Annotated in this window: 50 protein-coding genes (1 of these 50 running past the window's edge); 40 read left to right on the top strand and 10 right to left on the bottom strand. The window is 67.9% G+C overall.

The window, feature by feature from the left end; all coding sequences use genetic code 11:
• The 11 genes in view from GS4_RS22695 to GS4_RS24965 are tightly spaced (at most 43 nt apart) and all read left to right on the top strand, a layout consistent with a single transcriptional unit that may run on beyond the window.
• Positions 1-177: the final stretch of a phage tail fiber protein gene (locus tag GS4_RS22695; protein WP_040511539.1), read on the top strand. It extends 234 nt beyond the left edge of the window; 177 of the gene's 411 nt are visible here — the last part of the coding sequence; the start codon falls outside the window, past its left edge; it ends in the stop codon at positions 175-177.
• A 43-nt stretch (positions 178-220) separates the two neighbouring features.
• On the top strand, positions 221-2,890 hold the full coding sequence (locus GS4_RS24970) for a Gp37-like protein (protein WP_007624993.1): 2,670 nt from the start codon (positions 221-223) through the stop codon (positions 2,888-2,890).
• A gap of 15 nt (positions 2,891-2,905) precedes the next feature.
• Positions 2,906-3,799 (top strand): hypothetical protein, encoded by an 894-nt coding sequence (locus GS4_RS22685; protein WP_007624992.1) that lies wholly within the window; start codon positions 2,906-2,908, stop codon positions 3,797-3,799.
• Entirely contained in the window at positions 3,799-5,199 is a 1,401-nt protein-coding gene (locus GS4_RS25705) for a hypothetical protein (RefSeq protein WP_007624990.1), read from the top strand. Before GS4_RS22685 ends, GS4_RS25705 begins: the two co-directional genes overlap by 1 nt.
• A complete protein-coding gene (locus GS4_RS22675) occupies positions 5,196-5,939 on the top strand; it encodes a C39 family peptidase (RefSeq protein WP_007624989.1) in 744 nt (247 codons plus the stop codon). The genes GS4_RS25705 and GS4_RS22675 overlap by 4 nt, the downstream gene beginning before the upstream one ends.
• Entirely contained in the window at positions 5,936-6,760 is an 825-nt protein-coding gene (locus GS4_RS22670; RefSeq protein ID WP_007624984.1) for a glycoside hydrolase family 25 domain-containing protein, read from the top strand. Before GS4_RS22675 ends, GS4_RS22670 begins: the two co-directional genes overlap by 4 nt.
• Positions 6,761-6,762: 2 nt before the next feature.
• Complete coding sequence (locus tag GS4_RS22665) at positions 6,763-7,185, top strand: phage holin (RefSeq protein ID WP_007624982.1); 423 nt, start codon at positions 6,763-6,765, stop codon at positions 7,183-7,185.
• A 16-nt stretch (positions 7,186-7,201) separates the two neighbouring features.
• Positions 7,202-7,498 carry a hypothetical protein gene (locus GS4_RS22660; RefSeq protein ID WP_007624976.1) on the top strand — a complete coding sequence of 99 codons (297 nt, stop codon included), beginning with the start codon at positions 7,202-7,204 and terminating at the stop codon, positions 7,496-7,498.
• Positions 7,495-7,701, top strand: a complete 207-nt coding sequence (locus tag GS4_RS22655; protein WP_007624975.1) for a DUF7620 family protein — start codon at positions 7,495-7,497, stop codon at positions 7,699-7,701. Before GS4_RS22660 ends, GS4_RS22655 begins: the two co-directional genes overlap by 4 nt.
• Positions 7,698-8,072 carry a putative phage holin gene (locus GS4_RS22650; protein ID WP_007624974.1) on the top strand — a complete coding sequence of 125 codons (375 nt, stop codon included), beginning with the start codon at positions 7,698-7,700 and terminating at the stop codon, positions 8,070-8,072. Before GS4_RS22655 ends, GS4_RS22650 begins: the two co-directional genes overlap by 4 nt.
• Positions 8,054-8,857, top strand: a complete 804-nt coding sequence (locus GS4_RS24965) for a PE-PPE domain-containing protein (RefSeq protein WP_157226729.1) — start codon at positions 8,054-8,056, stop codon at positions 8,855-8,857. Before GS4_RS22650 ends, GS4_RS24965 begins: the two co-directional genes overlap by 19 nt.
• Positions 8,858-8,943: 86 nt before the next feature.
• Here GS4_RS24965 and GS4_RS22635 read toward each other — a convergent pair whose 3' ends face one another.
• The 5 genes from GS4_RS22635 to GS4_RS22610 all read right to left on the bottom strand — a co-directional run bounded on the left by GS4_RS22635 (position 8,944) and on the right by GS4_RS22610 (position 13,925).
• Complete coding sequence (locus tag GS4_RS22635; RefSeq protein WP_007624972.1) at positions 8,944-9,462, bottom strand: DUF1942 domain-containing protein; 519 nt, start codon at positions 9,460-9,462, stop codon at positions 8,944-8,946.
• 164 nt (positions 9,463-9,626) lie between these two features.
• Entirely contained in the window at positions 9,627-10,472 is an 846-nt protein-coding gene (locus GS4_RS22630) for a tyrosine-type recombinase/integrase (RefSeq protein WP_007624971.1), read from the bottom strand.
• 445 nt (positions 10,473-10,917) lie between these two features.
• The gene (locus GS4_RS22620) at positions 10,918-11,286 is read right to left on the bottom strand and encodes a VOC family protein (protein ID WP_007624970.1); all 369 of its coding nucleotides are present in this window, start codon (positions 11,284-11,286) and stop codon (positions 10,918-10,920) included.
• Between the two features lie 587 nt (positions 11,287-11,873).
• On the bottom strand, positions 11,874-12,797 hold the full coding sequence (locus GS4_RS26270; RefSeq protein ID WP_439644637.1) for a DUF305 domain-containing protein: 924 nt from the start codon (positions 12,795-12,797) through the stop codon (positions 11,874-11,876).
• Between the two features lie 258 nt (positions 12,798-13,055).
• The gene (locus GS4_RS22610; RefSeq protein WP_007624968.1) at positions 13,056-13,925 is read right to left on the bottom strand and encodes a thioredoxin-like domain-containing protein; all 870 of its coding nucleotides are present in this window, start codon (positions 13,923-13,925) and stop codon (positions 13,056-13,058) included.
• Positions 13,926-14,085: 160 nt separating this feature from the next.
• On the opposite strand from GS4_RS22610, the gene argS reads away from it, so the two are divergent.
• The 6 genes from argS (at position 14,086) to rho (ending at position 22,895) form a co-directional block, all read left to right on the top strand.
• Positions 14,086-15,738 carry an arginine--tRNA ligase gene (gene argS / locus GS4_RS22605; RefSeq protein WP_007624961.1) on the top strand — a complete coding sequence of 551 codons (1,653 nt, stop codon included), beginning with the start codon at positions 14,086-14,088 and terminating at the stop codon, positions 15,736-15,738.
• Positions 15,735-17,156, top strand: a complete 1,422-nt coding sequence (lysA, locus tag GS4_RS22600; RefSeq protein ID WP_007624956.1) for a diaminopimelate decarboxylase — start codon at positions 15,735-15,737, stop codon at positions 17,154-17,156. Before argS ends, lysA begins: the two co-directional genes overlap by 4 nt.
• Entirely contained in the window at positions 17,153-18,496 is a 1,344-nt protein-coding gene (locus GS4_RS22595; protein WP_007624954.1) for a homoserine dehydrogenase, read from the top strand. The genes lysA and GS4_RS22595 overlap by 4 nt, the downstream gene beginning before the upstream one ends.
• Complete coding sequence (thrC, locus tag GS4_RS22590) at positions 18,489-19,580, top strand: threonine synthase (protein WP_007624945.1); 1,092 nt, start codon at positions 18,489-18,491, stop codon at positions 19,578-19,580. The genes GS4_RS22595 and thrC overlap by 8 nt, the downstream gene beginning before the upstream one ends.
• Positions 19,561-20,526, top strand: coding sequence for a homoserine kinase (gene thrB, locus GS4_RS22585; RefSeq protein WP_007624943.1), 966 nt, complete (start codon positions 19,561-19,563; stop codon positions 20,524-20,526). The genes thrC and thrB overlap by 20 nt, the downstream gene beginning before the upstream one ends.
• Before the next feature lie 263 nt (positions 20,527-20,789).
• Positions 20,790-22,895 carry a transcription termination factor Rho gene (gene rho, locus GS4_RS22580; RefSeq protein WP_007624941.1) on the top strand — a complete coding sequence of 702 codons (2,106 nt, stop codon included), beginning with the start codon at positions 20,790-20,792 and terminating at the stop codon, positions 22,893-22,895.
• 196 nt (positions 22,896-23,091) lie between these two features.
• Here the strand turns inward: rho and GS4_RS22575 are convergent, their stop codons facing one another.
• From GS4_RS22575 to GS4_RS22565, 3 genes are read right to left on the bottom strand one after another with little or no spacing between them, the layout of a single operon-like run.
• Complete coding sequence (locus GS4_RS22575) at positions 23,092-24,156, bottom strand: ChuX/HutX family heme-like substrate-binding protein (RefSeq protein ID WP_007624939.1); 1,065 nt, start codon at positions 24,154-24,156, stop codon at positions 23,092-23,094.
• 37 nt (positions 24,157-24,193) lie between these two features.
• Positions 24,194-26,047 carry a sulfite reductase subunit alpha gene (locus tag GS4_RS22570; protein ID WP_007624936.1) on the bottom strand — a complete coding sequence of 618 codons (1,854 nt, stop codon included), beginning with the start codon at positions 26,045-26,047 and terminating at the stop codon, positions 24,194-24,196.
• A gap of 1 nt (position 26,048) precedes the next feature.
• Positions 26,049-31,781, bottom strand: coding sequence for a glutamate synthase-related protein (locus GS4_RS22565; RefSeq protein ID WP_040511534.1), 5,733 nt, complete (start codon positions 31,779-31,781; stop codon positions 26,049-26,051).
• 341 nt (positions 31,782-32,122) lie between these two features.
• On the opposite strand from GS4_RS22565, the gene rpmE reads away from it, so the two are divergent.
• From rpmE to GS4_RS22485, 16 genes are all read left to right on the top strand, one after another.
• On the top strand, positions 32,123-32,350 hold the full coding sequence (gene rpmE / locus GS4_RS22560; RefSeq protein WP_007624933.1) for a 50S ribosomal protein L31: 228 nt from the start codon (positions 32,123-32,125) through the stop codon (positions 32,348-32,350).
• A gap of 117 nt (positions 32,351-32,467) precedes the next feature.
• Positions 32,468-33,559: a peptide chain release factor 1 gene (prfA, locus tag GS4_RS22555; RefSeq protein WP_007624932.1), complete on the top strand. Its 1,092-nt coding sequence runs from the start codon at positions 32,468-32,470 to the stop codon at positions 33,557-33,559.
• A 10-nt stretch (positions 33,560-33,569) separates the two neighbouring features.
• Complete coding sequence (gene prmC / locus GS4_RS22550; RefSeq protein ID WP_007624931.1) at positions 33,570-34,436, top strand: peptide chain release factor N(5)-glutamine methyltransferase; 867 nt, start codon at positions 33,570-33,572, stop codon at positions 34,434-34,436.
• Positions 34,437-34,488: 52 nt separating this feature from the next.
• Positions 34,489-35,148, top strand: coding sequence for an L-threonylcarbamoyladenylate synthase (locus tag GS4_RS22545; RefSeq protein WP_007624930.1), 660 nt, complete (start codon positions 34,489-34,491; stop codon positions 35,146-35,148).
• Complete coding sequence (gene glyA / locus GS4_RS22540; RefSeq protein WP_007624929.1) at positions 35,145-36,380, top strand: serine hydroxymethyltransferase; 1,236 nt, start codon at positions 35,145-35,147, stop codon at positions 36,378-36,380. Before GS4_RS22545 ends, glyA begins: the two co-directional genes overlap by 4 nt.
• Positions 36,381-36,386: 6 nt before the next feature.
• Complete coding sequence (locus GS4_RS22535; RefSeq protein WP_007624928.1) at positions 36,387-37,676, top strand: glycosyltransferase family 4 protein; 1,290 nt, start codon at positions 36,387-36,389, stop codon at positions 37,674-37,676.
• Positions 37,677-37,875: 199 nt separating this feature from the next.
• Positions 37,876-38,289, top strand: coding sequence for an ATP synthase subunit I (locus GS4_RS22530; protein WP_007624927.1), 414 nt, complete (start codon positions 37,876-37,878; stop codon positions 38,287-38,289).
• Positions 38,286-39,035, top strand: a complete 750-nt coding sequence (gene atpB / locus GS4_RS22525) for a F0F1 ATP synthase subunit A (RefSeq protein WP_007624926.1) — start codon at positions 38,286-38,288, stop codon at positions 39,033-39,035. Before GS4_RS22530 ends, atpB begins: the two co-directional genes overlap by 4 nt.
• Before the next feature lie 98 nt (positions 39,036-39,133).
• On the top strand, positions 39,134-39,385 hold the full coding sequence (locus GS4_RS22520; RefSeq protein ID WP_007624925.1) for a F0F1 ATP synthase subunit C: 252 nt from the start codon (positions 39,134-39,136) through the stop codon (positions 39,383-39,385).
• Positions 39,386-39,429: 44 nt separating this feature from the next.
• Positions 39,430-39,921: a F0F1 ATP synthase subunit B gene (locus tag GS4_RS22515; RefSeq protein ID WP_007624924.1), complete on the top strand. Its 492-nt coding sequence runs from the start codon at positions 39,430-39,432 to the stop codon at positions 39,919-39,921.
• Between the two features lie 2 nt (positions 39,922-39,923).
• Positions 39,924-41,318, top strand: coding sequence for a F0F1 ATP synthase subunit B/delta (locus GS4_RS22510; protein ID WP_007624923.1), 1,395 nt, complete (start codon positions 39,924-39,926; stop codon positions 41,316-41,318).
• Positions 41,319-41,387: 69 nt separating this feature from the next.
• Positions 41,388-43,016, top strand: coding sequence for a F0F1 ATP synthase subunit alpha (atpA, locus tag GS4_RS22505; protein WP_007624921.1), 1,629 nt, complete (start codon positions 41,388-41,390; stop codon positions 43,014-43,016).
• Positions 43,017-43,061: 45 nt separating this feature from the next.
• Positions 43,062-43,988: a F0F1 ATP synthase subunit gamma gene (locus tag GS4_RS22500; protein WP_007624916.1), complete on the top strand. Its 927-nt coding sequence runs from the start codon at positions 43,062-43,064 to the stop codon at positions 43,986-43,988.
• Positions 43,989-44,048: 60 nt separating this feature from the next.
• Positions 44,049-45,497, top strand: coding sequence for a F0F1 ATP synthase subunit beta (gene atpD / locus GS4_RS22495; RefSeq protein ID WP_007624914.1), 1,449 nt, complete (start codon positions 44,049-44,051; stop codon positions 45,495-45,497).
• Positions 45,498-45,506: 9 nt separating this feature from the next.
• Entirely contained in the window at positions 45,507-45,887 is a 381-nt protein-coding gene (locus GS4_RS22490; protein WP_007624912.1) for a F0F1 ATP synthase subunit epsilon, read from the top strand.
• Between the two features lie 272 nt (positions 45,888-46,159).
• A complete protein-coding gene (locus GS4_RS22485; protein WP_007624911.1) occupies positions 46,160-46,603 on the top strand; it encodes a DUF2550 domain-containing protein in 444 nt (147 codons plus the stop codon).
• Positions 46,604-46,846: 243 nt separating this feature from the next.
• Here the strand turns inward: GS4_RS22485 and GS4_RS22480 are convergent, their stop codons facing one another.
• Positions 46,847-47,455 (bottom strand): cob(I)yrinic acid a,c-diamide adenosyltransferase, encoded by a 609-nt coding sequence (locus tag GS4_RS22480; RefSeq protein WP_007624909.1) that lies wholly within the window; start codon positions 47,453-47,455, stop codon positions 46,847-46,849.
• A 112-nt stretch (positions 47,456-47,567) separates the two neighbouring features.
• On the opposite strand from GS4_RS22480, the gene murA reads away from it, so the two are divergent.
• From murA to GS4_RS22445, 7 genes are all read left to right on the top strand, one after another.
• Entirely contained in the window at positions 47,568-48,824 is a 1,257-nt protein-coding gene (gene murA / locus GS4_RS22475; protein ID WP_007624906.1) for a UDP-N-acetylglucosamine 1-carboxyvinyltransferase, read from the top strand.
• Between the two features lie 152 nt (positions 48,825-48,976).
• Entirely contained in the window at positions 48,977-50,248 is a 1,272-nt protein-coding gene (gene mdo, locus GS4_RS22470; protein WP_007624905.1) for an NDMA-dependent methanol dehydrogenase, read from the top strand.
• A 180-nt stretch (positions 50,249-50,428) separates the two neighbouring features.
• Complete coding sequence (locus GS4_RS22465) at positions 50,429-51,475, top strand: MadB family AAA-type ATPase (RefSeq protein ID WP_007624904.1); 1,047 nt, start codon at positions 50,429-50,431, stop codon at positions 51,473-51,475.
• Positions 51,476-51,486: 11 nt separating this feature from the next.
• A complete protein-coding gene (madC, locus tag GS4_RS22460) occupies positions 51,487-53,040 on the top strand; it encodes a MadC family VWA domain-containing protein (protein WP_040511551.1) in 1,554 nt (517 codons plus the stop codon).
• A gap of 56 nt (positions 53,041-53,096) precedes the next feature.
• Positions 53,097-54,284, top strand: coding sequence for an iron-containing alcohol dehydrogenase (locus GS4_RS22455; protein WP_007624900.1), 1,188 nt, complete (start codon positions 53,097-53,099; stop codon positions 54,282-54,284).
• A 16-nt stretch (positions 54,285-54,300) separates the two neighbouring features.
• Positions 54,301-55,626 (top strand): MadS family sensor histidine kinase, encoded by a 1,326-nt coding sequence (locus tag GS4_RS22450; protein ID WP_007624898.1) that lies wholly within the window; start codon positions 54,301-54,303, stop codon positions 55,624-55,626.
• Complete coding sequence (locus GS4_RS22445; RefSeq protein WP_007624896.1) at positions 55,623-56,285, top strand: MadR family response regulator transcription factor; 663 nt, start codon at positions 55,623-55,625, stop codon at positions 56,283-56,285. The genes GS4_RS22450 and GS4_RS22445 overlap by 4 nt, the downstream gene beginning before the upstream one ends.
• On the opposite strand, the gene mftM is transcribed toward GS4_RS22445, so the two are convergent.
• A complete protein-coding gene (mftM, locus tag GS4_RS22440) occupies positions 56,282-57,136 on the bottom strand; it encodes a mycofactocin oligosaccharide methyltransferase MftM (RefSeq protein ID WP_007624894.1) in 855 nt (284 codons plus the stop codon). The genes GS4_RS22445 and mftM overlap by 4 nt on opposite strands.
• Positions 57,137-57,671: the final 535 nt, after the last annotated feature.

Here is a 57,671-nt window from a genome sequence, read left to right as displayed (position 1 = left end):
ACCTGCTCGGCCTCGGCCGTGTCCGAGACCCTCTCGCACGTCTCGTTCTTCGACGCATCGAGCGGTGGCAACTGCCTGTGGACCGCGGCGCTCAACTCGACCCGCACGTGGTCGACCGGCGACACCTACACGCTGTCGACCGACTCGCTCAATCTCACGCCGCTGGCCGCGAACTGACGCGAGACCAACGGTGCGAATCGGTCGAGAGGCCGTGACGTAAGTGGCGATCTCGCGGCAGCGGATCAACAAGAGCGGGTCGCAGTCGATCGGGTCGCAGAGCACGGCCGGGTACGTCCAGGTCACGAGCTGGACCTCGGACGCGTCCTATCCCGCGACCATCACGGCCGACGAGCTGGTGGTCGCCGGCAACGGCTCCGCCACCATCACGCTGTCCTACGCCAACACGGGCGGCAGCTTCCGCAAGGCGGCGCTCCTGCTCAACGGCACCGTCGTGGCCGAGTCGCCAGCCAACTCAGGATCGGGAACGCTGACCTACACCGCGAACCTCATCGCGGGCGACAAGATCCGCCATTCGATCTACAACAACGCGTTCGCCTCGACCACCACCGTCACGGCGGCCGGGACGTCGATCGACGTCAACCCGACGAGTCAGGCGTACACCGGCGACGCGACGACCACCATCACCGCCACCCCCGTCGCCGACGGCGGCAAGGGGACGACCGGCGGCGCGTCGCAGACCATCACCGCGACCGCCATCGCGGGAGGCCTTCGCGCGACCTCGTCGGGTGCTACCACGGTCATCACGGCCACCCCGACCGCCGCGGGCATCCGTGGGGCCTCCTCTGGTGCTGCGACGACCGTCGTGGCCACCGCAGTCGCCGACGGGTCCAGCGGCGGCTCGGCCAACACGACCGTCACGGTCGGGACACCCGCCGACGGCGTACTGACGAAGACGGGCGGCGCCTCGACCGACGTCACCGTCGGCTCCAGCGCCGACGGGCGTGTGGACGGCAGCGGGAACGCTGCCACGACCATCACCGCCACCCCCACGGCCGGTGGCACCGCCCAGCATCGCAGCGGCGCCCAGACGACCGTCACGGCCACCGCGGCGGCCGACGGTGTCGTCGGGGAAGTCGGGGGCGCGAGCACCACCGTCACGGTCACTGCGACCGCCGACGGCAAGGCTGGCGGATCGGCGAAGACCACCGTCACGGCAACGGCGAAGGCTGACGGCACCGTCCGCTACGCCGACGGCCACCTCGACCTCTCGCAGGCTGATCCGGTCGCCGCGTTCGCCGAGGCCGACCGCCGCCAGGACGCCCTCATGGCGAACCCGGGCCTCGAGGTCCGGGTGCACGACAACAAGGGCTATCCGCTCATGCCGATCAACGACTACCTGTCGGCCACCGTCGGGGAGAAGGTCCGAGCCGTCGGCACCGGAACGATCGAGCTGAAGGGCTCCGACCCCGCTGGCCCCGTCGGCATGACGTGCAAGAGCACCGTCGTCCCGATCACGGTGCGCAAGCAGGGGTACTGGAAGTGGACCGGCCGCGTCGACACCTGCGAGAAGGCCGTGGTCAAGGGTGTCAAGACCTACACGATGCAGCTGGTCCACGATACGAACTGGCTGAACAAGTGGATGGTGTTCCCGACCTGGTGGACCCCGATCCAGTTCCAGCCGATCAAAGAGGCTGTGCACGTCGGCCCGATCATCACCTGCATCAAGACGATGCTCGCCGAGCAGCAGATCCGGACCTACTTCGGGCTCTGGGAGATCGTCAACAACCTCACCAACCCTGCGGCCTGGTTCGCCTCGGCAACAGCCAACGCGCAGAACGGGAAGCCGCCCTACGTCATCATCCCGACGAACCCGCTGACGGACACCTCGAAGTGGACCACCATCACCGCCCGCATGGACTCGGTGATGTCGCTGATCGAGCAGCCGATGAAGGACTGCGGCGTCGTGCCCAAGGTCTGGATGTGGGAGCCGGGGGAGCCGCAGCCTGCACCCTGGGCGTTCACCCTGACCGAGCCGACCATCTGCTTCGACTTCGTCGACAAGACCAACGTCACCGGCCCGACAGGGACCGCGATCGACGGTCTTATCGGCGCCGGGGTCGAGCTGGCCGACATGGCACTCGGCGGCATCCTGGAGGCGCTGCTCGGCATCGACCCCAGCTCGATGAACGAGACCGACGCGACGAACCCCTACGGCGGGATCCTGTCGCACTACTTCGGCCTCGACTCGAAACCGCCGTGGCCGATCTACGAGGACGGCCCGAACAGCGGGATCACCGAAACCCATGTAGTGGCGCACCATCCGCTCGCCTACACCGTGATCGGCGGCGGACAGTCGCCCGAGTGGGTCAACCAGGGGATCAACCTGATCCTCGAAGCGCTCCTGTCGATGATCATCGCGGCGGCGGCAGCCGCAACGGCCGGCGCCGCGGGCGCGATCGGAGCGATTCCGAACTCGCTGCTCGATGGCGTGTTCGACAACATCATCCTCGCGTTCCAGGAGATCGAGCACGCCGGACGCCGGAAGAAGCTGGGCAAGTTCGGGTATCCCGAGTTCTTCACCAGCACCGGCGGCACCGCGTACACGCTCAACGAGCTCGTCGCGCTGGAGGCGGCGCTGTGGGATTCGCGCGGCTACTACACCTTCCAGCTGAAGACCCGCGACGGCGGCCAGTACACCTACGGCCGCGACTACGAGACGGGCGACCCGCTCTCGTGGATCGACCCCGACGACCGAGTGATCTACACCGACTACCTCACCGAGTGGCAGATCACCGACACGCGTCAGGACTTCGAGGACCTCGAGATCACCGTCGGTGACGGGAACGCGCTCGAATCCCCGTACGCCAAGTTCGCCCGCCAGTACGAGGGGCTATGGAGCGCCATCAAGGCGGTGACCCTTGTCGGGTAATCAGGAAGGCAGCCAATGAGTTTCGTTCGCAATCCAGATGGGTCGTACGTCGCGACCGTCCAGTGTCTCTTCACGGGTGCGCAGGACCCGTTCTCCACGGGTGTGTGCACCATGACGATGGTCATCGACGCCGACTCGGCGACATCCAACGCGGTCGCCCTCGCGCAGGGTCTCCCCGGCCTGGCGGCCACGTTCCGCAACATCGCAGTCACCGCGGGTCCGGCGAACAGCAACGCGACCGGCTCCCTCACGCTCGTGAGCCCCGGCGGCCCGGGCGAGGCGAGTGTCTACGACCTCGCGCTGACAATCCCGAAGGGCGCAGACGGCGGCACCGGTTCCCCCGGCTCAGTCCTCTCGTCCTCCGACGTCACCGGCACGCCCACCAGCGGCCAGATGCTCGTCTACAACTCGACGACGAACAAGGCGGTGTGGACCACAGTCCAGACCAAGCCCGTCCTCTACGTCGTCTCGGCCTCGTCGTTCACCTCGCTGTCCATGACCGCCGCAGGCGTCACGGGAGTCCTGACGAACATCACGATCCCGGCCCAGTCCTTCGCCTACCGCCCACGCGTCGAGGGCGACGTCGAAGTCACCCCCGCGGCGATCGGCACCCGCATCGACGGCGAGATCCGCATGGGTGGATCGGCAACCGCGCCCGCGACCATCGCAGCCTCGGGCACGATGCTGGGCTACGCGCGCGGCCAGGAGGCCGCCGGGGTGGCGTATCACCTGTCGGCATCACCCCGATTCGGCGTCGCGATCCTGCCGACCGATTCGTCACCCGCCGCGGTCGTGCCGGCCGGGACAGCCCAGACGATCGTCTTCTCCGCGGTGCGGCAATACGGCTCGGCCAACTGGTCGACGTCGCAGGTCCTCGCCGAGCTGCGCATCTGGCTGGATCCGGCCTGATGCCCTCACAGCAGTTCGTTGGAACGTGGACGAAGTCGTTCTTCGAGTTGGTCCTCGCGCGGGTGCTCTACGCCGTCGCCGGATTCCAGATCGACGTCTTCGGGTCGAAGATCAGCCCGTTCGCCGGGCTGAAGACGTGGGCTGACGACCTGTCGACGCAGGCGGTCTCGGCCTACAACGCCGCCGCCACCGCGCAGCTGTCGGCCGACGGGGCGCAGGCGAGCGCGAACACGGCCAACTCGGGTGTCGCGTCGAATGCGGCCGTCACCCAGCAGGCGGGCGGCGCGTCGATCTACGTCTCGACCGACTCGACCGCCGACGTCACGATCGATGCCCAGAGCGCCAGCGCATCGATCACCGTCACGTCCACCTCGGCCGCCTGGGGATTCCTCCGCTCGTCGGAGGCGGCGCAGCGCCAGGGCCTCGCATGGGTGGCGAAGAAGACCGGCACGGTCTCGAGTCTCAACCTCGACGTCTACAGCCTCAACGTCGCGACCGGCGAGGTCGCCTTGCTGTACTCGTCGCCCGACCTCAGTTCGTCGCTGTCGGTGGCGGACTCGTGGGGGACACACGTGCTCCCGGTCGCCCTCGTGGTGCAACGCGACGACGTCCTCGCGGTCCAGGCGCGCATGACCGGCAGCGGGTCGGTCGTATTCCACGGGGCCGTCTCGTCGAAGCCCAACGCGCTGGCGCGGCCGTACCAGCCGGGCCTCGTGCGCAACCCTGCCTCCTCACCCGCACCGTCGTCGATCTCTGGCGCGGTCGTCGACGCCTCGTACTCGACGTCGTTCCTGTTCCTGCAATTCGGCTCGAACACGTCGTTCGCCACCGTCCCGCGCACCATCGCCGACAACTTCGACGGCGACCTCGGATCGTGGGTGCTGAACAACGTGAGTTCCGGATCGAACCTCAAGATCAGCGGCGGCCAACTGGTATTCAACGGCACGACCGACGGCCGACAGGCGGGCATCTACCAGCTCCAGCTCGCGACCGACGACTGGAACGTGGCAGCGTGGCTCGGTAACCCGAATGTGCGGCAGTCGTTCATGATCGCCGCATCCGACTCGTCAATCGGGAACTTCCTCGCCCTCGGCGTGAGCAACTCGGGATGTGCGCTCTACACGGTCACCGGCGGGATCGGCGGCACCGCAACCCAGGTCGGATCATCGGGCACCGCGCGCAGCGGCGGGTGGACCATCACCTACCGGCAGGCGTCCAACACGTTCAACGTGTACGCCTCCACCGACACCAGCGGCGTCCCCGAGATCTCCTGGATCGACACCGGCGGTGTCATCCCGCACGTCGGCGGCCGGCGCTACTTCGGCCTCGCTCAAACGCGGCTCCTCACAACAAGTTCGGCCGCGTGGGACAACTTCGTCGCAAAGGACATGACGCCATGACTCAGACCATCCTCCCGCACACCTACCACGCCCAACAGAAGGGCTGGACCTGCGGACCGTCGACCGCGCTGGTCGTGCTCTCCACCTACGGGATCAACGTCACCGAGAACCAGATGGCGATCGAGTGCGGCACAACCGTCGACGGCACCGCCGACGTGGCGAACATCGACGCGGTCCTGTCCAGGCGAACCGGCCGCGCGTACTCGGCGCGCTACATCCGCACCGGAAACCCCACGCGCGAAGACATCCAGGCTCTCCGGGTCGCGATCACCGAGACGATCGTCAACAGCCGGCGCGGGATGCCGATCAACATCTGGGCGCAGGGCAACACCCGGCCGCCGGGCTACCCGTGGGAACTGATCATGCACTTCGTGACCGGCGTTGGCGCCGAAGTCGGCGGGGACGGACTGGCCAACGGCGCCTACATCTCCGACTCCGCCCGGTTCGGCGGCATCGAACACTGGTGGATGCCGATCGAGCGTCTGGCGGTCAACATCACCCCGAAGGGCTATGGCGCCCTCGTGGCACCCGACGTCCCGAATCCGTTCGGGGCGCTGTCGGATGCCGACCAGCGCGTGCTCCTCGACCGGGTGCGCTACGTCTACGACCAGCTCGGCCCGAAACTCCCCGCATGGGGAGCGAGCTCGTCGATCCTCGGCCCCGACGGCAAGGAGCTGACAGTACGCGACGGGATCGCGAGCACGAAGCGGACGATCGAGCGGATCGGGGCGAAGCTGTGAGCACCTTCTATGCCGACGTGTCCGAGTGGCAGCGCGGCGTCGACGACTCCTACCCGTACCGAATGCTCTGCATCCGATCCAACGACGGGACCTACCGAGATCAGAAGTGGGCCAACAACTACGCGTGGTGTCGCCGCGCGGCCGACGCGGGCAAGCTCGACTGTTTCCTCGTCTACATGGTCTACCGCCAGAACTGGCAACAGACCCTCGACACGTTCACAGCGCAGGTCGGAACCCCGCACCCGAAGTTGATCGCGATGGTCGACGTCGAGTCGTGGGGCGGCCAGATCGGCGGCAACCAATCGGCCGGTATCAACAACCTCATCGACGGCCTCGCCCGATTCCTCGGCGACCGGCGCCGCGTCGTCGCCTACGGCAACCAGGGCGATCTCAACTCCCTGTGGCCACATAAGCCGAGGGACACTCGGCTGGTCGTCGCGGGCTACTCGCGCACAAAACCGAACTACCCCAATCAGATCGCGTGGCAGTACACCGACGGTCAGGGGTACGGACCCGGCCCGCAGGGCTGCGCGCCGTTCGGCAACTGCGACATGAACCTGACCGATCTCTCACCCACAGATTTCGCCGCAGCGTGCGGCGTGAACGGAGGAAACAACATCATGGCTGCACTCAACGACGCAGAGCAGAAAGAACTACTCACGAAGGTGCGGTGGATCGCCGACCAGCTCGGCCCGAACCTGTGGGGACCTGACTCCTCGATGGGCAAGGCGGCCGACGGTAAGTCGGAGAACACCGTGCGCGACGGCCTCGCAGCGCTGAAGCGCACCGTCGAGGCCCTCGCGAAGAAGCTGGGGGTCTGACCGTGAGCAGCACCATTCTCGAGAAGCTCGGACTCAAGGCGACGACCGACTGGATCTCGATCGCCTACACCGCCCTCCCGACCGCGACGGCCGGCGCATCCATCGGGGCAGTTGCCACCGGTGACAAGTCGGCCCTCTGGGCGGGCATCGTGACGGCGTTCCTCGCGCCCCTGATCGCGTTCGTCCGCGCCCGATCGATCTCGACCCTGCGCCCTCTGCTGTACGCAGCGGTCGGCGCCGTCCAGCTCGGGCTCCTGGGCTACGGCATCGCATCCCAGGTGCAGGTCGGGATATGGCTCCCGGTCGTGTCGACCGCACTGGCCGGACTCACCGGCGGGATCATGAACGCCAACACGGCCAGCACGTCGGCATTCACCGGCAACGCCCAAGGGATCGCCGACCCGAACGCCCCGGTCGCGGAATGACGATCGGTTGTAGCGCGTGAGCTTCCTGTCGCCGGCCGCGTGGAACGGGGTCGGCGTGGTGTCGATCATCCTCGTGGTCGCGACAGCCACGGCCATCGCGTTGGTCAAAGGGTGGATCGTGCTCGGTGTCACCCACCGTGAGCTGATCTCGATCCGCGACCGCGAACTGGAGGCGGCAGAACGCCGCGACGTTGAGAACCAGAAGAGCATCGCGAAGTTCGCCGATGCCGCAGCCGTCTCGACGGCCACGGCCGAGGTGCAGCAGGCGATGGTCACAGCGATGCGTCAGATCGCCGAGGAGCACGCGCCATGAAGTTCTGGTGGCAACGCGAGATCGCCGAGGCGCGGGTTCGTGCCGATCGCATGGAACAGAAGGCCGACGCGGCCCGCGACCGTCGAGAAGAGGCGGAGCGGGCCGACGCGCGGGCACAGAAAGTCGGGGACAGCTTGAGGAAAGACTTGGTCAAGAACGGGTTCGCGGAGGCGATGCGGGCAGCCTTCGGGGGTGTGGGATGACGGCGAAGATGATCGCGGACATCGCGATCTGCGTCCTGGCGTTCGAGCAACTGGTGTTCACCGTGCAGTACGTGGTGAAGTCGCCATGGTGGGCGTCGAACCTCGGCAAGGTCTACGCCCTCAAGTCCACCCTGTGGACGCTGGTGGTGCTACAGGTGGCGGTGTCGGTGTCGACCGGCTCGGAGTACCCGGGCCGCCACTATGTGCGGCTGGTGATCTATGTCGGTGGCGCGGTCGCGATGGTGTGGCTATGGCTGATGCTGCGCCGGTACCAGGAAGAGGGGCGCGAGGCCCGCGCCAGGGCCGGTGACACCCGCACTCAGCGACAACTGTGGGCGGACACGCTGCGTGAGTGGGCGGGGCGCAAATGACCGCGATCACCCTCATCACCGTCCGGGGCACCGCCGAGCGTCGTTGGAGCGCAACCAACATGCTCAGCGTCCCGGCGCTCAAGCTCGGCGACCGGGTCGAGTGGGTCGACCTCGACTACGAGGCGTCGATCGCGTGCTTCAACCCGACCGGCAACGTGCTGGGGGTGAGCGAGGCGCAGTCGCGCCGCGAAGGCGTGACGAACCTCGCGGCGGCGATCCGGTCGACGCCGAACCTCGTGGTGCTCGCGGGCTACTCCCTCGGTGCGCTCGTCGTCAGCGACTTCCTCGCGGCGAGGGCCCGCGGCGCCTACCGCGACTGCACCGTGCTCGCCGTCGTGAACATCGCGAACCCTGCCCGCCGGGCCGCCCAGTCGTACGGGCGGCCGTCGTTCGGCTACGGCCTCGACGGCGCACACCCCGCGTGGCCGGCCGGGATCGACGTGTACGAGATCGCCAACCCGGTCGACGGGATCACCTCGATGCCGGCCGAGTCGCCATTGCGTCCGCTCGCCGACCAGATCCGCACCTTCAGCCTCGGGGACCCGCACGTCTGGTTCGACCACATGGTGGCCCAGCTCGACGGGATGGAGGCTCGGCAGGCTCGCGCGCAGTGGTGGGAGCCGACGTTCTGGCAGTCCTACGCCGAGGCGCCCGCGTGGCTGCGCGGATACCTGTTCGACGGCCAACACACCCGCGCGTACACCGAACGGCGCTGGTATGGCCGTGCGGGACGGCGGATCTCGGCGCAGGACCTCGTCGCCGAGACGGTCGCGATCTACGCCTGAATCCGAAGAAAGACCGAACGAAAGACCCCCGAACCTTGCCTGGGTTCGGGGGTCTTTCGTTCGTTCGTTCGTTGGGTCGTCGAGTTCTACCTGGCGGTCCAGGTGGCCAGTGGTTCGCCGAGAGGGCCGGTCAAGGAAATCGATTGGATCGTGTGGCCGGCGGGTACGTCGAATGCAACCGCGCCGGACGTCTTCTGGCCGGACGGAATCGATGCCGTGCCGATTTGCTCGGCGGCCCCACCGAGCGAGGCCTCCAGGTGTGTGCCGTCGTTGGTTGCGGCCGAGAAGTAGAGCGGATTCACCTCCCACGTCCCCTTTGTGCCCTGGATCGTCGCGGTGACCTGCCAGAGTTCACCCTTCACATCGGCGAACTCGCTGGCCTGCCCCTGCTGGAGGTCGGCGATCGTGATGCGGGCTGCGTTGCCGGAGTCGGACACGTCGACTGTCGCTCCCACTGGGAACGTCTTCTTCTTCTCGGGCGCGCCCGCGGCAGCGGGGGTTCCGGACTCCGATACTTGATTGGCATCGGTGCTCGCGCACCCAGCTCCAGTGAATGCGATGATTGCCAGCGCCGCGATAGCGCCGATGAGCGTACGGTTACGCATGACTCCAAGACTCCATTCTTGGGTCCGTCGCCCCGGCCTGTGACAGCAGGTGCGGGGCTCTTTTCGGTTGTGTCGCACGCTGTCACGCGCGGGTCAACGTTTGCGGAACGCTACTCGGCCCTCCGCCCGGCGTGTGCCGGGTTTCGGATAATTCGTTCGCTCGGTCAGGCCGCCGTCTTCCAGGGGTCGAGTCGATGAATCCCCTCGACCTTTCGCTGATCCTTGACCTTCGTGTACTTCGCCGTCGTGGCGAGGCTCGCGTGGCGCATCAATTCCTGCGTCGTGCGGAGATCGACCCCACTGTCGACGAGCGCGGTCCCGAACCAGTGCCGAAGGGAATGGGCCGAGCCTTGGGCGCCAGCCCGGACGATTGCCTGTTTGATGATGTGACCAACCGACTTTCCTCGGATATGCCCACCCTCCGGCCGGCTTGAATTGGTCGGGAACCACCAGCCTTCCCGGGGCATCATCCACGCGACGTCGACGACGAGTGGATGCAGGGGGAGTGTCGATTTCACTCCGCCTTTCCCGGTGAACGTGACGGTCCGCTCAACGAGGTCGAAGTTCTCACCCCGAATCTTCGCGATCTCGGCGCACCGCATTCCAACGAGGGCGTAAAGGATGATCATCACCCTGGTGCGCTTGTGCATCCGCACCGCCAGCACTCGGCGAAGGTTGTCGTCGGACAACGGCTTCGGCTCCGCTCGGGGGACGCGAGGCGAGGTGATGTTGATCATCGGGTTGTCGATCCGATGGCCCGTGCGTTGCAACCACAGAAACCATGCCCGCATGGCGCGGTAGTAGGTGTTCCGGGTCCCGGGCGACCAGTCCTCGCCGCTGGCCAGCCATTCGACCAGATCGTCCATCGTGGCCTCACTGGGAGACACGCCCATCGTGTTGGCGAATCGGTGCAGAATCGCGGCGCGCTCGGTCACCGTCCGCTTTGACAGCGATTGCGCGAATTGCGATGTGCGCCACTGGATAATCAGGCGTGAATCATGCTCGTTCATGGTGCTGCGTCCCCCTTTATCGGCTGGAAGAAATCGCGAGTGGCCCGACCATTCTGGAGTGTCGCCGCATTGAGTAACGCTCGATATCAAATTGCCCGCGAGCGTTGTCAAACGGTTACCGGAATGCGAAGAATCGGACACGATAGCCGACGATCAGGCGACTTCAAGCCCGCCTGGTTCGAACGTGAAGTTCCGACGATTGACCGGCAACTCCTTCACTACGGAGCAGAAGGCCGCAGGTTCGATTCCTGCCGGGGGCACAGTTTCTGTACTCGTCGATCTCACTCTGATTCTCATCCTCACCTCGGATCACACCACCCGTCGTCGCGCCGGCCGTAGTCACCGTTCGGCGATTCGCTCGGCGGACGCGTGAGGCGAACAGCGATCAGTCGGTCTGCCCCGCGAGGAGACCGAGCAACTCGGGCGATCTCCCCGCGGGCCGTGCTCACAGATACGGCTGGGTGAGCATCTCGAGGTAGTGACCCGACGGATCCTTGAAGTACACCCGTCGTCCCTCGTCGGTGGCGACCTCGTTCGGGCGGCGCATCTGCGGGTCGGCCCAATGCTCGATGCCGTCGCGGACGAGTATCGCGTAGCCGCGGTCGAACTCCTCCTCCGACATCAGGAACGCCATGTGAACGGGATCGTTGACGGGGCCGGATGCGAACTGCAACAGCGTGTCGTCGTCGAGCAGGATGTTGGTGAACGGACCCCAGCCCGGTGCCTCGCGGGCGCCGAGGATGGTGCGGTAGAAGGCCGCCGACCCGACCGGGTCATGTGAACCGATGATGGTGTGGTTGAAACTGACTGTCACGAATACTCTTTCGTGTCCCACGCCTCCATGCCTGACGCAGTCCGCCATCGGCACGCGACGCTGCCTCGGAGTGTAGCCCCGCGGCGGGTCGTCGGGGTGGCGAAAATCTGCCGTCCTGCGCGGTGTCGTGTGGATAGTGCACGCGGCTCGCTGTTGGGCGGCAGATTGTGGTCAGGGGCCGCCCGGGGAGGCGCGGCGTCCGGAGATCCGCCCGGTATCTGCCGGAATCCGCCTGAGAATGGCCAGCGAATGCCAATGCGGTTGTGGTGCAGTGCTGGCGGGTGGTTTTCGGGTGCGGGCGGGTGGTTGTCGGGGGAGTGCTCGGGCCGTCGGGGTGGCGAAAATCTGCCGTCCTGCGGGGTGTGGTGTGGATAGTGCACGCGGCTCGCTGGTGGGCGGCAGATTGTGGTCAACACTCGGGCAGGGCTGGGGTTGGTGGGAGTCGGGCGCTCAGGCCGTCGGGGTGACGAAAATCTGCCGTCCTGCGGGGTGTGGTGTGGATAGTGCACGCGACCCGCCGCTGGGCGGCAGATTGTGGTCGGACCGCCGGCCCGGGCAGAGTCCCGGAAACCAGCCCCCGACCGACCTCAGTTCATCGGGAGCGGCTGCGCGCCTCGCTCGGCGAGCATCGCGGTGATGATGCCGATCTCCTTGTTCTGGGTGCGCAGCATCGCCGACGCCAGGTCGCGGACGTAGGGCTCGGTGACGTTCGCGGGATTCGCGGCGTACTCCATCATGTGCAGCCCACCCTCGTGGTGCCGCAGCATCAGCTGCAGGAAGTCGACGTCCGCGTCGCGACCGCGCAGGGTGCGCAAGCGATCCATCTCGGCCGCGGTCGCCATGCCGGGCATCGGTGGCTCGTCTGCGGAACCGGACGTGGAACCGCCCGCCGTCGGAGCACCTGCCGTCGGAGCGCCTGCCGTCGGAGCGCCCGGAGCCGACGGCTCGCCCATCCCGGGCATCGACATACCGGGCATGTCCGCGTGGTCGTCGGATGCCCCGTGTCCGCCCGATGCGCCCTGCTGGTCGCCCGTGCCGTGGTCACCCGTGCCGTGGTCGTGATCGTCGGCCTCGTCGTGACCGGCCGCGCCGTGATCGTGGGTCCCGTGATCATGGCCCGCGTGGTTACCGTCGGCGTGATCGTGGTCGTCACCCGACGTCCCGCCGCCGGACATCGACATCCAGGCCATCGGCGAATCCGGGTTGATGACGGGGTAACCCCACCGCGACAGCCAGGACTGCATCTGACCGATCTCGTTGGACTGTGTGGTGAGGATGTCGAAGGCCATGCTGCGGACCTGCGGATCGGTGCCGTTGGTCAGTTCGATGGCCGCCATCTCGACGCCCTGTTCGTGGTGCCGGATCATGTCCTGCGCGAACCCGACCGCGGCGGAATCGGCGGCGGGGCGATCGTTCGCGGCGGCGTCGTCGTCGGAGTACGACGCGGCGATGACCAGACCCACGCCGACACCGAGGAGCAGGAGGATGACCCCGGCGAGGGCGATGAGCACACGCTGGCCGCGCTCGGAGCGGCCGGGACCGTCAGGGTCGCCCTCGTCGTCGGCCGACGCCGCATGTCCCGTCGCCGTCGCGTCAGCGCCGACCGGTGGTGACGATGGCGCCGACGACGAGCCTTCCGTGGCGGAATCGGTTCCGCTGGTGACGTTCTCCGCATCGGGGGTATCGCCCTCGCCGGGGTTCGTCGGGTCGCTGGAGTCTTTCGGGTCGCTGGGATGCTGCGGGTCGCTGCCGGCCATCCGATTCGCCGATCAGCCCGCGGGTGCGGGGGCCGGGGCGCCGCCGACGCCTGCTTCGTCGGTGGCAGGTGCGCTACCGCCTCCGTCCATCTTGACCGCATCGGGCCCGGGCGGGCCCTGGTCGGCCGGCGGCGGGTTCGACGGGTCGAAGGCGCCCGGCAGGGCGGCGCAGGCGGCCTGCGTCTCCGGGAAGGCCGCCTCCTGAGGCGCCTCGCGGTACACACCGGTGTTGGTGTTACGGCGCAGCGCGGTGATGAACTGGTCGATCCGCGGATCGCCCGCCGACTCCAGCTTCAGCTGGTGGCCCCAGCTCTGCAGCGAGATCGGCGTGCTCTGGTCCGGGTAGGGCGAGATGAACAGGAACTGCTCGCCGGTGACCTTCTTCTTCAGCGTGTCGAGGTCGTCGGGGTTGATCGTCGACGGGTTGTAGGTGATCCACACCGCGCCGTGCTCGAGCGCGTGGACGGCGTTCTCCGAGCGCAACTGGTTCGGGTAGACGATGCCGGTACATGTGGCCCAGACCTCGTCGTGCGGTCCGCCGAAGGGCGGCGACTGGTCATAGGCGACCCGCTGCTGTCCGGTCACGTGCTGGCCCGCGCGGTAGTAGATCTTGGTGACGCCGTCGATACGGGTCGAGGGATCGGGATCCTGGGCCGACGGCACGTACCCCTCGACGGTCGCGGGCTTGAGGCTCTGCGCCTCACGCTCGTCGAGGTACTTGGGCACCAGATATGCGGCGATGCCTGCGACCAGCGCCAGGACCACGACGACGGCGCCGATGATCGGCCAGTCGATGCTGCGGCCACTCGCGGAGGGGACCGAGCCGGATCGCGTCGGACGCTTGCTGGTCTTGGGTACGTTCGCCCCCGCTTTGCGTGCCATCTCTCTCTTCCGTCGAAACCCTGCGCAGCGCGGATGCCGCGGCGATCACACAGTGTACTGGTGGCGCACCGACCCCATCCCCGGTGCCGATCCGGTCCGGACGCGCCGCGCGCCGAGGCGATTGTCCCCACCGGCACGTGGGCCAATAGGATGGGATGCCGTGACTCCCGCCGACCTCGCCGCACTGCTCCGTGCCGCGACCCTGACCGTTGTCCGAGACCACGGACTCGACGACTCGGTGCTGCCCGAGACCGTCGGTGTGGAGCGACCGCGCCACGCCGATCACGGCGACTATTCCACCAACATCGCGCTGCAGCTCGGCAAGAAGTTGGGTGTACCGCCCCGAGAGCTCGCAGGGTGGCTGGCCGAGGCATTCGCGGCGACACCCGGGATCGACAAGTCCGACGTCGCCGGGCCGGGATTCGTCAACGTGTGGCTGGCCGCCGACGCCCAGAACACCGTCGTGTCGACCATCCTCACCGACGGCGCCGCATACGGACGCGGGGACGCGCTCGCCGGTCGGAAGATCAACCTCGAGTTCGTCTCCGCCAACCCGACCGGGCCGATCCACCTCGGTGGTACGCGCTGGGCGGCGGTCGGCGACGCGCTCGGTCGCGTTCTGGGCGCGCAGGGCGCCGACGTCACCCGGGAGTACTACTTCAACGACCACGGTGCCCAGATCGATCGCTTCGCGCGCTCGCTCGACGCATCGGCCCGTGACCTCCCCACCCCCGAGGACGGATATGCGGGCGACTACATCGCCGACATCGCGGCCCGGGTGGTCGCCGCGGTTCCCGACGTGCTCGACAAGCCCGACGCCGACCGCGTGGAGACCTTCCGGTCGGTCGGGGTCGACCTGATGTTCACCCACATCAAGGAGAGCCTGCACGAGTTCGGCACCGACTTCGACGTCTTCACCCACGAGGACTCGATGTTCACCTCCGGTCTCGTCGACGCCTGCATCGCCGAACTCAAGTCGAACGGAAACCTCTACGAGGCCGACGGCGCCTGGTGGTTGCGCACCACCGATTACGGCGACGACAAGGACCGCGTGGTGATCAAGAGCGACGGCAACGCCGCCTACATCGCCGGTGACATCGCGTACTACAAGGACAAGCGAAACCGCGGTTTCGACCTGTGCATCTACATGCTGGGCGCCGACCACCACGGCTACATCACCCGGCTCAAGGCTGCCGCCGCGACGCTCGGTGACGACCCGGCGACCGTCGAGGTCCTGATCGGTCAGATGGTGAACCTGGTCCGCGACGGGCAGCCGGTGCGGATGAGCAAGCGCGCGGGGACGGTCATCACGCTCGACGATCTCGTCGACGCGGTCGGCGTCGACGGCGCTCGATACTCGCTCATCCGCTCGTCGGTCGACGTCAACATCGACATCGATCTCGACCTGCTCACCAAGCAGTCCAACGACAACCCGGTCTACTACGTCCAGTACGCCCACGCGCGGTTGTCGGCCCTCGGGCGCAACGCGGCCGAGTTGGGCATCTCCGCGAGCACCGACCTCCTCGGGTTGCTCGACGACCCGGCCGAGGGCGAGTTGATCCGGACGCTCGGCGACTTCGGCGACGTCGTCGCCACCGCTGCCGATCTCCGTGAGCCGCACCGGATCTGTCGCTACCTGGAGTCGCTCGCGGGTGCCTACCACCGGTTCTACGCTCGATGTCGGGTGTTGCCGCTGGGAGATGCCGCGGCCGAGGACATCCACCGCGCCCGGCTGGCTCTCTGCGACGCAACACGTCAGGTCCTCGCCAACGGTCTCGGGCTGGTCGGCGTCAGCGCCCCGGAGCGGATGTGAACGCGCATCCGGCCGGACCCCGGCACGCAGAGTTGCTGGCGGCCCCGCATCTGGCCGAACGTCCCAGTGCGCCCGACGAACTGGCCGCCATCCCGGCCGCGGTCTACCCGCGCAACGCCCGTCGTGAGGACGACGGCGTGGTCAGCATCGCGGGGATCGCGGTCACCGACCTCGCCGAGCGTTACGGGACACCGCTGTTCGTGCTCGACGAGGACGACTTCCGGTCTCGTTGCGCCGACATGCTGGCGGCCTTCGGCCCGCACGGACGGGTCCACTATGCCTCCAAGGCATTCCTGAGCACGGAGATCGCCCGCTGGGTCGACCAAGAGGGCCTCTGGCTGGACGTCTGCTCCGGCGGCGAACTCGCGATCGCACTGCGCGCCGACTTCCCGGCCGACCGGATCGCGTTGCACGGCAACAACAAGAGTCCGGCCGAACTCGCCATGGCGCTCGATGCGGGCGTCGGCCACATCGTCCTCGACTCGATGATCGAGATCGATCGCCTCGACGCGCTGGCGGGGGAGCGGGGGATCGTCGCCGACGTCCTGGTGCGCATCACCGTCGGCGTCGAAGCTCATACCCACGAATTCATCTCGACTGCCCACGAAGACCAGAAGTTCGGATTCGCACTTGCCGGCGGGGTGGCGATCGAGGCCATCCGCCGCGTCTTCGCCACCGACAATCTGCGACTCGTCGGCCTGCACAGCCACATCGGCTCACAGATCTTCGACATGGACGGCTTCGACCTGGCCGCACGGCGGGTGCTCGAACTGTTGCGCACCGTCGTCGCGGAGTTCGGAGTGGACAAGACCTCGCAGATCTCCATCGTCGATCTCGGTGGCGGACTGGGGATCTCGTATCTCCCGACCGACGACCCCCTGCCGATCGGCGCGGTGGCCGAGCGTCTCGCCGAGATCGTGCGTCGCGAGTCCGCGGCCCTCGGACTACCGGTCCCGACGCTCGCCGTCGAACCGGGCCGTGCGATCGCCGGGCCGGGCACCGTGACGCTCTACCGTGTCGGCACCATCAAGGACGTCGACCTCGGGCAGAACACCATTCGCCGGTACGTGTCGGTCGACGGCGGCATGAGCGACAACATCCGCACGGTGCTGTATCAGGCCGAATACGACGTCCGTCTGGTCTCCCGGGTCTCGGACGCCCGGGCGGTGGTCAGTCGGGTCGTCGGAAAGCACTGCGAGAGCGGTGACATCGTGATCAAGGATTGTTGGCTACCCGAGGACCTCGAGCCGGGCGACCTGCTCGCCGTGGCCGCGACCGGTGCGTACTGCTACTCGATGTCGAGCCGCTACAACATGACCATGCGCCCGCCCGTGGTGGCGGTGCGCGATTCGGATTCGCGAGTCCTGCTGCGGCGGGAGACGGTCGACGATTTCTTCAGTCTGGAGGTGCAACAGTGAGCACGACGACCAGCCCCGTCGACGGCTCCACCGGAGCGGGTACCGCACGCGAGATCGGTATCGCGGTGCTCGGTATGGGCAACGTCGGTGCCGAGGTGGTCCGCATCCTGCGGGACAACGCCGACGACCTGCGTTCGCGGGTGGGTGCGCCGCTCGCGTTGCGCGGAGTCGCGGTGCGTGATCTGGCCCGGCCGCGTGACATCGACAGCGCGCTGCTGACCGACGATCCCGCGGCCCTGGTCGCCCGGGACGACGTCGACATCGTGGTCGAGTTGATGGGTGGGATCGATCCGGCACGAGCACTGATCGGCACCGCGCTGCTCAACGGCAAGTCGGTGGTGACCGCCAACAAGGCGCTGCTGGCGGAGTACACCGGCGAGCTCGCGACCGCTGCGGCGGGCGCCAAGGTCGACCTCTACTTCGAGGCCGCCGTCGCGGGGGCGATCCCGGTGATCCGACCCCTGATGCAGTCGCTGGCCGGCGACACGGTCGAACGCGTCGCCGGAATCGTCAACGGCACCACCAACTACATCCTGTCGGCGATGGACGAGACCGGCGCCGACTATGCGGACACACTGGCGGAAGCGGGGCGACTCGGCTATGCCGAGGCCGATCCGACAGCCGACGTCGAAGGTTACGACGCGGCCGCCAAGGCGGCGATCCTCGCGTCGATCGCCTTCCACACCCGGGTCACCGCGGCCGATGTCCATCGCGAGGGGATCTCGTCGATCACGGCGGCAGATCTGGTCAGTGCGAAGAAGTTCGACTGCACCATCAAGCTGCTCGCGATCTGCGAACGCGTGCGCAGCGCCGACGGCAGGCAACGGGTGTCGGCCCGCGTGTACCCGACGCTCATACCGCATCACCACCCGCTCGCGACGGTGAACGGCGCCTTCAACGCCGTCGTCGTCGAGGCCGAGAACGCCGGTCGGCTGATGTTCTACGGTCAGGGTGCCGGCGGATCACCCACGGCGTCAGCGGTTCTCGGCGATCTGGTGATGGCGGCCCGCAACAAGGTGCACGGCGGACGTGGACCGTTGGAGTCGACGTACGCGTCGCTGCCCGTGGCGCCCATCGACGACGTGCTCACGCGCTACTACGTCTCGATGCGGGTCGCCGACCGCCCCGGTGTGCTCGCGCAGGTGGCCGGCGAGTTCTCGAAGCGATCGGTGAGCATCGCGGCCGTGCGACAGGAAGGTGCGGGTGACGACGCCCGGCTGATCCTGGTCACGCACCGCGCGCCGGACCGCTACCAGTCCGAATGTGTTGCGGCTCTGGAAGACATGGATGCCGTGATCAAGGTGTCGAGTGTGTTGCGATTGGAAGGTACCGATGACTGACCCCACTCCCGCCGCCGCGCCGGTGCACGTGCGGTGGCCCGGACTGATCGAGGCCTACCGTGATCGGCTGCCCGTCGGCGCCGACTGGAAGGTCGTCACCCTGCTCGAGGGCGGTACACCGCTCATCGAGGCCCCGCACATCTCCGAGGTCACCGGCTGCGAGGTGTATCTCAAGGTCGAGGGACTCAATCCCACCGGCTCGTTCAAGGACCGCGGCATGACCATGGCGGTCAGCAACGCGGTGAACCATGGCAAGACCGCCGTGCTGTGCGCGTCGACCGGCAACACCTCGGCGTCGGCCGCGGCGTACGCGACCCGCGCGGGCATCACCTGCGCGGTGCTCATCCCGCAGGGCAAGATCGCGATGGGCAAGCTCGCCCAGGCGGTGATGCACGGTGCGAAGATCGTCCAGGTGCTGGGCAACTTCGACGACTGCCTCGAGCTGGCGCGCAAGGCCACGGCCGAGTTCACCGAGATCGAGCTGGTCAACTCGGTGAACCCGGCACGTATCGAGGGACAGAAGACGGCCGCGTTCGAGATCGTCGACGTGCTCGGTAAGGCACCCGACGTGCACGCCCTGCCGGTCGGCAATGCCGGCAACATCACCGCGTACTGGAAGGGCTACCGCGAGTACCACGCCGACGGCGTGTCCGACCGCCTGCCCCGAATGCTCGGCGTGCAGGCTGCCGGCGCCGCACCGCTGGTCAACGGTGCTCCGGTGCGTGAGCCCGAGACCATCGCCACGGCCATCCGGATCGGTTCGCCCGCCAGTTGGAACCAGGCGGTCGCGGCCAAGGAGGAGTCCGGCGGTCAGTTCCGGGCCGCCACCGACGAGAAGCTGCTCGAGGCCTACCGCCTGATCGCGGGTCGTGAGGGCGTGTTCGTGGAGCCCGCCTCGGCGGCCAGTGTCGCGGGCCTGCTCGCGGCGAGGGAGGAAGGCTGGGTCGCGAAGGGCGAGACGGTCGTGTGCACGGTGACCGGCAACGGCCTCAAGGACCCCGACACCGCGCTGTCGGGTATCCCCGAGGTCGAGGCCATCCCGGTCGATCCGGTGGCGGTGGCACGTGCCCTCGGCGTCGGCTGAGCCGCGGGTGTCGACCGTGGGGGCGGGGACACGACTTCCCGATGGCATCTCGACCCAGGTGCGGGTACCGGCGTCGAGTGCCAATCTCGGGCCCGGATTCGACTGTCTCGGAGTCGCTCTGGGGATCTACGACGATCTCGAGGTGACCGCCACGCCGGGTCCGAGTCTCGTCGAGGTCTCCGGCGAGGGCGCCGGATCGGTGCCGACTGACGACACCCACCTGGTGGTCCGGGCCCTGCGACGCGGATTGAGCTCGGCGGGCGTGGACGCCGACGGCCTGCATCTGCGATGCCGCAACTCGATTCCGCATTCGCGCGGCCTCGGTTCGTCGGCTGCTGCGGTGGTCTCCGGACTCGCCGCCGCGTCCGGTCTGCTGGACCGAGCGGGCCACGGGCGACTCTCCGACGAGGTCTTGGTGCAGTTGGCAGGGGAGTTCGAGGGACATCCCGACAACGCCGCGGCCAGCGTTCTCGGCTCTGCGGTCGTGACCTGGACGGTTGCCGGCGACGACGGTGTCACCGCCTACCGCGCCCGCAGGCTCGAGCTGCATCCGGACATCGTTGCGACCGCGTTCGTGCCGGACACCGAGTCGTCCACCTCGTTCACCCGGGCGCTGTTGCCGGACCAGGTGCCGCGGGCCGACGCCGTGTTCAACCTGAGTCGTGCTGCGCTCGCGGTGGTCGCGTTGACCAGCGCCCCGGAGACCTTGTTCGACGCGACCGCCGACACCCTCCACCAGGGTTACCGCAGTGCGGCGATGCCCGAGACGGCTGGTCTCGTCGAGGCCCTGCGGCACCGCGGACGTGCGGCGACGGTCTCCGGAGCCGGCCCGACCGTCCTTCTGCTCGGCACCGAACCGGTCGACGCCGAGTTGGAGGGGCTGGCCACCGACCTCGGGTTCGTCGCGCACCGCGTCGAGATCGCTCACGGCGTGCAGATCTCGTAGATTGTTGCCGACACGGTTGCGTCGGGTTACCATGGTCAGGTCTAGCCGCGCAGGCTTGTTCTGCCGTGCTCCTCGCTGATTCCTTGTCTGGCCCTCTCGGCTGGAGCCGAAACGCCTGATGAGCTGTCACCGCTCAGGAGCATGTCGCAGCGGACCACAATTTTCTGCCCGTCCACCAACGGACGGCGATCCCGCCCGGAGCCAGGAGAGTGAGATCCCACCCTCATGTGGGTCCGGTCTGCAGGGGGAACGAAAGGATATCCGTGACGGATACGGATCTGATCACCACTTCGGTCGACACAGCCACCGACGGTTCGTCGGCGACCGAGGCCGCGCCCAAGGGGCGCACCAAGACCTCCGCCCGCACCGGCCTCGCCGGCATGGTGCTCAGCGAACTGCGCGCTCTCGCGGGCGAACTGGGCATCAAGGGCACCTCCGGAATGCGTAAGGGCGACCTGATCGCCGCCATCAAGGAGCGCCAGGGTGGCGGCTCGTCCGCTTCCGCGGCGGGCAACGGCCAGCTCGCTCTCGGTGACTCGACCAACCAGGGCGCCGAGAGTGCGTCGGTCCCCGCCGACACTCCTCCGGCCGACACCCGGTCCGGCAACGAGTCCGGTGCGCGCTCGCGCCGTCGCGGTGGTGACAGCCGCGGTGGTGACAGCGCCGGCACGAACGACGCCGACGAGAAGTCGTCGGCCGACCGCGGTGGCGATCCGGCCGAGAACCGCGGCCAGAGCTCAGACACGCCGGCGGCGACGACCGAGGCGACGTCGACCGGCGCCGACTCGGCGCGTGGCGAGTCCAGGCGCGACGCATCGTCGGGCAACGAATCGCAGCGCGACGAGGCCCGGAACCCCGATTCCAAGGGCAGCGAGTCCAAGGGCGGGGATTCCAAGAGCGGCGACGAGAAGAAGAACTCGGAGCGGGCGGGTGACGGCGACGGTGGCGAGAACCGCAACCGCAACCGAAACCGCGATCGCAACAACCGCAACAACAACGGTGACCGCAACTCGGGTCAGAACAACCAGGGCGGCAACCAGAACAAGCAGGGCGGCGGTAACCAAGGCGGCGGCAACCAGGGCAACCAGGGCGGCGGCAACCAGCAGAACAACGACGACGACGAGGACGGCAACGGCCGCGGACGTCGGGGCCGCCGGTTCCGTGAGCGTCGTCGTGGACGCGATCGCGACCCGTCGGGTGAGCCGCAGATCGCCGAGGACGATGTCGTCCAGCCGGTCGCGGGCATCCTCGACGTCCTCGACAACTACGCCTTCGTGCGCACGTCGGGGTATCTGGCCGGACCGAACGACGTCTACGTCTCGATGAACCTCGTCCGCAAGAACGGGCTCCGGCGCGGTGACGCGATCACCGGCGCGGTGAAGGTGTCCAAGGACGGCGATCAGCAAAATCAGCGACAGAAGTTCAACCCACTGGTGCGTCTGGACACCGTCAACGGCACCGACGTCGACACGGCCCGCAAGCGGCCGGAGTTCGGCAAGCTGACGCCGCTCTACCCGAACCAGCGACTCCGCCTGGAGACGACCAAGGAGCGACTGTCCACCCGTGTGATCGACCTGATCATGCCGATCGGCAAGGGGCAGCGCGCCCTGATCGTCTCGCCGCCGAAGGCCGGTAAGACGACGATCCTGCAGGACATCGCCAACGCCATCACCACCAACAATCCGGAATGTCACCTCATGGTGGTGCTCGTCGACGAGCGCCCGGAAGAGGTCACCGACATGACGCGGTCGGTCAACGGTGAGGTCATCGCCTCCACCTTCGATCGCCCACCGTCAGACCACACCTCGGTCGCCGAACTCGCCATCGAGCGAGCCAAGCGACTCGTCGAGGGCGGCAAGGATGTCGTCGTCCTGCTGGATTCGATCACCCGTCTCGGCCGCGCGTACAACAACGCCTCGCCGGCGTCGGGCCGAATCCTCTCCGGTGGTGTCGATTCCACCGCGCTGTACCCGCCCAAGCGGTTCCTGGGTGCGGCCCGCAACATCGAGAACGGCGGCTCGCTGACCATCATCGCCTCCGCGCTGGTGGAGACGGGATCGACCGGTGACACGGTGATCTTCGAGGAGTTCAAGGGCACCGGCAACGCCGAGCTCAAGCTCGATCGCAAGATCTCCGAGCGTAGGGTGTTCCCCGCGGTGGACGTCAACCTCTCGAGCACCCGCAAGGACGAGCTCCTGTTGTCGCCCGAGGAGTTCTCGATCGTCCACAAGCTGCGTCGCGTCCTGAGCGGACTCGACTCTCAGCAGGCGATCGACCTCCTGGTGAGTCAACTCAAGAAGACTCAGAACAACATCGAGTTCCTGATGCAGGTGCAGAAGACCGCGCCCGGCTCCATGAACGACGACTGATCGCAGATCTCCCACGATGACCCTCGGCTCCGGCCGGGGGTCATCGGCGTCTCGGGATGTGCACTCGGCGGCCTCGGGCGGTGCACGGGCGACGTTCTAAAGCGCACGATCGACGTTCTGGGGCGCACGGTCGACGTTCTGGGGCGCACGGTCGACGTTCTGGGGCGCACGGTCGACGCCGATCCGACGCGGCCCCTCAGTGTCCGGCGAGATCCGTCATCAGGTGCTCCCACGCGGAGAAGGTCTCGGGCGACACCGATCCCGTCTGGGTGGCGACCAGGCTGCACCGTCCGTGGCGGTCGTAGACCTCGATCGAACCGGTACGGCCCCACGCACCCTGCGCCCACGTGATCCAGCACTCGGTCACGAGGTTGAAGTTGATCATCGTCCGGCACGTCCCGGACGCGAGCACCATCGAACCACGGTGCTCACGTGCGCCGTCCAGGTGATCGTGGCGCATCTGCACACAGCCGGGCGCCGACGTCGCGAGGGTCATCGGCATGCCCAGCAGCGCAGCGTGTTCGAGTGCGGCGATGACCCGGCGCGACGGTACTCGGGCCATGCCCACGTCCGCTCCCGCGGGGAGCATCGAGAGTCGGTAGGCGCCGCCGTCGCCCAGGATGGAGTCGAACTGTTCGATCTGGTCGATGCCGTCGGGTGTCGCGGCCTCCGCGACCGGCGGAGCCGTCGGGTGGTCGGCGTCGCGACGGCGCTCGGCCTCTGCTGCGAGCACGTCGTCGAGGGCGCCTGCGGGCGCGACGGCCTCGCCACCGCTGCCCATCATCGCGATCGCCTCGAAGGCCAGACGGTCGGAATCCTCCGTCAGGTACGTCGCGTGCGCGGTGTTGCCGTCCGCGTCGAACAACCTGAGGGTCGGCGGTACGTGTGCCGCCGGATCGGTCACCAGAGCAGCTCCGAGGCGAGCAGGGTTGAGGCGCAGGGTGATCCGCGACGCATCACAACGGATGGGACCACCGAGGCCCACCGGTGCGTGGTGGGCGCCGACGTCGTTCATGATGACCGGTCCGGCGACGGTCACCCCGACCACCTGATCGAGCAGCGGCAGGTGCGGGGCGACCCCGTCCACGCCGGCGTCGAGCACGGTGCCCGCGAAACCCGGTGACGCCAGCAGGGTGTCGAGGTCGTTGGCACCGCGATCTGCCGGACACCAGCAGTTGCGGTCGCGCCCACACCTGGGTCGGTGTGCGGCGTCGTCCTCGGACGCGTCGTCGTGGTGATGGGGATCAGGTGCAGCGCTCATTCGGGGTCGGTCCTTTCCGCAGTGTGAGCGGGTGGCGTCAGTAGACGTCTCGGAGGTAGCGCTTCTCGCGCCGGAGGCCGTTCACGTAGTCCTGTGCGCCGTTCTCGTCGAGTCCGCCGTGCTCGGCGACGATCTCGTGGAGGGCGAGATCCACGTCGCGCGCCATTCGGGTGGCGTCGCCGCAGACGTACACCGAGGCACCGCCTTCGAGCCAGGCCCACAGTTCGGCGCCCTGCTCGCGCATGCGGTCCTGGACGTAGACCTTGTGCGACTGGTCGCGCGAGAACGCGACGTCGAGTCGGGTCAGCACGCCGTCGGACCGGAACTGTTCGACCTCGTCGGCGTAGATGAAGTCGGACTCCCGGTGTTGGTCGCCGAAGAAGAGCCAGTTGCGGCCGGTGGCCCCGCGTGAGGACCGCTCGTGCAGGAACGAACGGAACGGTGCGATGCCCGTGCCGGGGCCGATCATGATGGCCGACGCGTCGTCGGCCGGCGGGCGGAAGGAGTTGTTGGCGGAGATGAACACGTCGACCTCCTCACCCTCGGACCGACGGTCGGCGAGATAGGTGGAGCAGACCCCGCCGCGCATGCGATCGCCGGAGCGGTACCGCACCGCGGCCATGGTGATGTGGACACTGCCGTCGTGGGCGGCCGGACTGGACGAGATCGAATACACGCGATGCTGCAGCGGACGCAGTTCGGCGATCAACTCCTCCGCCGTGATGGTGAGGGTCGGGTCCAGGTCGAGGAGATCGAGGACGTCCCGCCCCCAGAGCCACGCGTCGATGGCCTCCCGGTCGCCGTTGGCGGTCAGGTGCTTCAGCTCCGGGTCCTCGCTGCGCTCGGCGATGTAGTCGACCAGGTACTTCGAGGGGGTGCGGATCTCGTATTCGTGTGTGAGGGCGCTGCGGAGCGTTCGTTCGCCCTTGCGGTCGGCGATGACCGACTCCGGATCGGCGCCCAGCCGGGTGATGATCCGCTCCACCAGATCGGGGTCGTTGACCGGTGTGATGCCGATCCCGTCGCCGGGCAGGTACTCGATCCCGCTGTCGCCGAGCGAGATCTCCAGGTGCCGGACCTCCTTGGCCGAGTTCTCGCCGGAGAGGAGCCGGTTGGTGGCGATGGTCGCGCGATACGGACTCTTCCGCGTCCACTTCGACTTGGTGCGTGCCTTGGTCTTCTTCGGTGCGGCATCGGCGGCCGGGGCGTCGGATGCCGGTTCGCCGACAGACCCGTCGCCGCCCACGGCAGATGCCTTGTGTGGGGCTGCCTCCGGTGCCGGCGGCCCGTCGACGGCGGCCAGTGCCGGGATGGAATCGCTGAGCCAGGCCTCGGCTGGTTCCTCGTACTCGACGTCGCAGTCGACGCGGTCGAGGACGCGGGTCGCACCCAACTCGGCCAGCCTCGCGTCGATGTTCTTGCCGGCCTGACAGAAGCCGTCGTAGCCGCTGTCGCCGAGTGCGAGGACACCGTAGTAGAGGCCCTCGAGCCGTGGCGCGTCGTGGCTTGCCAATGCCTGCCAGAAGAGTTCGGCATTGTCGGGCATGTCGCCCTCGCCGTAGGTGGAGGTGATGATCAGCAGGCGGCGTACCGCGGAGAGCGCATCCGTGGTCAGGTCGTCGAGCGCGCATGTCGCCGGGACGAATCCGGCCTCACGGGCAAGCGCCTCGGCCTGCTCGGTCAACAGCTCGGCGGTGCCGGTCTGACTGCCGTAGGCGATCTGCAGCGCGACACCGGCCGGTGCGGCGTCGTCTGCGGCAGCGGGGCCCGCGGAACCGGGTCCACCCGCGGGCATCGCGATGCGGGTGTTCAGTCCGGCGAGGAACCCGGCGAGCCAGGCCTTCTGGTCTCCGGTGAACGGTACGTCGCTGGGGATGTAGGGCAGTTGCATGTCACCCGGCCTTCGTCTGGGCCGAGCGCAGCGCGTCCACGACATCGGGGACGGCGCGCGCGGCGAAGAGTTCGTCGAAGTCGGGAAGCGACCCGAGCTTCTCGCGGTTCTTGGCGTCCTGCAGCAGAATCCAGCCGTAGGTCGCCGGTGCGTCGATCGAGCGTACGTTGCGCCGACTCAGCGCTTCCTTGTAGTCCGCCACCCGCTTCGCCGCGATCAGGGCGGCGAGTTCGTCGGCCCCGTAACCGTCCAGGATGCCGCGCGCGTACGAGCCGACCCTACCGAGGAGCTCGAAATCCTCGGTCAGGACGAGGTTGCGGGCGGCGACCGCGATGGAGTGATCGGTCCAATGGTTCGAGTCGGGTGCCGACCGTCCGGTGCGCCGCTTGGTGGCGACCTCCCGCGCGAGCTCGAAGACCGTGAACGCGTTCAGGAGTCGGTGCATCTCGGAGTTGTCGGTGTGCCCGAACTCGGGCACCCTGCCCCCGGCGATGGGCTCACCGCTGCGCAGGTGCGTCTTCAGCAGGCGCACTTGCTCGGTGGCGACTGCGGTGGCCAGTTCGCCGAGCAGCTCACGCCGCGACATCGTGGCGACCAATGCATCACTGTCCTGGTAGGCGGCGAGCGCACGTGGGATCGCATAGCGGAAGTGATGCCGCTCGGAGTCCCAGTCGCGGAGCAGCCTCGCCGCCGCCGCCGAACCGGTGGCCTCGACGTGCAGGGCGAGCAGCTGCCGAACGGCCTGGTGGTGCACCGGGGCGAGCGGGTCGGCGTCGTCGGTGATGGAACCGACGATGACCGAGTCGCCGCTGACGCGCCGGCCGATCGCGTTCTCGGGGTCGTACTGGTAGAGGAATCCGCCGCTCATGCCGTTGCCGAGCCCGCGACCGAACCCACCGATGTTGAGCACTGCACCGTTGGTCATGTACTCGCAGCCGAACTCGCCGAGCCCCTCCACCACGGCGGTGGCCCCGGAGTTGCGCACGGCAAACCGGTCACCGGCCTCACCCTCGACGAACAGGCGTCCGCCGGTGGCTCCGAAGAGTGCGAAGTTGCCGATGAGGACGTTCGCGCCGACCTCTGCCGATCCGCCGCCCGGCGATGCGACCACCACCGTGCCGCCCGACATCGACTTGCCGACACCGTCATTGGCGGTGCCGGTGTGGAGCAGGCGCATGCCGTCGTTGCAGAACGCGGCGTACGAGAGTCCGGCCGATCCGGTGGTCGGCACGATCACGGAGTCGGGTCGCAGCTGAGCGCGCCCCCGATCGTCGACGTCCACCGCGGGCAGTGCAGCCAGGATGGTCTCGTCGAGCTCGTGGTTCAGGATGCGCTCGATGTCGACGGCCAGCTGCCCGCCGAGGGTCTTGTTCCGGTTGGACAAGACCACCGATTCGGTGCGGACCTGCTCGGCGGCGCCGTCGATGATCGCGGCCCGCACCTGGCGGACCAACTCGTCGTCGATGGCGTAGTCGTGTTCGAGGTACACCGGGTCGTCGATGACCGGGGCGTCGATCACAGCCAGCAGTGCGTCGGTCCGCAGCGTGCCGACCGCAGCCGGATGGTCGACCAAGTGCAGCAGGTCGGCGCGACCGCGCGCGGCGGCAAGTCCGTCGAGTCCGAGGCCGGCGAGCGTCTCACGGACGTCGTGGGCGATGTTCAGCAGGTACTGCGCGAGTGCCCGCGGATCGCCCTCGAACACCTCGGGGTTGGTCGTGAGTCCCGCCGGGCACTTGATGTTGCAGTTCTTGGCCATCACGCAGCCGACCATCATCAGCGCGGCGGTGCCGAACTCGAAGCTGTCGGCGCCGAGCAGAGCCGAGACCACCACGTCGCGCCCGGTCTGGTGGGCCCCCGACGCGCGCAGGGTGACCTTCTGCCGCAGTCCGTTGGCGCTGAGCGCCTGGTGGACTTCGGCGAGACCGATCTCCGCGGCACGCCCGGCATAGCGCAGGCTCGTCACCGATGCCGCACCGGTGCCGCCGGTGTTGCCCGCGACGTTGATGACGTCGGCGCCCGCCTTGGCGACGCCGACCGCGATGGTGCCGATGCCCTCGGAGGACACCAGCTTCACGATCACCCGCACCCGCGCGGCCTTGCAGTCGTGGATCAACTGCGCCAGATCCTCGATCGAATAGGTGTCGTGATGCGGCGGGGGTGAGACGAGTTCGACGCCCGGGGTACCGCCGCGCGCCGCAGCGATCTCGACGGTCACCTTCGGCGCGGGTAGTTGTCCACCCTCGCCGGGTTTGGCGCCCTGCCCGATCTTGATCTCGAGTTCGGAGAGCATCGGATCGGCCAGGTAGCCGGCCCAGATGCCGAAGCGCCCGGAGGCGAACTGCTTGATGCGCGAGGCGCGGACCGTGCCGTAGCGGGAGATGTGTTCGCCGCCCTCGCCGCTGTTGGACAGCCCGCCCACCATGTTGGTGCCGTGGGCGACAGCCTCATGGGCGGGTGCGACCAGTGCGCCGTGGCTCATCGCACCGGACGCCAGGGTCGCGGTGATCTCGTGGGCCGGCTGCACATGGGTCAGCGGGATGGCCGAGGGTGCACCCCGCCACGAGGAGAGGACGTCGGCCGATGGACCCGTGGCGACGACGACGATCCCGCCGTCGCCGCAGTCGAGGATCTCGGCATCGTGGCCGAGGACCGTGCCCACGGCCGCGACGAACGCGCGGTTGCGTTCGCCCTCGACGACGTCGCCGACCAGGTGCAGATGCGCCGCAACCGTGTCGTCGGCCGTCGATCGCGTATCGGTGGGTCCTGCGTTCGATCCTGCGTTCATCGACGCTGGGGCCGGCTCCTCCACCCGCAGTCCGCGGATGGCGATGTGCCCGTTGAGATCCGGGCGGATGCGAGCGAGCTCGCCGACGAACTCGTCCACCGTCGTGGCCGTGCTGATGTCCGCGGGGAAGCCCAGGACGTCGCGCAGCGCGCTCGGCCGATCGGCGCGCTGGCCGGCGAGATCGGCGACGAACGCCCGGTACGCGTCGGTGATCCGGAATCCGTCGATCGCCTGCGGTGAGAGTCGCTCATAGCTCGAATCGCGATAGGCCGAGGCGTCGAGACCGAAGGCGTCGGCAAGGCTGCCGAGGGTCAGCACTCGCAGGAGATCGTCGGCGTCGGGGCCGATGGATGCGCGGGGATCGCTGAGCCCCCCGGTCGCCGCGATGGCGTCGGGGAGGGCGGAATCGTCCGGCACGGCACCTGTCGGGCCGGTGCGGGCGAACTCGAGCTTCTCGGCGGTCATCGCCTCGTAGGCGCGGACGGCCGTCGCACCGAACGAGTGCCCGGCGCCGTCGGATCGCTCCTTGAACAGTCCCAGCAGCGGGAGATCGCCGTCGGCGTCGAGGGACGCGTCCGGTGCGGTGGCGGCCCGGTGGGCGCGCACGACCGCACCGACGATCGGTGTCAGACCCACGCCACCGACCGGCGCCACGAGTGCGGGGAACCAGCGCCGCAGGTCCGCATCCTCGGTGTCGAGGAAGTTGGGCTCGAAGAACTCGCCGCCGATGTAGCTCTCGACCGTGCACAGGCCGACCCGCCCCATCGTCTTCATCAGGGATTTCTCGGCGGCTTTGGTCCATCGGCCGAACGCGGCATCGGCATCGTCGCCGGATTTCTCCGCCGCGCGGTGCGCCACGCTGTGTGGATGCACCGCCGAGGCGCCGAACCCGAGCACCGCGGCGAGGTGATGGGACGACTCGACCTGACCACTGTCGACGACCACCGACACACGCAGGCGCAGGCCCTCGGCGATGAGCCGCTGGTTGACCGCCGACACCAGGAAGATCATCGGGATGGCCGCGTGTGCGGCGTCCACGGCGCGATCGCTGAGCACCACGATGCCGCCGGCGGCGGCCAGTTCGACGGTGCGGTCGCAGATCTCGTCGACCGCGGTGGTGAGAGCTCGGTGATGGGTGGCGACCTGCTCGTCGGACCCGACGGCCCCGTCCGCGGGCTGGCCGGCGCCGACCGGGAACCGCGCATCGATGGTGTGCACGGGGCATTCGTCCTGGCGCAGCAGCAGATCGAGATCGGCGGCGGTGAGAATTGGTGTGCGCAAGATGATCTGGCGGGTGGACGGAGTCGAGTCGTGATCCTGTGGACGCGCACCGAGCGCGACGCGCAACGTCATGCCGTCGGCCTCGCGGATGCTGTCCAACGGCGGGTTGGTGACCTGGGCGAAGCGCTGTGAGAAGAATCGGGCGACCGACGATTCGGAGTCGGTGAATGCGTTGATGGCGTTGCCGAAGCCCATCGCCGAGACGCGCTCGGCTCCGTTCGTGAGCATCGGGTCGACGAAGAAGCGCAGGCTCTCCTGGTCGAGATGGAAGGCGCGGTAACGCTGGTGGTCGGAGAGTCCGTCCGCCTCGGCGGGCAGGGAGGCGTGCCCCGGGGCGTCGGCCGCGGTCGCGCTCACGTCGGCGAGATCGATCTTCGCGGCCCGCAGGAGGGCCGGGTAATCCCGTGCGGCGGCCAGCTTCTCGTACGCCTCGGTCGTCGTGTAGGTGCGGTTCTCGCGATGATCGTGGTAGATCATTCCGCCTGCGGAGACCCGACCACGCGCGATCACGGTCTCCGAGGGCACGGCGATCTGGCCGGCCTCGGAGAACACACACAGGTAGTCGTCGGTCTCGACGGTGCGTAGCGGACGCAGACCCAGACGGTCGAGACGTGCACCGATGACGGTGCCGTCGCCGAACACGACGGCGGCGGGTCCGTCGTTCTTCTCCTCGTACAGCGAGAAGTACTCGAACATCGCGCGCACCGCGGGGGAGAGCGTGTCGTCGTTCTCCCATGCCGGCGGCATCATCGAGACGATGGCCGTCACCAGGTCGACGTCGTCCTCGACGACCCGGGCGGCGACGGTCTGGTCGAGCCGGCTGCTGTCGGACTGCCCGGGCGGCCGCACGATCGTCGTGCGATGGGCCGCGGCGGCGGTGACCTGCGCGATGCGGTTCTTCTTGTCGGTGTTGAGCTCGCCGTTGTGGGCGAGGAACCGGAACGGCTGCGCCATGGTCGGATGGGGGTCGGTGTTGGTGGAGAACCTGGTGTGGAAGAACAGGGTGCGGACCGCGTGCCGCTCGTCGGCGAGGTCGACGAAGTAGTCGATGACCTCCGGCGACGAGAGTCGTCCCTTGAGCACCTGGGTGTGTGAGGAGAGCGAGAGCGGGTAGAGCCCGGCGATCGCAGGGTCGGTGTAGCCGACCGCCTCGATGTGCAACAGCGCCTGCTGGACGAGCCGATCGAGTTCGTGCGACTGGTGCCCTGAGCCAGGGGCCTCCCAGACCCATTGGCGGATCGGCAACTGTGCGTCGATCGCGGCGGGCCGCAGCACCGAGTCGTCGACCGGGACGTCACGTACCGCGAGGACCTCGAAGCCCCGCTCGGCCAGTGTCGACTCGATGAGGTCGGTGGCCGCGGCCGCGGCGTCCGGCCCGGCGGGCAAGAAGAAGTTGCCGACGCAGAATCGGCCCAGCGTGAGATCGGCGCGCCCGGTCACGGCGCGGAAGAACTCCTCCGACAGGTCCAGCGAGACACCGCCACCGTCGCCGACGCCCAGCGCCGACATGCCGCCGCGGTGCGGCACCGAGCACAGCGCCTCGCGGGCGCGCTCGATCACATCGTGGTGGGGTACGCCGTCCTTGCGGGTGATGAAGCCGACACCACAACTGCTCTTCTTGTCGCTGGGATCCCAGAGCCATCGCTCGGGGCGCACTGCAGGCCGCATTCGTCCTCGGATCTGGCGTCGGCGTCCCCACCGGCGTCGCCGAGAGGCACGATCCCGACACCGCTAGGGCGGATCGATAGTGTGAGGGCGCGCCTGCGACGGTGGAGACGCGCCAGAGGAGCAGCTTACAAACTTAGCTAAGCCTTACCAAGTCTGGGTGTCCGCGACGGTCGGGAATGTCCAGCACATCGTCGTCGTTGGAGAGATCGGACCGCTGGTCAGCGGGCTGACCGACGATTTCGGGGTCGGAGCGGCGCGTGGCATACTGAGCGGTCGAGTCCGGTACCGGTTCACACCGCCGATCGTCGACGGTGACCCGGCGACCACAGAAAGGGACAACCATGAAGCAGGGAATCCATCCCGAGTACGCGACCACCACGGTCGTGTGCGGTTGCGGCAACACCTTCGAGACCCGCAGCACCGCCGACAACGGTCGGATCAACGTCGAGGTCTGCTCTCAGTGCCACCCGTTCTACACGGGCAAGCAGAAGATCCTCGACACCGGCGGCCGCGTCGCCCGCTTCGAGAAGCGGTACGGCAAGCGCACCAAGAACGCCGACGCCAAGTAACTCTTCCGACGACGCCCGACCGGCACCGCGAGGTGCCGGGCCGGGCGTCGTTTGTCGTTGTCGGACACCTCGGTCCACCAGGGGACCGTGGGGAGAAATCACAGAGGTGAGCAACAGATGAGTGCGACGAGTGCGCCGGGACCGGCGCCGTCGGCGATCGACGACCTGCTCGCCGAGCACGCCGGCCTCGAGCAGCAGCTCTCCGACCCCGCACTGCACGACGATCCCGCCAACGCCCGGCGCGTCGGCAAGCGATTCGCCGAGCTCGCCCCCGTGATGGCGACCTACGAGAAGCTGCGCGCCGCCCGCGACGACCTCGCCGCCGCACGTGAGCTCGCCGCCGACGACGCCGCCTTCGCCGAGGAGATCCCCGCGCTCGAGGAACTGGTCGGGGAGTTGGACGCCGCGCTCACCGACCTGCTCGCGCCGCGCGACCCGCATGACGGCGACGACGTGGTGCTCGAGATCAAGTCCGGCGCCGGGGGCGAGGAGTCGGCGCTGTTCGCCGCCGACCTCGCCCGGATGTACCTCAAGTACTGCGAGCGTCGCGGCTACAAGGCCACCGTCCTCGGCGTCACCGAGTCCGACCTGGGGGGCTACAAGGAAGCGACCATCTCGGTCAAGTCCCGTGAGACGCTGCGCGACGGTGTGTGGTCGCGGTTGAAGTTCGAGGGTGGTGTGCACCGCGTCCAGCGTGTACCGGTCACCGAGTCGCAGGGACGCATCCACACGTCGGCCGCCGGTGTGCTGATCTATCCCGAGCCCGAGGAGGTCGAGGCCGTCGAGATCGACGAGTCCGATCTGCGCATCGACGTCTACCGGTCGTCGGGCAAGGGCGGACAGGGCGTCAACACCACCGACTCCGCGGTCCGCATCACACACCTGCCGACCGGCATCGTGGTCACCTGTCAGAACGAGCGCTCACAGTTGCAGAACAAGGCCCGCGCGATGCAGGTCCTCGCCGCGCGCCTGCAGTCGGCGGCCGAGGAACAGGCCGACGCGGCGGCCGCCGAGGGACGCGCCGCCCAGATCCGCACCGTCGACCGTTCGGAACGCATCCGTACGTACAACTTCCCGGAGAACCGGATCACCGATCACCGCATCGGATTCAAGGCGAACAACCTCGACGCGGTACTCGACGGCGACCTCGACGCGCTGCTCGACGCTCTCGTCGCGGCCGACCGGCAGGCGCGTCTCGAGGCGTCATGACGGCGCAACGGTGACGCCTGCTCACCGGCCCGTCGACGAACTCGCCTGGGCCGCACAGATCCTGGCGGATGCCGGGGTCGAGTCGCCGCGAGCCGATGCCCGCTGGCTGTTGGCCTGGGTACTCGACGTCGAGCCGGGCCGACTCCCGCTGGTCGACGAGGTGACCGAGGCACAGGTCGACGCTTTCCACGATGCGGTCGGTCGGCGCGCCGCCCGGGAACCCGTGCAGCACATCATCGGGGTGGCGCCGTTCGGTCCGCTGGAGCTGGCGGTCGGGCCAGGCGTCTTCGTTCCCCGACCGGAGACCGAGTGGCTGGTGGAGTGGGCTACGGACCGACTGGCCGGACGGACACGGCCGATGGTCGTCGATCTCTGCAGCGGCAGCGGGGCATTGGCGCTCGCCGTGGCGACCACCGTACCCACCGCAGAGGTCGCGGCCGTCGAGCGCGCATCGGAGGCCCTGGTCTGGTTGCGGCGCAACGTCGCCGCAGTCCCCGCTGCCGTCGGGGAGCGGGTCGCGGTGCACCAGGCAGACGTCACCGACGTCGCGGCCGTCACCGCGCTGCTCGGTTCGGAAGTCGATCTCGTGGTCGCCAATCCGCCCTATGTGCCGGCCACGGTTCCGGTCTCGCCGGAGGTCGCCGCCGATCCGGCCGACGCGGTGTTCGCCGGCAGCGACGGCATGTCCGTGATCGTCCCGATGGCCCGCACCATCGCCGCGATCACGTCGCCGGGGGCGTATGTCGGTGTGGAGCACGACGACACCACCGCGGATGCGGTCGTCGACGCCCTGGCGCAGGCGGATGCCTTCGCCGACATCGAGCCCCACCACGACCTGACCGGGCGTCCACGCTTCGTCACGGCGCGGCGCCGGTGAGCCCCGCGAGCCACGGACCGGGCGCCGACGGTCGGCGTGCAAGGATGGTCGGGTGAGCACGGTATTCGACTGCACCGACCCGCACAGCCGCTCCGCGGGGATACGTGCCGCGGTCGGCGCGACGAAGGCCGGCCGACTCGTGGTCCTGCCGACCGACACCCTCTACGGCATCGGTTGCGACGCCTTCGACAACGAGGCCGTCGCGTCGTTGCTCGCCGCGAAGAACCGCGGTCGGGACATGCCGGTCCCGGTTCTGGTGGGGTCCTGGCACAGCATCGACGGCTTGGTGCTGTCGGTTCCGCCGGCCGCCCGCGATCTCGTGGAGGCCTTCTGGCCCGGTGGACTGAGCCTCGTCGTCGAGCAGGCACCCTCCTTGGCGTGGGACCTCGGCGACACCGACGGCACCGTGATGCTGCGGATGCCGCTGCACCCGGTCGCGATCGAGGTCCTGCGTGAGGTCGGGCCGATGGCCGTGTCGAGTGCGAACGTCTCCGGCCGGCCACCGTCGACCACGGTCGACGAGGCCCGTGACCAATTGGACGAGTCCGTGTCGGTCTACCTCGACGGCGGTCCGGCCGCCGCCGCGGTCGCGTCGACCATCGTCGATGTCACCGGTCCGACACCACGGATCCTGCGCGAGGGCGCGATCAGCGCCCAGCGGGTCGCCGAGGTCCTCGACCTCGATCCGGCCACGCTGACGGACGGTCGGTGAGCGACGCACCGGTGATCGCTGACCCGGCGGTTGCCGACCTCATCGACCGTGAGCACCGCCGCCGCGCCGGCGGCCTCCAGCTGCTCGCCGCGGAGACGCCACCCAGCGACGCCGTCCGCGCCACCCTCGCCTCCGGACTCGGGGCCAAGTACGCCGAGGGATATCCCGGGGCCCGGTATCACGGTGGTTGCGAGATCGTCGACGAGATAGAGGAATTGGCGATCGCCCGCGCGGTCGACCTCTTCGATGCGCAGGTGGTCGACGTCCAGCCGCACTCCGGCTCGGCAGCCAACCTCGCCGCACTCGCCGCGTTCGCACAGCCGGGCGACCCGATCCTGGCACTGCGACTCGCACACGGAGGCCATCAGACCCACGGGTCGCGGGCGAACTTCTCCGGACGATGGTTTCAGCCGATCCCGTACTCCGTCCGCCGGTCCGACGAACTGCTCGACTACGACGAGATCCGCGATCTCGCGCTGCTGCACCGACCGCGCGTCCTCGTGGTCGGGTCGACGTCGTACACCCGTCCCCTCGACTACTCCGCGCTCCGTGCGATCGCAGACGAGGCCGAGGCGGTGCTGTGGGTGGACGCCGCCCAGATCGGCGGGTTGATCGCCGGTGGGGTGGCGACGTCGCCGGTCGGGCACGCGGACGTGGTGACCATCGCGACGCACAAGGTGTTGCGCGGACCGCGCGGTGGAGCGATCCTCGCGCCGGAGCGCCACCGCGATGCGGTGCGCAAGGCCGTGTTCCCCTTCGCTCAGGGCGGCCCGGCGATGGACGCCGTCGCGGCCAAGGCCGTCGCCTTCGGTGAGGCGGGCACGCCGGGGTTTGCCGCCTACACCGCGCGGACCGTCGCCAACGCACGTGCGCTCGTCGCGGCGCTCGCCACCCACGACGTCCGCGTCGTGTCCGGTGGCACCGACACCCATTTCGCCGTCGCCGATCTGTCCCGCTTCGAGATCTCCGGTGTCGAGGGGCAGGCCCGGCTGGCGGCCGCGGGCATCGTGGTCGACAAGGCCGTGCTGCCGTTCGACCCGCGCCCGGTCGTCGAGGGATCGGCCATCCGTCTCGGGACCGTGTCGCTGACCGTCGACGGATGGCGCGAGACCGACATGGCGACGGTCGCCGAGTGGATCGTCGACGCACTGTCGGCACCGGTGGACACCTCCGACTCGAGTGGTCGCCACAGCCGGATCCGTGCCGCGATCACCGATTTTCGGCCCAGGTAGCCTCGAGTGGTGGTCGACGCCCTCTCCGGACTCGCCTCCGGTACCCACCTGATCGCCGTCCCGGCGACCGGCGGTGGGGGAGCGGGCGTACCCCTGCGCGAGTTGCTGCTGGTCGGTCTCACGGCCGCAGCGGTCACGTACTTCCTGACCTCGGCGGTCCGCGCCTTCGCGATCCGCAGCGGTGCGGTCGCCGTCCCGCGTGTCCGTGACGTCCATGTCATCCCGACCCCACGCCTCGGCGGTCTCGGCATGTTCGCGGGGGTGGTCGCCGCGGTGGCGCTCGCTGCGAACCTGCCCGCTCTGACCCGCGGGTTCGCCTACACGAACGACCTCAGCGCGGTGATCACCGCCGGCGCGGTGATCGTCCTGGTCGGCGCCATCGACGACCGCTGGGGTCTGGACGCACTCACCAAGTTCGTCGGACAGCTGACGGCAGCAGGTGTGCTCGTGGTGATGGGGGTGAGCTGGTATCTGCTCTACGTCCCCTTCGCCGACATCGGCACGGTGGTCCTCGACCCCCTGCAGGCCGGGCTGTTCACGGTGGCGATCACGGTCGCCACCATCAACGCGGTCAACTTCGTCGACGGTCTCGACGGTCTGGCCGCCGGGTTGGGGCTGATCGCGGCCCTCGCGATCTGCATGTTCTCCCTCGGTCTGCTCCGCGACCAGGGCGGTGACGTCAGCTACTACCCGCCGGCGCTCATCGCGGCCGCACTCGCGGGTGCGTGCCTGGGATTCCTCCCACACAACTTCTCGCCCGCGCGCATCTTCATGGGCGATTCGGGTGCGATGCTGATCGGCCTGATGCTGGCCGCGGCGTCGACCAGCGCCTCGGGACGTATCGCGATCAACGCGTACGGCCCCGCCGACGTCTTCACACTGCTGTCGCCGCTGATCCTGGTGGCCGCGGTGGTCTTCGTGCCGATGCTCGACATGTTGATGGCGGTGGTCCGCCGTACCCGCGCCGGCGTCGGCTTCTATACGCCGGACAAGATGCACCTGCACCATCGGCTGCTCGAACTCGGGCATTCGCAGCGTCGGGTCGCGCTGATCATCTACCTGTGGGTGGGTGTGCTGGCGTTCTCGGCGGCGGCGAGCACGCTCCTGCCGGTGTCGGCGGTGGCCCCGATCTTCGCGGGCGGGCTGGTGTTCGCCCTGCTCGTGACCATGGCACCGCGTCTGCAGCGCCGCTTCGCACAGCGACGCACCCTCGATCGGGCGGAGCCCGCCGAGGACTCTTCACGGCCCGAAGTCGGACGCGAAGGCCCTGGCGAGGCGGTCGGGGACCCTAGGTAAGCCAAAGGTAAAACCCCGTGTACTATTCGCCGTAGTAGGTGAGCGTGGTCTCCTCGACACCCCCCGGTGATCCGGTGCCGGAGTGTTGATAGGGTCACAGAAAACCGCGAGCTTACGCCCAGCGACCCAGGTCGTTGAACGCACGCGCGATTCTTGGTGCCCATGGCGGCATCGAGTTACCGAGGTTGAGGAGAGGCGCATGACGGCATCTGCCCCCGACTCGGCCCAGTTCTATCCCGCCGCACCCACCGGGCTGACCCGGCCGGGGATCATCTCCGCTGTCGTGGTCGCCGTGGCGACCGCCGTCGCGGTGACCCTGGGGCATCCGTGGTTCGCCGCATTCTTCCTCGTGGGTGTGGTCGGCGTCTTCGTCAACGCGCTCTTCGTCAAGCGGGCGGTGGAGGTCGTCGCCGCCTCCGAAGACCCGCGCAAGTCGATTCTCGCCGTCAATTCTGCTCTCCGTCTCGGGGCCATCACCGTGCTCGCACTGGTGGCGGCCATTCTGGTCCGGCCCGACGGGCTGGGCGCGATGTTCGGACTCGCCATCGGCCAGGTGATCTTGGTTCTCAACACGGTGATTCCGGTGATGAAAGGACTTCGTAAGCAACCATGACGACCGCCCTGTACCTCGCTGCCGAGGACAATGAGAACGCCATCCAGGTTGGCCATTACACGAAGTTCGAGCTCTTCGGGCTGACGTTCAACCTGGAGACGATCATCGCGACGGCGCTCGCGGCGCTGATCCTGCTGGGGCTGGCGTTCTACCTCCGGGCCAAGGTCACCTCGACCGGCGTCCCGACCGGAGTGCAGTTGTTCTGGGAGGCCATCACCATCCAGATGCGCGGCCAGGTTGAGAGCGCGATCGGCATGCGCGTCGCACCGTACGTGCTGCCGCTGGCGGTCACGCTGTTCACCTTCATCCTGATCTCCAACTGGTTGTCCATCCTGCCGGTGCAGGTCGGACACCACGAGATCCTGAAGCCGCCCGCGGCGGACGTGAACTTCGCCTACGCCCTCGCCCTGTTCGTCTTTGTCTGGTACCAGGTCGCCGGTTTCCGTGCGCGCGGCCTGCTCGGCCATCCCAAGCGGATCATCAAGGGCCACGTCGCCTTCCTCGCACCGATCAACATCATCGAGGAGTTCACGAAGCCGATCTCGCTGTCGCTGCGACTCTTCGGCAACGTCTTCGCCGGCAGCATGATGGTCGCGCTGATCGCGCTGTTCCCGCCGTACATCATGTGGGCACCGAACGCGATCTGGAAGTCCTTCGAGCTGTTCGTCGGTCTGATCCAGGCGTTCATCTTCGCCCTGCTGACCATCCTCTACTTCTCGCAGTCGATGGAGACGGAGGAGCACTGATCCTCGTCCCCGGCGACTGCGCCACGAACCGCGTCCGGCAGGGTGCCGGACGCACAACGACCTGACACAACTGTTGTCAGTACACCGGAAGGAATGAAATGACTGAATTGGTTGCCCTGGGAGCTCTCATCGGCGGCGGTCTGATCATGGCCGGCGGTGCGATCGGTGCCGGAATCGGTAACGGTCTCGCCGGTAGCCAGCTGATCGCGGGCATCGCTCGCCAGCCGGAGGCCCAAGGTCGTCTGTTCACCCCGTTCTTCATCACCGTCGGCCTGGTCGAGGCGGCGTACTTCATCAACCTCGCCTTCATGGCGCTGTTCGTGTTCGCCACCCCGATCAGCGTCGGCTGATCGATTCCCTATTGGCTGCCGAGTAGAAACGACACCCACGCACAATGACGCTCGCCGCAGAGAACTTCCTGCTCCCGAACGGGACGTTTTTCGTCGTCCTGATCATCTTCATCGCCTTGCTGCTGATCATCGGCAAGTTCGTGGTTCCTCCGATCCAGCAGGTGCTGCAGGAGCGGGAGGACATGATCGCGAAGACGACCGACGACAATCGGGCAGCGGCTGCGGACTTCGAGGACGCGGACGTTCAGTTCCGTTCCCTCCTGAAGGAGGCTCGGGGAGAGGCCACGGCCGTCCGCGACGAGGCCCGGGCCGAAGGTCGCTCGAAGCTCAACGAGGCGCGGGATCGTGCCACCGCGGAGGCCGACTCCGTGCTGGCCGAGACCAGTGGTGAGCTCCGCGAGAAGGGCGAGCAGGCGGCTGCCACAGCGCGTGAGGACGTCGACGCGCTGGCCCGGACCCTCGCAGCGCGAGTGCTGGGTGTCGACTCGGCGACCGTCAGCAGCGGTGCGAAGACAACGAGTGGAACGGTGAACTGACAATGGGTGCAATCGGTACGTGGCTCGAGGACATCGGTGCCGCATTCGACCCGGCAATCTTCATCGCCCAGCTGGTCGGCTTCGCGGTCATCATCTTCCTGCTGTGGAAGTACGTTCGTCCGCCGGTCGCACGGCTGATGAAGGCACGGCAGGACACGGTGCGTGAGCAGCTGTCGGAGAGCGAAGCCGCCAAGGCGCGCGTGATCGAGGCCAAGTCGGCCCACGAGCGTGCGATCGAGGAGGCCAAGAAGGAATCCGCGCAGCTGAAGGAGGACGCCAAGCGCGACGCCGAGGCGATCACCTCGGACATCAGCGCGCAGGCCGATCACGAGGTCAAGCGGATCTCAGAGCACGGACGGGCGCAGGTCGCCCTGCACCGGGCGAACCTGCTCCGCGAACTGCGGTCGGACCTGGGGCTCGCGGCGGTCGAGAAGGCGGGCGACCTGGTTCGCTCGCACCTCTCCGATTCCTCCGCCCAGTCGGCCTCGGTCGATCGTGTCATCGACGAACTGGAGTCGATGAGCGGCAACCGTCCCGACGACATCGCGACGAGCGCAGACCTGGTCGGTCTGCACGCGATGCGGGCTGCGAGTCGTGAGACCGCTCTGCAGGTCTCGTCGGTCTTCACCGCGGCGGCCAAGAACGCCGACGGCGCCGCCGTCGACAACTCCGCCGATGAGCTGGCCGCGGTCGTCGGTCTCCTCAACGACAACCCGGTGCTGCGCAAGAAGCTGTCGGAGTCCAGCGACAACCCGGAGGCCAAGGAGAGCCTGGTCCGCGGGTTGCTGGGTGGCAAGGTCGCCGACATCACCCTCGACACGCTGGTGGCCGCGGTCACCGGACGCTGGTCGTCCACGTCGGATTTCGTCGCGGGTCTGCGGCGCCAGACCGCTCTTGCGGTCCTCGTGGCCGCCGAGCGCGACGGTCAGATCGACCAGGTCGAGGACGAGCTGTTCCGGGTCAGCCGCCTGCTCGAGGCGAACCCGCGACTGTCGTCGCTGCTCTCCGACCACACGACCGACGCAGACAAGCGGATCGGGCTGCTGCGCGGCCTGATCGGTGAGCAGGTCGGTGCGCACACCTGGAACCTGCTGTCGAACAGCATCCGACTGCTGGGCGGTCAGAGTGCCGATGTCGCGGTCGATCAGCTCGCCGAGTTGGCCGCCGGCCGTCGGGGCGAGTCGGTTGCCCACGTCGTGTCGGCCACCGACCTCACCCAGGCGCAACAGGAAAGGCTCGGCTCCGTGCTGGGCACCATCTACGGCCGGACGATCTCGATCCAGACCGAGGTCTCGCCCGAGCTACTCGGCGGTCTCCGGATCGCGGTCGGCGACGAGGTCATCGACGCCGACATCGCGACCCGGCTCGCCCGCGCGGCGGAGACCCTGCCGCGGTGACCTCGGGTCACCGACCATCCTGATCACGGACCACCACCAGCCGAACGAAGTAAGAAGGACGTAAATCCCATGGCGGAGTTGACGATCTCAGCAGACGAGATTAAGGGAGCGATCGAGCAGTACGTCTCGTCGTTCGAAGCGGATGCCTCCCGCGAAGAGGTGGGCACCATCACCGACACCGCGGACGGCATCGCTCACGTCAGCGGCCTGCCCGGCGCGATGGCCAACGAGCTGCTCGAGTTCCCCGGCGGAGTCCAGGGCGTGGCCCTGAACCTCGACGAGGACGAGATCGGCGCGGTCATCCTCGGTGACTACGAGCATCTCGAAGAGGGCGCCCAGGTCAGTCGTACCGGCGAGGTCCTCTCGGTCCCCGTGGGCGACGCCTTCCTCGGTCGTGTCATCGATCCGCTGGGCAAGCCGATCGACGGCCTCGGCGACATCGAGTCCGACGAGCAGCGTGTGCTCGAGCTGCAGGCCGCCTCGGTGCTCGAGCGCCAGCCGGTCGAGGAGTCGCTGGCCACCGGCATCAAGGCCATCGACGCCATGACCGCCATCGGCCGCGGCCAGCGCCAGCTCGTCATCGGCGACCGCAAGACCGGCAAGACCGCCGTCACGGTCGACGCGATCCTGAACCAGAAGGCGAACTGGGAGACCGGCGACCCGTCCAAGCAGGTCCGCTGCATCTACGTCGCGATCGGCCAGAAGGGTTCGACCATCGCCGGCGTCAAGTCGGCACTGGAAGAGGCCGGCGCCCTGGAGTACACGACGATCGTCGCCGCTCCGGCATCGGATTCCGCGGGCTTCAAGTGGCTGGCTCCCTACACCGGCTCGGCCCTCGGCCAGCACTGGATGTACCAGGGCAAGCACGTCCTGATCGTGTTCGACGACCTGACCAAGCAGGCCGAGGCCTACCGCGCGATCTCGCTGCTGCTGCGTCGCCCGCCGGGCCGCGAGGCGTACCCGGGTGACGTCTTCTACTTGCACTCGCGTCTGCTGGAGCGTTGCGCCAAGCTGTCCGACGAGCTCGGTGGCGGTTCGCTGACCGGTCTGCCGATCATCGAGACCAAGGCCAACGACATCTCGGCGTTCATCCCGACCAACGTCATCTCGATCACCGACGGTCAGGTCTTCCTCGAGTCCGACCTCTTCAACAACGGTGTCCGTCCGGCCATCAACGTCGGTACCTCGGTGTCCCGCGTCGGTGGTGCCGCCCAGACCAAGGGTCTGAAGAAGGTCTCCGGTTCGCTGCGTCTGGAACTCGCGCAGTACCGCGAGCTCGAGGCCTTCTCGGCGTTCGCCTCCGACCTCGACGACGCGTCCAAGGCGCAGCTCGAGCGCGGTGCCCGCTGGGTCGAGATCCTGAAGCAGAACCAGTTCTCCCCGGTTCCGGTCGAGGACCAGATCGTCTCGATCTACCTCTGCGGCGACGGCCACTACGATTCGGTCCCGGTCTCCGACGTCCGGAATTTCGAGGAGCAGCTGCTCAGCCACCTGCACCACAACGCATCGGGCGTCTACGAGTCGATCGCCGGTGGCGCAGTGCTGACCGACGACCAGGCCGAGGCACTCGTCGCCGAGACCAACAAGTTCAAGAACAGCTACCTCACCGCCGACGGCCAGCGTGTCGTGAACGAGGCGGAGGCCGAGGCACTGGACGCGGACGAGGTCGAGCGCGAAGAAGTCAAGATCCGGAAGTGATCCTGGTGACCCGAACAGTCCGTCTGAAGGAAGGGGTGCGCGCTCATGGCGAGCATTCGTGAGCTGCGCTCACGCATCCGGTCGGTGCAGTCGACCAAGAAGATCACCAAGGCGCAGGAACTGATCGCGACCTCGCGGATCACCAAGGCCCAGCAGCGGGTCGCGGCTGCCAAGCCGTACTCGTCGGAGATGACCCAGGTCCTCTCCGAGCTGGCCAGCAACTCGGGGTCGCTCGACAACCCGCTCCTCAACGAGCGGGAAAACCCCAAGCGTGCCGGCGTTCTGGTGGTGACCAGCGACCGCGGTATGTGCGGTGGTTACAACTCGAACGTCCTGCGGTCCACTCGCGAGCTGCTGTCGCTGCTCCGCGAGGAGGGCAAGGAGCCGGTCCTGTTCATCATGGGACAGAAGGGCGTCGGCTACTTCACCTTCCGTGGCAGCGAGATCGCCGACTCCTGGACCGGGTTCTCCCAGGCCCCCGACTACTCCGACGCGAGCACGGCGACCAGCTTCCTGGTCGACCTGTTCCAGGCGGGTTCGGGCACCGAGGTGGACCGGCCGGGTGGCGACGGGACCCTGGAGGGCGTGGACGAACTCCACGTCGTCTACACCCGCTTCGTCTCGATGCTCACGCAGGCCCCGGAGGTGCGACGTATCGCACCGCTGGTGGTCTCCGAGGACGACGATGACGAGCCGTCGGCGAATTCGTCGCGGAACTACACCTTCGAGCCGAGCGCCGACACACTGTTGGACGCGCTGCTTCCGAAGTACGTCGCGACCCGCGTCTACGCCGCCCTCCTGGACGCCGCGGCGTCCGAGTCCGCGGCCCGACGCACGGCGATGAAGGCGGCGACCGACAACGCAGAAGAGTTGTCGCGCAACCTGTCGCGCGAGGCCAACCAGCTCCGCCAGGCGCAGATCACCCAGGAAATCAGCGAGATCGTCGGCGGGTCCGGCGCACTGGCCACGTAGCCGGCGCGACCCGAACCACCCGGCGGAGACTTTCACCCAAGAGGAAGTGACCCAACCACAATGACCGCAGCAGTAACCACACCCTCGGAGAAGACGGCGGGGTCGGCCGACGGCCGCGTCGTCCGAATCATCGGCCCCGTGGTGGACATCGAGTTCCCGCGCGGCTCCATCCCAGATCTGTTCAACGCGCTGCAGGCCGAGGTCAGCCTCGAGGCCGTGGCCAAGACGCTGACCCTCGAGGTCGCGCAGCACCTGGGCGACAACCTGGTGCGCGCCATCTCGATGCAGCCCACCGACGGACTCACCCGCGGCGCCCCGGTCAGCGACACCGGCACCTCGATCTCGGTTCCGGTCGGCGACGTCGTCAAGGGCCACGTGTTCAATGCCCTCGGTGACTGCCTCGACGCTCCGGGAACGGGTCGCGACGGTGAGCAGTGGAGCATCCACCGCAAGCCGCCGGCCTTCGACGAGCTCGAGGGCAAGACGGAGATCCTCGAGACCGGTATCAAGGTCATCGACCTCCTGACCCCGTACGTCAAGGGCGGCAAGATCGGTCTGTTCGGTGGTGCCGGTGTCGGCAAGACCGTTCTGATCCAGGAGATGATCACCCGAATCGCGCGTGAGTTCTCCGGTACGTCGGTGTTCGCCGGCGTCGGCGAGCGCACCCGTGAGGGCACCGACCTCCACCTCGAGATGGAGGAGATGGGCGTTCTGCAGGACACCGCCTTGGTGTTCGGTCAGATGGACGAGCCGCCGGGCACGCGTATGCGCGTGGCACTGTCGGCGCTGACCATGGCGGAGTACTTCCGCGATGTGAAGCACCAGGACGTGCTGCTGTTCATCGACAACATCTTCCGGTTCACCCAGGCCGGCTCGGAGGTCTCCACGCTGCTCGGCCGTATGCCGTCCGCGGTGGGCTACCAGCCGACCCTGGCCGACGAGATGGGCGAGCTGCAGGAGCGGATCACCTCGACCAAGGGTCGTTCGATCACGTCGCTGCAGGCCATCTACGTGCCCGCCGACGACTACACCGACCCGGCGCCGGCGACCACCTTCGCCCACCTCGATGCGACCACCGAGCTCTCGCGCCCGATCTCGCAGCTGGGTATCTACCCGGCCGTGGATCCGCTGACCTCGACCTCGCGCATCCTGGAGGCGTCGATCGTCGGTGACGAGCACTTCCGCGTCGCCAACGAGGTCAAGCGCATCCTGCAGAAGTACAAGGAGCTGCAGGACATCATCGCCATCCTCGGTATGGATGAGCTCTCCGAAGAGGACAAGGTCACGGTGCAGCGTGCGCGCCGTATCCAGAAGTTCCTCGGCCAGAACTTCCTCGTCGCCGAGAAGTTCACCGGTCAGAAGGGCTCAGTGGTGCCGCTCGCCGACACCATCGAGGCGTTCGACCGGGTCGCCAAGGGCGAGTTCGATCACCTACCCGAGCAGGCGTTCAACAGCTGCGGCGGTCTCGACGACGTGGAGGCCGCAGCCGCCAAGATCGCCGGAAAGTAGCGGTTCGCGATGGCTGACAAGTCCTTTCACGTAGAGGTCGTCTCCGCCGACAGCAAGCTGTACTCCGGTGACGCCACCTTCCTGATCGCCCAGACCACGGTCGGCGAGCTGGGTGTCCTCGCCGGCCACGAGCCGCTCCTGGGCCAGCTGGTCCCGGGCGGGTTCGTGGTGATCGATGAAGAGGGTGGCAAGCGTCTCGCGGCCGCCGTGCAGGGTGGGTTCCTGTCGGTGACCGGTGAGACGGTGACGGTCCTCGCCGAGTCGGCCCAGTGGGCCGATGACGTGGATGTCGCCACCGAGCGCACCAACCTCGAGAACGCCGACGAGGGCAGTGACGAGTACAACCGCGCGCATTCGCGCATCGTCGCCGCGGAGCACCTCACCAAGTGATGTGCCGCAACACAACACCTGATGTGTCGCATGACCTGATGTGGCGCAGTACATCTCGGTGATCGGGGCGGCTGTGTCACGTTCTATGTGACGGGGCGTGCCGATCATCTCGGTGACAATCGAATACGACAACGGATCGGCCGGTGGCCTCACTTGGGTGGGGTGACTGGCCGATTCGTCATCTGCGGTGGCATGCTGGGGATCGAATCGGTCGTGCGTCAGCCAGCGAGTCAGCCCTCTCGTGCACGACCGGGCTCGAGGAGGTTCATCTGTTGTCGATCGTCGTCTCGGTGTTGGGGGTGTTGCTGCTCGTCGCCGTGATCGTCTGCGGGCTGCTCACGTATCGCCTCAGTCAGCTGCGCCGGGTCGGCACGCCGGTCCTACTCCGTGAGTTGCCGGCAGCCGCGGACGAGGGATGGCGGCACGGCACCGTGCACTACGGCGACGAGACGCTGCGGTACTTCCGGCTCACCGATCTGCGACCCGGTCCCACCCGGACGCTGGTGCGGCAGTCGATCGAGATCAGCGGTCGGCGACGTCCGGAGGGCACCGAGGGCGACATCCTGGACGGGATGGTCGTGGTGGCCCTGGAACCCGGCGCCGACGGCGACGGCCGCGCGTATGAGCTGGCGATGACCCCGGGCGCCGTCACCGCCTTCCAGTCATGGCTCGAGTCGCGCCAGTCGGGTCGCTCCCAGCGACGCCGCAGCGCCTGACCGTCCCGCCTTCACTCTCTCCGTCGATCGTGCGCTGCAATCCGTCGACTGTGCGCTGTGAATCGTCGACCGTGCACTGTGGATCGTCGACCGTGCGCTCGAGCCTGTTGATCGTGCAGTAGGGCGCTTCAATCGGGTGATCGGGCCGTTACCCCGTGGGACGTCGGGCCGATCACGAACGCACGGTCGACGATCTGGAGCGCACGATCGACGACTCCGAGCGCACGATCGACGCAGGACCCGTCAGTCGGCGGCGCCGGGCCGGGTGCGACGTCCGCCGGGCACCCACTTCACGTCGCCTTGTCCCACCGGCGCCCGGTTCGCGGAGCGCGCCAGGATGAACAGCAGATCGGACAATCGGTTGAGGTACTTGGCCGGCAGCACCGACGTGTTCTCCGGATTCTCCGCCACGGCCGCCCACGCCGACCGTTCCGCGCGCCGCGCCACCGTCCGCGCGTGATGCAGTGCGGCACTGAGCGGTGTGCCGCCGGGCAGGATGAACGAGTCCAACGTGTCGAGGTCGTCCCCGAAGGCGTCGCACCAGCGCTCCAGGGCGTCGATGTAGTCCTGCTCGATCCGCAGCGGCGGATACTCCGGGTCGTCGACCACCGGGGTCGAAAGGTCGGCTCCGGCATCGAACAGATCGTTCTGCACGGTGGTCAGCACCTCGACGATCGCGTCGGGCACATCGTCTCCCAGGGCCAGGGCGACACCGATCGTGGCGTTCGCCTCGTCGCAGTCCGCGTAGGCGACCACCCGGGGGTCGGTCTTGGGCACCCGCGAGAAGTCGCTGAGTCCGGTCGTGCCGTCGTCGCCGGTCCGGGTGTAGATACGGGTCAGGTGCACAGCCATGCATCGAATGTACTTCCCGGCGGGAGGTGCGCGTCCCCGACGTGCGGTGCGTGGCCCCACGCCACCGCTGTCGAGGAGTGAGCCGGTCGCGCGGACGGATAGGGTGTCAGTCGTGGGCGATCGATTTCTGGTGACCGGCGGGGCACGACTCTCAGGTGAGGTGTCGGTCGGTGGTGCCAAGAACAGCGTGTTGAAGCTGATGGCCGCAGCGCTGCTGGCCGAGGGCACCACGATCCTGACGAATGCGCCGGAGATCGCCGACGTCCCGCTGATGGCAGACGTCCTGCGCGGACTCGGCGCGGTGGTGACCCAGCACGGCGACACCGTGGAGATCGAGTCGCCCGCCGAGCCCAAGTTCCACGCGGATTTCGATGCGGTGAAACAGTTCCGGGCCTCGGTGTGTGTACTGGGACCGCTGATGGCCCGGTGTCGCCGGGCGGTCGTGGCGCTGCCCGGTGGCGACGCGATCGGGTCACGGCCGCTCGACATGCATCAGGCCGGGCTGCGTGCCTTGGGCGCCCAGAGTTCGATCGAGCACGGCTGTGTGGTCGCCGAGGCCGACGCGTTGATCGGTGCGCCGGTCGCACTCGAGTTCCCCTCGGTGGGGGCGACGGAAAACATCCTGATGGCTGCGGTCCTGGCCGAGGGCGTGACCACCATCGACAACGCCGCGCGCGAACCGGAGATCGTCGACCTGTGCGTGATGTTGCAGCAGATGGGCGCCCGCATCGAGGGCGCGGGCACATCCACCCTCACGATCACCGGCGTCGACCGGCTGTCCCCGACGACGCACCGGGTCATCGGGGACCGGATCGTCGGTGCCACGTGGGGCATCGCCGCAGTGATGACCCGTGGCGACGTGACCGTCCGCGGCGTGGCACCCGAACATTTGCAGCTGGTCCTGAACAAGCTCGGTGACACCGGCGCCGTCGTCGACCGTTTCGAGGACGGCTTCCGGGTGCGTCAGGAGGCCCGCCCGGCCGCGGTGAATGTGTCGACGCTGCCGTTCCCCGGGTTCCCGACGGACCTGCAACCGATGGCGATCGGTATGGCCGCCATCGCCGAGGGCATGTCGGTGATCACCGAGAACGTGTTCGAGGCACGGTTCCGGTTCGTCGAGGAGATGGTGCGCCTGGGTGCGGACGCCCGCACCGACGGTCACCACGCCGTGGTGCGGGGTATCGAACGACTCTCGAGCGCCCCGGTGTGGTCGTCCGACATCCGGGCGGGCGCGGGGCTGGTCCTCGCCGGCCTGGTCGCCGACGGGGTCACCGAGGTGCACGATGTGGAGCACATCGACCGCGGCTACCCACGCTTCGTGGAGAACCTGCGCCGTCTCGGCGGCGAGATCGAGCGCGTCGAGCACTGACGCCACGTCGTCGAGCCTGTCCGAACGGGCAGGGCGGCCCCTGACCTCCCGGGCGGATCGGGTCGGCCGACGGCCAGGACACCTTGTGGCAGATGTGATCTGGGGAACATCCTCGTATGTGACAGGTCATCCGTCACAAGGAGTAACACCTCATGGTCATCGAGCTCAACCAGATCTGGGACTTCCCGATCAAGGAATTCCATCCCTTCCCCAAGGCCAAACTCGGCGTCGGAGCGCACGACATGCTCGGCGTCGAGGCCAAGGATCTCGGCATCACCCGCGCTCTGCTGATGACGACGGGTCTGCGTGGCTCGGGCATCATCGAGGAGCTGATCGGCAAGATCGAGTACCAGGGCGTCGACGTCGTGCTCTACGACAAGGTCGAGTCCAATCCCAAGGACTACAACTGCATGGACGCCGCGGCGCTCTATCAGTCGGAGAAGTGCGACGGCATCATTTCGGTCGGTGGCGGTTCCAGCCACGACGCCGCCAAGGGCGCACGCATGGTCATCGCCCACGACGGCCGCAACATCAACGAGTTCGAGGGCTTCTCCAAGGCCACCAACAAGGAGAATCCGAAGCACATCGCGGTCTCGACTACGGCAGGCACCGGATCGGAGACGTCCTGGGCCTACGTCATCACCGACACCTCGGACATGAACAAGCCGCACAAGTGGGTCGCATTCGACGACACCTGCCTTGTCGACCTGGCCATGGACGACCCGCTGCTGTACTACTCGTGCCCCGAGCATTTCACCGCGTTCTGCGGCTTCGACGTGCTGGCACACGCCAGTGAGCCCTACGTCTCGCGCCTGGACTTCGCGCCGTCGCTGGGCAACGCGAAGTATTCGATCGAGCTGATCCGTGACCACCTGCGCACTGCCGTGTACGACCCGCGCAACCTCGAGGCCCGCACCGGCATGATGCACGCGCAGTACATCGCCGCCCAGGCGTTCAACTCGGGTGGTCTGGGCCTGGTGCACTCGCTGTCGCACGCGGTCAGCGCGTTCTACGACAGTCACCACGGCTTGAACAACGCGATCGCCTTGCCGCGCGTGTGGGAGTACAACCTGCCGGCGCGCTTCGAGCGTTACGCCGAGATCGCCGCGCTGCTGGGGGTCGACACCAGCAAGATGACCACCGTGCAGGCCGCGGATGCGGCAGTGGAGGAGGCGATCCGGCTGTCGAAGGATCTCGGCATCCCGGACAACTTCGGACAGCTCTCGGTCAACAGCTACGACAAGAACCGGATGAACACCGGCAAGTACGAGGGACGTGGCGACACCATGGACACCTCGGACAAGCAGGTCCGCGCGATCTCGGAGCACATGATGGACGACTGGTGCACCCCGGGCAACCCGCGTGAGAGCACGGTCGAGTCCCTGATCCCGATGGTGAGTCACGCCATGACGGGGACCTACTAGCCACCAGCTGGTGGGAGATCCGTCGACACACCGTCGAACCCCCGGTCCGGGACGCGCCCCCATTCGTCCCGGACCGGGTTCGTGCACACCGGAATCGGAGAACCCATGACCCCCGCATCGACCGGATCGACGTCCACCGACGCCACCTCGGCCACCGTGTCGTCCGGCGCCGACGAGACAGTGGTCGGCGGCTTCGACACCGTCACCGACCTCGCCGACGCCCTGCGCGAGCAGGGGTACCTGATCGACGACGACCTCGCCGTCGTGGTGCATCTGGCCACTTTGTTGGACCGCCCGCTGCTGCTGGAAGGTCCTGCGGGAGTGGGCAAGACCGAGCTGGCCAAGGCGCTGGCCGCCGCATCCGGCCGCGAACTGATCCGTCTGCAGTGTTACGAGGGGCTCGACGAGTCGCGCGCCCTGTACGAGTGGGACTACGCGCGGCAACTGTTGCACGTGCAGATGCTCCGCGACCGGATCTCGGCCGAGTTGTCGGCCCAGACCGGACTCGCGGCCGCCTCGGCCGCGTTGGCCCGCACCGACGTCGGGGTGTACACCGAGGAGTTCCTCGTCGCGCGGCCACTACTGGCTGCCATCCGCTCGGCGACCCCCGCGGTGTTGCTGGTCGACGAGATCGACCGTACCGATGAGTCGATGGAAGCGGTCATGTTGGAGGTGCTCGCCGAGCGGCAGGTCAGTGTGCCCGAACTCGGGACGTTCACGGCACGGTCGGCACCCTGGGTCATCCTGACCTCCAACGACACCCGCGAATTGTCGCCGGCACTCAAGCGACGCTGCCTGCACTTCCAGGTGGCCTATCCCGATGCCGATCGGGAACGCCGGATCGTCGCGGTCCGGGCTCCCGAGGTCGAGGACTCGGTCGTGGCCGAGGTCGTCGACCTGGCCCGCAGGCTGCGCGGCCTCCCGTTGCGCAAGAGCCCGTCGATAGCCGAGGTCATCGACGCGGCCCGCGCGCGTTCGCATCTGAAGAGCGTCGGGCAGCCCACTGCCACCGGTGATGAGGTCGGTGGTGACGCGCTGCTGAGCCTCCTGGTGAAATTCGGCACCGACCTCGATCTCGTCCGCCGTGAACTGCGCTCGGGCGCAGATGGTTCCGGTTCGGGCGAGACGGTCGGTGTCGACGGCTCCACAGCCCGCGGGTCGGTGACGGCGAACGCTTTCGGCGCCGGGCGCGCGCGGTCGGCGGGCGTCGCTGCCGGCCGGCGCTGACGGTGACCGCCGTGCTCGTCGGCACCCGTCCCGACGCCACCGGTCGAGACGAGGTGCTCGACCTCGTCGCCGTGGCCTTCGGCCGACTGCTGCGCGGCGTCGGGGTCGGCGCCTCGCCGGCGGAGGTGATCGAGCTCCGCCGAACCGTGGCGATCGTCGGTGCGGGCGATCTCGACGTCCTCCGCATCGCATGGCGCAGCGTCGCAGCCAAATACGCCTTCGAGAGGTCGCTCTTCGATCGCGCTTTCGACGGCTTCTTCGGGATCGTCGACTGGACCTCGGACGTCGACGGCGATCTGCCGCGACCGCGCGGAGTGGCGGCGGAGCTCCCCGACGACGTGGTCTGGGACGACGATTTCGAGGGCGCTGGTCGCATGATCGGCGCCGACGAACACACCGACGAGATCGGCGACCTCATGGTCGACGACCCGGATGCGCGAGAACGGTCGGGCGAGAGCGCACACCGCGAGGAGAACGACTTCTCGGTGTCGTCGGGCAGCGAGGAGCTCGGGGTGGACACCGACGGTTCGTCGGTGTCGGGCGGCGTCACCTACACGGTCGATCTGGATCACGCCGACGCCGACGTGGTGGGAGAGATGGTCGGGTCGACGGCGCGGGTCGAGGGCACGTCCATCGGCGTCGTCGACGCAGCCGGGATCCTGCGTGCGATCGATGCCATGGACGGGCGCGGCGCATACGGACCCGATGGCGCCGAGGGGTTGGACGAGCGTCGGCGCGCCGAACTCGAGACGGCGTTGGCCGCTTTCGTGGAAGCATTGGCCGAGAGGTTGAACGCGGACGGTTCGGCCGCCGAAGCGGTGGCCGACGGCTCCGGGTCCGATGCAGGTCCGGTGTCCTCGGATCAGGCGGACATCGATCGTGCCTGCCATCGACTGGTGCAGCGGATGCGCGGGGCTCCGCGTCGATCGGTGCGCCGAACCGACAAGGGGTCCTTGGACATCCGCGCGACGATGCGCGCCGCAGCGGCCACCGACGGGGTACCGGTCGCGCTCTGGCGACGTCGTCCGCGCCCTGGGCCGGTGCGGCTACTGGTGGTGGTCGACGTATCGCTGTCGGTACGACCGGTCACCGGGTTCATCCTGCGGCTGGCACAGACCCTCCATCGCTTCGGCGACCGCTGCGAGGTGATCGCGTTCGTCGACCGTCCGGTGCGGGTGACCGAGACCCTGCGTGCGGCTCAGGCCGATCGGGCGCTGGCGTCGGTCCTTGCCGACGATGCCATCGATCTGGCCGCGACCAGTGACTACGGTCGGCTGCTCGACGGTCTGCTGACCGAGTTCGGGGATCTGTTGACCAGACGGACGTCGGTACTCGTGGTCGGTGACGGTCGGAGCAACGGTTTCGATCCCCGGGTGGATCTGGTCGCCGAGCTCGCGCGGCGCACCCATCGGCTGGCCTGGGTGACACCCGAGCCGTCGCGGTACTGGTCGCAGACCGGGTGTGCCCTCGCCGACTACGAAGAGCACTGCGACGGGGTGGTCAGTGCGCGCGACGGGGCGGAGATGATCCATCGCTGTGATGAACTCGGCGCAGCCCTCCGATGACACGGCTACCTTCGGCAATGGAGGTCACGCCGAGGTGACCGGAGGATGATGGAGCGATGATCGACGTCCCGCGCGCCCGAGCACGACACCGGCCACTCACGCAGGTGTCGAAGTTCCACACGCCGGAGATCATCCTCGGCCCGCAGTCGTTTCCGGAGTCGTCGACCACCACCGCAAACCTCGGTATGCGGCGTCCGTTCGTGGTCTCCGACCGCCACCTGCAGCACACGCCCTGGTTTGCGCAGCTGATGGAGGATCTGCGTCGCGCCGGTCTCGCGCCCGGGTCGTTCCTGGACATCTCGCCCAATCCGCGGGCAACCGAGATCGCCGATGCCTTCGTCGCGTACAACGCCCACGACTCGGACGGCATCGTCGCGCTGGGCGGAGGGTCGGTCATCGACGCCGCCAAGGGGGTGGCCGTGCTGGCCGCCAACGGCGGGCACATCCTCGAGTACGAGGGCATCGACAAGGCACCGCGGCCGCTGCCGCCGCTGGTCGCCATCCCGACGACCGCCGGGAGCGGCTCGGACGTCTCGCAATTCTGCATCATCAACGACGCCGAACGCCGCACCAAGATCACCATCATCGGTCGCGCACTGGTCCCCGACGTGACGGTGATCGACCCGACCCTGCTGACGACCCTGCCCCCGGAGGTCGCGGCGCAGTCGGGGATGGACGTGCTGACACATTGCGTCGAGGCCTACGTCTCCCTCGCCCGCGGGCGGCTGACCGACGCGTTGGCGCTGGAGTCGCTGCAGACGGTGTGGATTCACCTCGAACGCCTGGTGAACGACCCACACGATCCGACCGCGGCCGCCGAGATGTCGTTGGCCGCGCTCCAGGCAGGCATGGCCTTCACCAACGCCATCCTCGGGGCCACCCACGCCATGAGTCACCCGGTCGGCGGCCGATGCGACGCCCCGCACGGGGCGATCAACTCGGTACTGCTGCCGCACGTGATCCGATACAACGCCGAGGTCTGCGCGGAGGACTTCGTGGATCTTGCAGAGGCGGTGGGGATCTCGTCCACCGGTACCGCGCGCTCGGTCGCCGACCGGTTGGCCGACTCGATCGCCGGGCTCGGCGCGAGGGTGGGGATGCCCGACACCCTGCGGCCGCTCGGAGTGCGTTCCGACGATCTCGAACAACTCACCGCCCACGCCCTCGTCGACTCGTGCATGACCACCAATCCGCGACGCCCTCAGCCGGCCGGTATTCACGACCTGTACGTCGCGGCACTTTGATTCACCGGACGACCAGATGAGCGATGCCGAACACACCACACCCGACCTGGCCAGCCTGACCGGCCTGCGCACGGTCAAGGGCAGCCATTACGCGCAGTTCCGGGGCGTCGAGGCGCGGCTCGGCCGGGTCATCACCGCACTGGACCGCATCTCGCGTGCGCTGGTACGTACCGCCGAGGGGCCCGAGACCTTGGTCGTCTCCGTGGTCGATGCCGCGCGCGATCATCTGGGCGCGGAGTGGGTGTTGTTCGCGCTGGCCGACGGCGAGTTGGAACAGACCGCTCCGCGTCACCTGATCATGTCGGGGGACGAGTCGTTGTTCGCGTTCGAGGGGTCGGATCGGGCAGTGCCACCGAGCGACCTGCCCGACCAGGTCCTCAATCGGCTCAACGACCTGCTCCGCGGTCGCGACGAAGTGCTGCGGCGCCCGGTCGTCGACGACCATCACCTGCACGTGCCGGTGGAGCTCGACGGCGATGTGGTCGGCGGGTTGTCGGTGTGGACTCCGCCGGACCGGACGATCGATCCCACCGATCTCGTCGTCCTGCGAATTCTCGCCGGGCAAGCGACGGTGGCGCTGGTCAATGCCGAGCTGTTCTCCGAGACCACCCGTCATGCACAAGAACTCGCCGATCGCAATGACGAGCTCGAGCGCACGCAACGGGAACTGTCGGCAGCGATGCGAACGACGGTCCTCAACGAGGAGAGGTCCCGGATCGCGCGTGAACTCCACGACTCGGTGACCCAGTCGGTGCTGTCCGCGGGTGTTCAGATCGAGCTCTGCCGGGACGGGGTGGAAGGGCCGACTGCCGAGCGACTCGACGTCGCAGGCCGGCTCACCCGTGATGCTGTCGAGCAACTGCGCACGGTCATCTACACGCTCAACAACGCCGGCGTGACACCCTCACCGAGCGTCCGCGAGGTGTTGGTGGAGTTGGCGACGCTGCACATGCCGCCGGATCTGCACGGTGAGGTGCTGGTCCGTGGTCGCGCCCGCGACCTGGCCGGCGACGTGCAACACGCCGTTCTCCGGATCGCCGGTGAGGCCCTGTTCAATGCTGCGGTGCACGCGCAGGCCTCCAGGGTGACGGTGACGCTCGCCTACGAGACGGAGCGGGTGAGCATCGCGGTCGACGACGATGGCGTCGGGGACCCCGATCACGTACGCCGCGTCATGCGTGCGGCCTCCCACGGCGACCTCGCCGCGGGACGGCATCGGGGGTTGGCCAACATCCGGTCGCGTGCGACCGAACTCGGGGGTGACGTCCGCATCCGTCGGTCCCGGCACGGTGGTGTGCGTGTTCTCGCCACGGTCCCGTACGAAGTCGAGGAGATCTCATGAACAGTGCTGTGCGCGTGGGGAGTACGCCCATCCGAACCATGTTGGTCGACGACCACGCGCTGTTACGCGAGGGGATGCGATCGCTTCTCGGGCGGGAGGAGGTGGTCGATGTGGTGGGGGAGGCCGCGTCGATGGACGACGCCCTCGCGGAGGTGGTGCATTGCCGCCCGGATGTCGTCGTGGTCGATCTGAAGCTGTCGGCGGGCGCCGACTACGAGGGGTTGCGCCTCATCGCCGAACTCGCGCGGCGGCACCCCGACGTCGCGACGCTGGTGCTCACCACTTTCCTGGACGACGACCTCGTGGTCCGCGCGGTCCGGGCCGGTGCACGCGGGTACGTGGTCAAGGATGTGGACACAACTGAACTGGTGCGCGCGATCCAGGCCGTCTCGAGTGGTGGAAGTGCTTTCGACCCGCGGAGCGCGGCTGTGGTGCTCCGCACCGTGTCGGGCGACGTCGACTCGCCCGAGGTGCTCACCGACCGTGAACGAGAGGTACTCCGGCTACTCGCAGATGGCTTGTCCAACAAAGTGATCGGACAGACTCTGTACATCTCCGAGTCGACCGTGAAGTTCCACATCCGCAACATCATCCGGAAGCTGGGTGTGTCCAAGCGCACGGATGCGGTCTACATCGCCAGCAAGCGGGGGCTGATCTAGGACGCCCCGCCGGCGGACAGGATCAGCCATCCGCCGTGGTCGGAGAAGACCTCGGCATCGGGCTGTCCCGCGTACCTGGCCCACCCGTGCAGGTCGGCGTCGGTGAGCCGGACCAGATGGCCGTAGTGCTCACTCGGCTCGTCCTCGAACGGCACCGCGACGACCACACGATGGCGTGCCACCCGGAGTGCTTCGTCCACCGCGCGGAGGGCGTCCACCGGTCGGAGATGTTCGAGCAGGTGGATGAGGGTGACGGTGTCGATCGATCGGTCCTCGAACGGGAGGTCGAGCGCGTCTCCGACCACCGCATCGATATCGCGGTCGAGTCGCGGCGCCACGCGGTTCAGGAGCTCCACTGTTCCCGGCGTGATGTCACAGGCGGTCACGTCGAAGCCTGCCTCGGCACACTGCAGGGCGAAGAACCCGAAGCAGGAACCGACCTCCAGGACCGACGACCCCGTGATCAGTGATCGCGCGCGTCGGTGCACGGGTGCGAAATCAGATGTGCCCGAGACCAATTCGGTGAGCGAATTGCGGTAAAAGGCAGTCCACGCCGCATCGACGTCGGGATGGGCGGTCGTCACGATCCGGGTGAGCACTTCCTCGAACTCTGCCTGTCCGGACAGCGCGCCGGTCTCGATCAGCCGACCTACGTCGGCGACCAGGGCGCCATCGCTGATCGACGACTGGTCGTGCGTATGGAGGATCTCCGTCACGCTCGGATGGACGCCGTCGTCGGGTAGTCCGATCACACAGACGCGCTCATCAGTGCCGTTCGTCGGTAGCTCGACAACTCGGCGCACCTGTATCGCCGCAGGTGACAGCGGTGAACGGGTGATCATTGCGGTCATCAGCCGACGCTATGACGCTCCCGAAGGCTCGGTAACTGACCAAGAGGGTGCGAACACTGTCCGAACGGATGGTTGCTCGGGATTTGCCACCGAGAGCGGGGCAGTGGCGCAGCTCACATTGATAGGATTTGGCCCAGAAGCCACGGAAGTGGTGCTCTGCACCACCTGTCACAGCGCCGTGACCTGCGTCGACGCCCCGGAAGCAAGCAGTCGACCTGGCGATTTGCACTCGTTCGCGCCGTTGCGTAACTTTCTTCGAGTCAGGCCGCCACGGCGCCGGCCGGGAAGCTCCGAGAGGGTGCGGATCGGTTACGGAAACCGGGTTCTGGCCGGACCACTTCCGGTAGTATTGCAGGACGCATTTCGGTGCGCCCGGTGAAGTCGACTGGTGAGTGGGATCGAGTCTGACGGACTGAGTCCTGCGGGGTTTGGAAAGTCAGACAGGGTCTGGTAGGTTGGAAGAGTTGCGCCGGAGTCGGTGTGATGGTCTTCTGAATAATAGCAGTCTGCTGGAGTTCGCCCTTTGTTGGGGGGG

It is taken from the genome of Gordonia soli NBRC 108243 (assembly GCF_000334455.1).
Classification (GTDB): domain Bacteria; phylum Actinomycetota; class Actinomycetes; order Mycobacteriales; family Mycobacteriaceae; genus Gordonia; species Gordonia soli.
The sequence above is the reverse complement of the archived record's forward strand: the minus strand, read 5'-3'. Positions and strand labels throughout refer to the sequence as shown.

Excerpts from the sequence above, each read along its gene's own strand:
- GS4_RS22450 (WP_007624898.1), top strand. The coding sequence starts at position 54,301 with ATGAGCGATGCCGAACACACCACACCCGACCTGGCCAGCCTGACCGGC.
- GS4_RS22675 (WP_007624989.1), top strand. The coding sequence starts at position 5,196 with ATGACTCAGACCATCCTCCCGCACACCTACCACGCCCAACAGAAGGGC.
- GS4_RS22530 (WP_007624927.1), top strand. The coding sequence starts at position 37,876 with ATGACGGCATCTGCCCCCGACTCGGCCCAGTTCTATCCCGCCGCACCC.
- atpD (WP_007624914.1), top strand. The coding sequence starts at position 44,049 with ATGACCGCAGCAGTAACCACACCCTCGGAGAAGACGGCGGGGTCGGCC.
- GS4_RS22455 (WP_007624900.1), top strand. The coding sequence starts at position 53,097 with ATGATCGACGTCCCGCGCGCCCGAGCACGACACCGGCCACTCACGCAG.
- prfA (WP_007624932.1), top strand. The coding sequence starts at position 32,468 with ATGAGTGCGACGAGTGCGCCGGGACCGGCGCCGTCGGCGATCGACGAC.
- GS4_RS22575 (WP_007624939.1), bottom strand. The coding sequence starts at position 24,156 with ATGAGCGCTGCACCTGATCCCCATCACCACGACGACGCGTCCGAGGAC.
- GS4_RS22630 (WP_007624971.1), bottom strand. The coding sequence starts at position 10,472 with ATGAACGAGCATGATTCACGCCTGATTATCCAGTGGCGCACATCGCAA.
- atpA (WP_007624921.1), top strand. The coding sequence starts at position 41,388 with ATGGCGGAGTTGACGATCTCAGCAGACGAGATTAAGGGAGCGATCGAG.
- GS4_RS22520 (WP_007624925.1), top strand. The coding sequence starts at position 39,134 with ATGACTGAATTGGTTGCCCTGGGAGCTCTCATCGGCGGCGGTCTGATC.
- GS4_RS22650 (WP_007624974.1), top strand. The coding sequence starts at position 7,698 with ATGACGGCGAAGATGATCGCGGACATCGCGATCTGCGTCCTGGCGTTC.
- GS4_RS22490 (WP_007624912.1), top strand. The coding sequence starts at position 45,507 with ATGGCTGACAAGTCCTTTCACGTAGAGGTCGTCTCCGCCGACAGCAAG.
- GS4_RS22565 (WP_040511534.1), bottom strand. The coding sequence starts at position 31,781 with ATGCGGCCTGCAGTGCGCCCCGAGCGATGGCTCTGGGATCCCAGCGAC.
- rpmE (WP_007624933.1), top strand. The coding sequence starts at position 32,123 with ATGAAGCAGGGAATCCATCCCGAGTACGCGACCACCACGGTCGTGTGC.
- atpB (WP_007624926.1), top strand. The coding sequence starts at position 38,286 with ATGACGACCGCCCTGTACCTCGCTGCCGAGGACAATGAGAACGCCATC.
- mdo (WP_007624905.1), top strand. The coding sequence starts at position 48,977 with ATGGTCATCGAGCTCAACCAGATCTGGGACTTCCCGATCAAGGAATTC.
- GS4_RS22480 (WP_007624909.1), bottom strand. The coding sequence starts at position 47,455 with ATGGCTGTGCACCTGACCCGTATCTACACCCGGACCGGCGACGACGGC.
- GS4_RS22510 (WP_007624923.1), top strand. The coding sequence starts at position 39,924 with ATGGGTGCAATCGGTACGTGGCTCGAGGACATCGGTGCCGCATTCGAC.
- GS4_RS22635 (WP_007624972.1), bottom strand. The coding sequence starts at position 9,462 with ATGCGTAACCGTACGCTCATCGGCGCTATCGCGGCGCTGGCAATCATC.
- thrC (WP_007624945.1), top strand. The coding sequence starts at position 18,489 with ATGACTGACCCCACTCCCGCCGCCGCGCCGGTGCACGTGCGGTGGCCC.
- GS4_RS22445 (WP_007624896.1), top strand. The coding sequence starts at position 55,623 with ATGAACAGTGCTGTGCGCGTGGGGAGTACGCCCATCCGAACCATGTTG.
- GS4_RS22685 (WP_007624992.1), top strand. The coding sequence starts at position 2,906 with ATGAGTTTCGTTCGCAATCCAGATGGGTCGTACGTCGCGACCGTCCAG.
- GS4_RS22610 (WP_007624968.1), bottom strand. The coding sequence starts at position 13,925 with ATGGCACGCAAAGCGGGGGCGAACGTACCCAAGACCAGCAAGCGTCCG.
- mftM (WP_007624894.1), bottom strand. The coding sequence starts at position 57,136 with ATGACCGCAATGATCACCCGTTCACCGCTGTCACCTGCGGCGATACAG.
- GS4_RS22570 (WP_007624936.1), bottom strand. The coding sequence starts at position 26,047 with ATGCAACTGCCCTACATCCCCAGCGACGTACCGTTCACCGGAGACCAG.
- GS4_RS22515 (WP_007624924.1), top strand. The coding sequence starts at position 39,430 with ATGACGCTCGCCGCAGAGAACTTCCTGCTCCCGAACGGGACGTTTTTC.
- GS4_RS22655 (WP_007624975.1), top strand. The coding sequence starts at position 7,495 with ATGAAGTTCTGGTGGCAACGCGAGATCGCCGAGGCGCGGGTTCGTGCC.
- GS4_RS22500 (WP_007624916.1), top strand. The coding sequence starts at position 43,062 with ATGGCGAGCATTCGTGAGCTGCGCTCACGCATCCGGTCGGTGCAGTCG.
- GS4_RS25705 (WP_007624990.1), top strand. The coding sequence starts at position 3,799 with ATGCCCTCACAGCAGTTCGTTGGAACGTGGACGAAGTCGTTCTTCGAG.